This window comes from Psychroserpens sp. NJDZ02, from assembly GCF_004843725.1.
In the GTDB taxonomy this organism is placed as follows: Bacteria; Bacteroidota; Bacteroidia; order Flavobacteriales; family Flavobacteriaceae; genus Olleya.
Genome location: NZ_CP039451.1, coordinates 1,564,288 through 1,621,958, shown reverse-complemented (window position 1 = coordinate 1,621,958; position 57,671 = coordinate 1,564,288). Strand labels below are relative to the sequence as shown.

Here is a 57,671-nt window from a genome sequence, read left to right as displayed (position 1 = left end):
GGAACACGTGTTATTACAATGATAACTTTAGGGGTTTTATTGGCGAATGGTTTAGATAAAAATGACGCTATCGAGGACTTTATTAACAAAGCATTGGAAGATAAAAGTGAGTTGTTAGTTAATGAAGCTAAAGCAATTATGTAGGTGTTGCGACCTTTTAAAAGGAATAATTACATTTATAAACTGCTTTATTTTATTTAAACAATATCAAGTATATTGGTTTTTAATTATAATGCGTACTAAAAAATATTTTTTATGTTTGAGATTGTTATAATAGCAGTATTTGTTTTTTTGTTAATTATTTTTAATAAATTAAAGTCTGGTTTTGTAGAATTACAAGACAGTAATAAAACCTTAAATGATAATATTAAAGTCTTAAATTCTAAGATTAATGGACTTTCTAAATTGGTTTCGCAAGAAGAGTATAAAACACCATTTTATGAAGGAGAAACTGATATTGTAACACAATCAGAACCAAAACCGGAGCCAGAAGTTCCAATGTATACTGAGGCTATACCAGAGGTTATAGAAGAGGTTATTATTGAAGAGGAGCCATTAGAGGTTTTTGAAACAACTAGTGTTGATATGGTCAATACTTATACTGAAGAAAACGATTTAGCTTCAGAGTATGTTGTTAGTGAAGAAGAAGTAGAAGAAGAAGCGATTGTACAACCTCCAAAACAACCATTTTGGGAACGTTTTAAAGAAAAGAACCCGGATTTAGAAAAGTTTATTGGTGAGAATTTAATTAATAAACTTGGTATCTTAATCCTTGTTTTAGGGATTAGTTACTTTGTAAAATTTGCTATTGATAAAGACTGGATTAACGAGCCCGCTAGAGTTGGTATAGGTGTTTTATGTGGATCTTTAGTGATGTTAATTGCTAACAAATTACGAAAGAATTATGCTGCATTTAGCTCGGTTTTGGTCTCAGGAGCTATTGCTATTTTTTACTTTACCATCGCTATTGGTTTTCATGAATACAAACTTTTTGGTCAAGAAGTAGCGTTTGCTATTATGGTGCTTATTACCATATTTAGTTGCTTGGTTTCCTTATCGTATAACAGAATAGAGCTAGCTGTTTTATCACTAATTGGTGGTTTTGCAGTCCCTTTTATGGTCAGTACAGGATCTGGGAATTACGTGGTTCTTTTTACTTATATCATCATTTTAAATATAGGAATAACGCTATTAGCGTTTTATAAAAAATGGAGCTTAGTCAATACGCTTGCCTTTATTTTTACAGTTGTTTTATTTGGAGGTTGGTTTATAAAAGATACGCAAACTGAAGCGCCTCATTATGTGGGAGCATTACTATTTGCATTTGCATTTTATCTGATATTTGTAGTGACAAATATTATAAATAATTTAAAAACTAAAGCAGTATTTACTAAAGCGCAATTAGTAATGTTGTTTGCTTCAACGGTGTTCTTTTTTACCGTAGGTATGGTTGTTCTAGAGGATTATCATCCAGAATTTAGAGGCTTATTTACTTCAGGTTTAGCAGTACTTAATCTGTTTTTCGCTTGGTTTTTATATAAGAAATTTAAGCTGGATAAAGTGGCTGTCTATATGCTTATAGGTTTAACATTAACGTTTATTACGTTAGCTATTCCTATTCAGTTTCAAGGTAACTATATTACATTATTTTGGGCTGCAGAAGCTGTTTTATTAATGTGGTTAGCTAAAAAATCAAATATTGGTAGTTATCGTTTTGCTTCTGTAATAGTTCATGGATTATCTATTTTTAGTCTGTTTATAGATTGGAGTCAAAAATATCATGAAGACGCTGTTTTAAACATTGTGTTTAACCCCATTTTCGGAACCGGAGTTTTTGTTGTCGCGTCATTAGTGTTTATGTACGTTTTACTTAAAGATGAAACAGAACGTTTTACTCTTTTACAGTTTGTATTTAATACCGTGATTTACCGTAAAATTATTTTAATTACAAGTATAGTGTTATTATATATTGTTGGTCTTTTTGAAGCTTTTTTCCAAGCGGTGTATCATATAGATAATTGGAACTCTGCGTTATCAATACCTGTGGTGTACCATTTAATATTTACAGCTGTAATTGCATTTGTTTTATTCCGAAGAAAAAAAGAATATAACCTTGAGATTGCAAATGGTATTGCGTGTGTTAATATCGTCCTATTCATCTTTGTTTTCTTAGGTTTACCATTCTTTGAACATACAAATTTTGTAAGTGGAACAAGCTCTTATCAAATTGCTTTTTACTTGCATTATGTGATGTTAGCCATAACTTTATTTTTTGGTGTGCTTGTATACCAGTCTAATAAAAACAATGTTGTTTTTGGCTTTTTTAAACACAAAGCTTTTAATTGGGTTGCAGCGTTTTTATTAATTTTTATGGCAAGTAGAGAAGTGTTATTACATGGTTTAAAATTATTACTAGAACCAATACAATCGCAGAACATGTCAGCGTATAGCGAGATAGCTTTAGCAACAGAAAAAATAGTTAAGACCTCATTTCCTGTGTTATGGGGTGTCTTAGCGTTTACCTTCCTTATTATAGGTATTAAGAAACAAATTAAAAGTATTAGAATTATTGCTTTAGTACTTTTAGGAATCACTATTGTTAAGCTATTTACTTATGATATAAACAATATTTCTGAAACAGGTAAAATCATTGCGTTTATACTATTAGGTGTTTTAATCTTGATTATTTCATTTGTATATCAAAAATTGAAAATACTAGTTATAAACGATACTAAAGACCCTATAAATGAAGATACAAATTAAACTTTTATTAGCATTAGCATTTGTTAATGTATCGATTGCTCAAAATACAACAGGTATACTAGAGACGGTCAATACTGATGGTTTATACCAAATAAACGTACCCAATCAGATCCGTTCTTTTTCTAATAGAAACTTGAGCGATTTTAGAATAGTGGATTCAGAAGGCCAGGAAGTGCCCTATTTTATTAGAGAGAAACGTAGTCGTTTAAGTACAAGTAAATATGTGGCATTTGAGATGGTTTCAAAAGAAAACCGTAAAGACACAAGTACTACTATTGTTTTTAATAACCCATTTAAAGTGGTTGAGGATATTGTTTTATCCATAGCAAATTACTCTGGTTCTAAAAATTTTAAAATATCAGGGAGTAATGATGCTATAGAATGGTTTGGAGTGCTTAATTCTGGTCGTTTATCTAATTTGGAGGGTACAAACAGTACAAGTATCGATAAAGCCATTAGAGTGCCTAGTTGTAGTTATAACTATTTAAAAATTGAGTTTGATGATATAAGGTCTTTGCCAATAAATGTTTTAAAAATTGGTGGTTATGCCAATGCTATTACCAACAGAGCATTGCAAAAGGTTAGCACATCTGCTATGTCTACTGTAGAGTTTAAGGAAGAAAAGAAAACTCAAATTCATATTAAATTTAAAAATAAAGAGATTTTAAATCAAGTTGAATTTATGGTTGCAGCACCAGACTTTTATAACCGTACTGTAACTATTTATAAGAGAGTAACACGAGTAGTAAAAAAGAAAGAAGAAACGTATAATAAACGATTGGCTAGTTTTCAATTAAATTCTGAGTCGCCAAACATTTTTAGTATTTCAGAAATTTTTGAGGATAATATTTATATCGAAATTGAAAACAAAGACAGTAATAATTTAGTATTTAGCGACATTAGTTTCTTTCAAAAACCATTGTATGTTATAACGTCTTTAAAAGCTAACGAAAACTATTCTATAACTACTGGAAGTAAAACAATGAAGGCTCCAGAATATGATTTATCTTTTTTTAGACATCATATTTCTGATAGTTTACCACAATTACAAATCAAGAATATTGTAAAACAAGCGTTTACACCAACGGTTAAACAGGAGCAATCGTTTTGGCAACAGTCTTGGTTTATGTGGGTTTGCATTGCGGCTACAGGTGTTGTTGTTTTATTTTTTACTTCAAATTTAGTGAAAGATTTAAAGAAAGAGTAAGTTTTACTAACTGATAGTGTGACTTAAATAAGTTGTTAATTAGTTTTAAATTGTAGTAGTACGGTGATTAATGTTTAAAAAATTAAAAATACTTTTAGTCCTCTTGTTTTGTGTTTGTTTTCAATATTCAAACGCACAAGTGGATTTTCCTATTCTAACTGAAATAGTAACCGATAATGCGGCTCTTTTCAGCGAAAGCGAAACCCTAGAACTTAGAGAAAAACTAAGGGCATATGAAATTGAAACGACACACCAAATAGTAGTTTTAACTGTTAATTCCTTAGAAAATAATACAGTTGAAAATTTTGCGTTACAGGTTTTTGAAAACAATAAACTCGGACAAAAAGAAGCCGATAACGGGCTGTTAATTCTGATAGCTAAAAACGATAGAAAATTTAGAATTGAAGTGGGTTATGGTCTTGAACCCATAATTACCGATGCTTTTTCTTCGCGAATTATTAGAGAAACCATGACGCCCGAGTTTAAAAAAGGCGATTTTTATAAGGGTGTAGATTTAGCAACTTCAGAAATTATTAAACTTATTGACGACCCTAAATACCGTGAAGAATTTGCTAATTTAAAAGAAGAAGGAAGTGAAATGCCAATATGGGGGAAAGTAATAATAGCGTTTATTTATTTCTTATTTTTGCTTCTATGTATTGTTGCTGGTGGCGTATTTCTATATAAGAGTTTTAAGCAATTAATAAGTGTATTCCGTGGTTTAATTACTGGTAAAATAAGTATTGTTTTATTTCCATTTTTATTTATATCTTCTTTAATTAAAGTTACTTTTAGTTTAATATTCATTTTTCTACCATTCCCTGTTGGAGGACTTCTTGTTTTTATCGAAGAAGGTGGTAATGTAAATGTTTATTATTTTGAGGTTTTACAAAGTTGGTCATTAATAGTGACTCCTATTACTATTATTTTGTTGGTTGTTTTATTTACTGTTTTACCGTTAATTATTGCCATTTTTACACGATCTAATCAGAATTTTATTTCTGTTATGTTTTCATTTTTAAAAATCGATAAAAGTTTTATGAGCAAGAATTTTTCTTCTAGTGGTTCTAGCTCAAGCTATAGGCGATCAGGTTCAAGTTATAGTCGATCAGGTTCAAGTTATAGAAGCTCGTCGTCTAGTAGTAGTTTTTTTGGTGGTGGCGGACGTTCTGGTGGCGGTGGTGCTAGCGGAAGTTGGTAACAGTGCTTTGTTGTTAGTAAACAAGGTTATAATATAAATTTACCTACCTTTAAAAGCTAACTAAACTTAAAATATTATGGATTTTTTTAACCCACTAGCACTTTTAGTAGCTACTATTTTAGCTTTGGTTGTTGGCTTTTATGGCCGATTATGGAGACAAATTTTGAACTTTTAAGCACGGTGGTTAACATGTTGTTGTTGTTTTATTTTTTACTTCATATTTAGTGAAAGATAAAAAAAAAGAATAATGGTTGTAAACTAAGTGTTAGGTTCTATAGATTGAAATACTTTTTTTCTACTGATCTTATTATTAAATAGTTAAAATAAATATATGTTGAAACAATTAAAAGTACTAGTTTTTCTTTTTTTTATTTGTATTCAATATACAAGTGCTCAAGAATATCCAGTTATATCAGATATGGTAACGGATGATGGAGATATTTTTAGTGATTCAGAAGCATTATTTTTAAGAGAGAAATTATTAATCTATGAGAATAATACATCACATGAAATCGTTGTTTTAACTATACGTGGTTTAGATGGTGATAGTATTGAAAATTATGCCTATTCTGTATTTAACCAGGATGGTAATAACTTTGGTAAACAGGGCGTTGATAATGGTATTTTATTACTAATTTCTCCAAATGATAGAAAGGTTAGGATAGAGGTTGGTGATGGTTTAGAGCATATAATTACAGATGCTTTAGCATCTAGAATTATCAGAGAGCTTATAACACCAATGTTTAAGCAGGGACGCTTTTTTGAAGGAATTGATAGTGCAACCTCAGAGCTTATAAAACTTATAGATGACCCTATTTATGCTAAAGAGTTTTCAATTAGTACAAAAAAGAAGAATAAGACAACAGCATCCGGAGATCAAAGCAATTATGTTACTAAGTTCTTTTTTTCTTTATTTTTTACTTTTGTTTATGTGATAATTGGTTGGTATTGCTATTGCAAATTTGTACTGAAGAAAAGTATCTGGAAGAGTGACGTAAAATGGTATTATAAAAAATATAAGCCATCGTTTTGGCTTTGTTATTTTATTTTGGTCTGCATTATTTTTGACTTTTTAAAGTTCTTTGTATTGTTCTTTACGGGTTTGTTTTTTGTAGGATTTTTATCCGTTTTTGTGTACATTGGTTTTGCTATTATTTTACAAATGGCAATAGAAAGAGCGACACTTATTTTTAAAGCCTTATTTACTGGTAAGTTAGGACTTTTTAATTTTTGGTTTTATTTCCCCTTTACCTTGCTATTTCTTTTTGGTGGATTTGTGTTTGGTTTTGTCCCTTTTTTTATGGGTATAATGTTTATAGCTCCTTTAATATTTAAAAAGGATATTAATGACATGATGTCTAACATACCGTGGGAATATTTTTTGACTTTTATGATACTTATTTTTATGTCATTTTTTGTTATTGCTATAGTTTCGGCGATAAAAAAAATTAATAAGAACTATAAAGAGACTTTTGGCTTTGTAATTTTTAAAAGGGGAGTTGGTTTATCTAATATTCATGGAGGAAGTTCTTCTAGTCGTTCTTCTAGAGGATACTCATCATCTGGATCTTCAAGTTATTCGTCGTCGTCATCGTCATATTCGCGATCGTCGTCTTCGTCTTCAAGTAGTAGTTATTCTGGAGGTGGAGGGCGCTCATCGGGAGGAGGAGCAAGTGGGAGTTGGTAATTAGATAAGTCCCCATTTTTAACGTTACATTTAACTTTTGTAACATTTTATATTAATAAAGACTGATAGAATAATAATTAATCTTTTCATTCACACATTTGTTTCACTTTAAAATTTATAAAGCGGTTTCAGAACTCCCAATATCGTGGGACGGTTTACCGACGCGTGACGTATTTTTGAAAACACCATTTTTAAAAGCATTGGAGTTATCCAGTCCAAAGAATATTGATACTAATTATATTGCTGTTTTTAAAGATGATATTATAGCCGGAATTGCTATTATCCAACGTGTAGAGTTATATCTTGACGATGTATTCAGAAACACTTCAGATAACGCCTTAAAACGCGTTACAAAGCATATAATGGCCAAGGTAGTTAGAGGGAATACTTTAATTGTGGGTAATTTAATGCATACGGGACAACATGGATTATATTTTAATCCAGAAATAATCGGACAATCCTCTTATTTAGAAACTATTTTTAAAGCGATTGATCAGCTATCAATACAGATTAAAAAGGCTTATAATAAGACTGTCCGATTGGTGTGTTTTAAAGATTATTTTGAAACAGATAGGATCAATTTAGAGTCTGCCTTATTTACTAAAAACCATTTATATAAGGTACAAGTACAACCCAATATGCTGCTTGATATTCCTAAGGAATGGGATACTATTACCGATTATACTTCGGCTTTAACTAAAAAATATAGAAATCGTTATAAAACAGCTGTAAAAAAAGCAATGTCTATTACTAAACAGGAATTGAATTTAGAGGAGATTGAAGCAGCTTCAGACGCTATTTATAAGCTATATAAAAATGTATCTGATAATGCTAAAGTAAACTCGTTTGTATTAGACGACAGGCATTTCTTCAACTTAAAAAAAGAACTTGGCTCTGAGTTTAAATTGTTTGGATATTATCTAAATGAAGAATTAGTCGGCTTTTACACACTAATTTTAAACCATAACCAATTAGAAACTTATTTTTTAGGATACAATCCAAAGTTTCAGTACAAGCATCAACTGTACTTAAATATGTTGTACGATATGTTGGAATTTGGAATTAGAAATAAGTTTAGAATGGTGGTTTACGCCCGTACTGCTATGGAAATTAAAAGTTCTGTTGGTGCTGTGCCAAAGACCATGCATATTTACATGAAACATACTAATCAATGGTTATTAAATCCAGCGTTAAAATTTATTGTAAAAACGTTGACACCTATAAAAAAATGGGAGGAAAGACATCCTTTTAAATAATATTTTAATAAAGCTTTAGCAGTATTAATTTGGGGTCATCACGTGTTTAAGTTATATTATATCAATAATTTAAAATATATCATGATGACTAATACACAAAAATTACTGACCAAAATATCTCAAAAAACAATAGAGATTAAAACTAACTATCCAGAGTTACAAAAGTATCTTGACGAAACTAGAATTACTTTACCACAAGGCGATACAGAATCGTCAGAAATAGATAATGAGGAGTTATCAAATTATTTAAATAGTCTAGATACAATGGTAGAAAAGTATAAATCTAACACATAAAAAAAGCCTCAAGACAACTTGAGACTTTTTAATTATTATGCAGTATTGCCTATTCGTTTCTCTTATTTAATTTTGCTTGTTTCATTGCTTCACCAATTTCATTACTTGCTGAAAAACTAGCAACCATATCATTTAACATCTGGCTTCCTGCTTGTGGAGAGTTAGGCATTAAAATTAAATTACTATTAGTATGTTGTCCAATAGCTTGTAACGTATCATAGTGTTGCGTAACAACTATTAAAGCAGACGCTTCTTGACTGTTTATACCAACCTTATTTAAGACTTCTACAGACTCTTCAAGACCTCTAGCAATTTCGCGTCTTTGATCAGCAATACCTTGACCTTGCAAACGTTTACTTTCTGCCTCAGCTTTTGCTTTTTCAACGATTAAAATACGTTGTGCATCTCCTTCATACTGTGCGGCAGTTTTTTCTCTATCTGCAGCATTAATACGGTTCATTGCTTCTTTTACTTGTGCATCAGGATCGATGTCTGTTACTAAGGTTTTGATGATATCATAACCGTAATCTTGCATTGCTTCGTTAAGTTCAGATTTTACTGCAATTGCAACATCGTCTTTACGTAAAAACACATCATCAAGAATCATTTTTGGCACTTCTGCACGGACAACATCAAATACATAAGATGTAATTTGGTCGTGTGGATAATCTAATTTGTAGTAAGCATCTTCTACTTTAGCTTTTATTACTTTGTATTGTACAGATACTTTAAGACGGACAAATACATCATCTTTAGTTTTAGTTTCAACAATAACATCTAATTGTTGAATTTTTAAACTCAAACGTCCAGAAATTTTATCGACTATTGGGACTTTAAATTGTAATCCGGATTGTCTAATACTTTGAAATCTACCAAAACGCTCTACAATAGCTGCAGTTTGTTGTTTGACGGTAAATATTGACGAAATTAAAATAATCAGTCCTAAGACGACTACTACAATTAATACTGGGTTATTCATGTGTAAATGGTTTTAATGGTTACTTTATTCGGTTTACTAAATTAAGTTATATTTGTGAACAAACCCTTTATCCACAATGAAAAAACTACAATTCATCTTATTAGTAGCACTAACTATAGGTTTTGTTACAAAAAACTTTGCACAACGTGCTTCTTACGACATTAAAAACGGATTTGCGTTAGGTGGTGGAATCACGCAATTTGATATTATTACAGATAATTTTGAGACCAAAAAGGGGGCGGGCTGGATCGCTAATATGACGGCAACTGTTGATATACCTCACAAATGGTTTAATGTTAGTTATGGTATGCAACTATCAGAAAACACAATAAGCACTGCTGGATTCGATTTTCCATTAGCAATTACTACAGAAGATGTAGAGTATAAAATTTTTACTGCTCAACTGCAATTTTTATGGCACGCCAAACCATTTGGAACATCTAATTTTACAATTGATTTTGGTCCAATGTTACAATATAATAGTGATCTAGAATTAAGTGATGAGCAACAAGAAGACTTTATTTTAGCCGATTTTGATACAGTGTTTGCTAAAGAAGTGAAGGATTTAAATAATTTTAATGTTAATGGTACTATCGGTGCTACTTTAGGTATTGGTTTTTTTAAAGTCAGAGCACAATATATTTATGGATTCACTAATATTTTAGGTGCTTTAAACGACGCTGATTTTAACCAAACTTTAGGTAGAGATTTTAAAGGACACCAAAGCATGTTTGCTTTTACAGGTATGATTACATTTTAATATTCTGACTGATTGTATTGGAAGTCTTATTTGTGGAAATGCTAAAGTATTTTAATTACGATTAGGACATTAAAACCTATAAAAAAAGCCATCTAAATGTAGATGGCTTTTTTGTTTTATAACGTTTCAATAAGTTTTTCGAGACGTTTAGTACTTTCGTTTTTTCCAATCATAAACATGATATCAAAAACATCTGGTCCTTGTAAGGCACCAACTAAGGCTAATCGTAAAGGCATCATAACCTTTCCAAAACCAATCTCTTTAGTGGTAATCCAACCTTTAACTTCTTTTTGAAGTGTTTCTACTTCAAAATCTGTAATGTTAGAAACTACTGCTAATACATCAGTCATTATAGACTTAGTATCTTCTTTAAAGGCTTTTTTAGAGGCTTTTTCGTCATAAGTTTGAGGAGCCACAAAAAAGTAGCTACTTAAATCCCAAAAGTCATTTACAAAAGTGGCACGTTCCTTAACTAAACCAACAACTAATGCAATGTAATTAACATCAATTGGCGCCAATTCAGTACGACTTTTTTGAAAGGCTTCTGCTAAGTCTTCATTAGACTGTTCTTGCATATAATGGTGATTAAACCACTTAATTTTATCTGGATCAAAACGTGCTCCAGCTTTATTCACGCGGTCTAAATCAAAAGCAGCAACTAATTGTTCTAAAGTAAACATCTCTTGCTCTGTTCCTGGATTCCATCCTAGAAAGGCTAAAAAGTTGATGACTGCATCTGCAAAGTAACCTTCTTCTTTATACCCTTTTGCGGAATCTCCAAACTCAGGATTCCATTCTAAAGGAAACACTGGAAAACCTAATTTATCACCATCACGTTTGCTTAATTTTCCTTTACCTGTTGGTTTTAAAATTAATGGTAGGTGTGCAAATTCTGGTTGATCCCAACCAAAAGCTTTGTATAATTGATAGTGTAAAGCCAAACTAGGTAACCATTCTTCACCACGGATAACATGTGTAATTTCCATTAAATGGTCATCTACAATATTGGCTAAGTGATATGTTGGCATACCATCGGACTTAAATAACACTTTGTCATCTAAGACGTTAGTATCAATTTTTATATCACCGCGTATAATATCTTTTAAGCGTAAAGTTTCGTCTTGTGGACTTTTAAATCTAATCACAAAATCATCTCCTGCCGCTAATTTAGCACTAACTTCTTCTGCACTTAGTGATAGAGAATTACTTAATTTTAAACGGTTATGCCAATTGTAAATAAACGTTTTACCTTTAGATTCATGATCTGTTCTGTGATAATCTAACTCTTCGGACGTGTCAAAAGCGTAGTAAGCATTGCCACTAGCTATTAGTTGTTCAGCATATTGTTTGTATAAGTCTTTACGTTCACTTTGTCTGTATGGTCCAAATTTTTCATTTTTACCTGGGCCTTCATCAAAAGGTATATTACACCAATTTAGGGCATCTACTATATATTGTTCTGCACCTTCAACGTAACGGTTTTGATCTGTATCTTCAATACGTAATACAAACGTTCCGTTATGTTTTTTGGCAAATAAATAGTTAAAAAGCGCTGTACGTACGCCTCCAATATGTAAAGGTCCAGTTGGACTTGGTGCAAAACGCACTCTGACTTGTTTTGACATCTTATATTATAAAAATTAGCACTTTAACATACCATGTTTAAGCGACATATAAATTGTAATCCTAAACGTGTTTCAGGATATAGATTGCAAAGATAGAATAGAGTAGTAGAAACAACAAAGAAATAATAAAGAACAATTAAATACGCGGCATAATTTCTGCGAAAGCATACACCTTTAACATTAACTTATATTCCAATGTATTTAAGTGTAAAAATAAAATAGTATTTTAGTCAGTTAAATACCAATTACTTGAATAATTTTTATAATATACAGTCTAAATTAGAACAATTTATTAGAAAATATTACACTAATGAGTTGATAAAAGGTGTCATTTTATTTTTTAGTATAGGACTGCTGTACTTTCTTTTTACTTTATTGATAGAACACCTTTTATGGCTAAATTCTTCGGCTAGAACACTTTTGTTTTGGTTGTTTGTAGCAGTAGAATTGGGCCTTTTTGTTAAATTTATTGTTTTTCCATTGGCTAAGTTATTCAAACTTCAAAAGGGGATTGGCTACAAGGAGGCGTCAACAATAATTGGTAATCATTTTCCGGAAGTAAGCGATAAATTATTAAATGTATTACAACTTAAAGAGGAAGCAAACACATCAGAGTTGCTATTAGCTAGTATTGACCAAAAGGCAGAAGCGCTTGATCCGATCCCTTTTAAATTAGCGATTAATTTTAAACAGAATATTAAATATTTAAAATATGCTGCTATTCCTTTAGTAATACTACTTATTTCTGCTATTTCTGGTAAAATGAATTGGTTTAGTGACAGCTATGAGCGTGTGGTTAACTATCAAACGGCTTATGAGGCACCAGCACCTTTTCAATTTTTTGTGTTGAATGAAGACTTGCAGACAACGCAAAATAAAGAATTTAGACTAATGGCAACAACGGAAGGTGCTGTTATTCCGGAAGACGCACAGATTACTTTTAATAGCGAAACTTATTATTTACAGCAACGCCAAGCAGGTAGTTTTGAATATGTTTTTGAACAACCAAACCAAGATATTACATTTACGTTATCTGCTAACGGAATCACGTCTAAACCATATACTTTACAGGTGGTTGAGGTGCCAACGTTGCTTAGTTTTAGTATGGTTTTGGATTACCCAAATTATACTAATAAACAGGATGAGGTTTTAAAAGGTAATGGTAATGCTATTGTACCTCAAGGGACAAAAGTAGCATGGCAATTACAAACTAAGGCTACGGACCAAGTAGAACTAATTGGACTTGATACCATAGCATTTTCAAGTGATAAAGTAGGTCTATTTGAAGCTTCCAAAAGTGTCTATAACAACTTTAATTATAACATTAGTACAAGTAATAAGGACTTAAAAAATTACGAAACTTTAGCTTATAGCATTCAGGTTATAAAAGACCAGTATCCAGAACTTAAGGTGGAAGTTAAAACGGATAGTTTGGATCAGCAATCTTTGTATTTTAGGGGAGAGGTTACAGATGATTATGGTTTAAATAAATTGCAGTTGGTGTATTATCCTAGCGGAAATGAAGGCGAAAAGAAAGTTGTTAATATACCTGTTTCTAAAACTAATTTTGATCAATTTATTAGTGCATTTCCTAATAACCTACCTATTGAAGATGGTAAGTCTTACGATTTGTATTTTGAGGTGTTTGACAATGATGCAGTAAATAAAAATAAGCGTACCAAAAGTTCCGTTTTTAGTTATAGGAAACGTACCCAAGATGAAGAAGAAAAAAAGCAATTACAAGAACAGAATCAAACGATTCAGAACTTAAGTCAGTCTTTAGAAAAATTTGATAAGCAGCAGAAAGAATTGCAAGAATTGTCTAAAACTCAAAAAGAAAAGTCGGAGCTTAATTTTAACGATAAGAAAAAGTTGGAAAGCTTTTTAAAACGTCAAAAAGAGCAGGATCAGATGATGAAGCAATTTAATAAAAAGTTGAAAGATAATTTAAATGAATTTCAAAAGGATAAGCAGGAAAAAGATCAATTTAAGGAGGATTTAAAAGAACGATTAAAAGATAACGAGGAACAGCTTGAACAAGATGAAAAACTTTTGGACGAGTTGGAGAAACTTAGAGAGAAGTTTAGTAAAGAAAATTTTTCCAAGCGATTGGATAATTTGGCTAAAAAAGCTAAAAGTCAAAAACGGAGTTTGGAGCAATTAGTGGAGTTGACTAAAAGATATTATGTGACAAAAAAAATGGAGAAGATTGCTGAGGAGCTTGATAAATTGGCAAAAGAGCAAGATAAATTAGCAAATGCTAAAGCAGAGGATAATACAAAAGAAAAGCAGGACGATATTAATAAGAAGTTTGACGAGTTACAGGAGCAATTACAACAGTTAGAAAAGGATAATAACGATTTAAAAAAACCTATGGATGTGCCGCGTGATAAAAACAACGAGGATAACATCAAAGAAGAGCAAAAGGAGGCGAGCGAGGATTTAAAGGATAAACAAGATGCTCAAGATCAACAGGAAAAACAAGAGAAGCAAGAGTCTGCTAAAAAGAAACAGAAAAACGCAGCTCAGAAAATGAAAAAGATGAGCATGAGTATGCAAATGCAAATGTCTGGAGCTGCTAAGGATCAATTGGAAGAAGATATAGTGATGTTACGTCAAATTTTGGATAATCTTGTCATCTTTTCTATGAATGAGGAAGCCTTAATGAATCAATTTAAAAGTATTGAAATCAATCATAGTGAGTATGCTAATTATCTTAAGAAACAGAAGGAGTTGCGAACACATTTTGAACATGTCGATGATAGTTTGTTTGCAATATCATTACGACAACCTAAATTTTCTGAAGATATAAATAGGGAACTTAATGAAGTGTATTATTATATAGATAAATCTTTAGAAGAGTTCTCTGAAAATGGAATTTTTCAAGGGGTCGCATCTCAGCAATACGTGGTTACTGGAGCAAATAACTTAGCAGATTTTTTAAGTGATGCATTAGATAATCTACAAAATCAAATGGGTATGCCAATGCCAGGAGAAGGCGAGGGAGGCACGCCTATGCCGGACATTATTATTAGTCAGGAAGCATTGGCTAAAAAAATGGAGAAAGGTGTTAAAAAGGGTAAAGATGGCGAAAAAGATGAGGATGGAGATAAAGGTGAAGCGGGAGAAAAAGGTAAAGAAGGAGAAGGTGAGGGTGAAGGAGAAGGTGGTAAGGATGGAAAGCAAGGTAATTCTGGTAAAGACGGGAAAGAGGGGCAAGGCGGTGATCAAAAAGGAACAAACGGATTTAGTGAAGATGTCAATGGTGAGTTATTTAAAATTTATCAAGAACAACAAATGTTACGTCAAGCTTTAGAAGAAAGATTGGATAGGGATGGTTTGGGTGAAAGTAGAGATGCTAGACAACTTCTTAGAGATATGGAAGAGGTGGAGATGGATCTTATAAATAACGGTTTTACTAATGAGACTTTAAGTAAAATGAAAAATTTACAGCATCAATTGCTAAAATTAGAAAATGCAACCTTGGAACAGGGACAGGAACAAAAACGAGAATCTGAAACAAATTCTAAAGATTTTAAAAAGACAACGACTAATCAATTGGATAAAGCGAAACAATATTTTAACACTACAGAAATATTGAATAAGCAAACATTACCTTTGCAAGAATTGTATAAACAAAAAGCACAACAGTACTTTAAACAGAAAAATGATTAGTTTTAATTACGAAATCGATTTTAAGGGTCTAGATGACGCTAAAATCACGAAATGGATATCTACTATAATAAATAAGGAAAACTGCAAGGAGGACGAGATAAACTATGTGTTTTGTAATGACGATTATCTCCATAAATTAAATGTTGAGTTTTTACAACATGACACTTTAACTGATGTAATCAGTTTTGATTACTCAGTAGGAAAAACACTACAAGGCGATATTTTTATTTCTATTGAAAGAGTGGAGGATAATGCGAAGGATTTTGAGGTTGAATTTGTTGACGAGTTACATCGTGTAATCGTTCATGGTATTTTACATTATTGTGGATATAAAGATAAAACGGATGCTGATGCTATTGTAATGCGAAGTAAAGAAGATGAAGCTTTAGCAATTCTAAAAGCGATGTAATTAGCGTAGAAAAATTTCAAGCTTAATTTTATATAAAAATAGAAACGTTCCACGTGGAACAATAATTAAAAAAATATTTAAATTATTTTATGTTTAGGTTTTCTAAACGTTTTATGATTTAGTAAAACAGATATTATGTTTAACGAAGTTTATGATGTAATAGTCGTTGGTGGTGGTCATGCAGGAAGTGAGGCTGCAGCATCGGCAGCTAACATGGGAAGCAAGACTTTGCTTATCACTATGAATTTACAAAACATTGCACAGATGTCTTGTAATCCTGCGATGGGTGGAATTGCAAAAGGACAAATTGTTAGAGAGATTGATGCGCTTGGAGGTTACTCTGGGATTGTGAGTGATACTTCTGCAATTCAATTTAAAATGTTGAATAAATCAAAAGGACCTGCAATGTGGAGTCCAAGGGTGCAAAGTGATAGAATGCGTTTTGCAGAAGATTGGCGTTTGATTTTGGAGCAGACTAAAAATTTAGATTTTTATCAAGAAATGGTTTCTGGTTTAATTGTTGAAAACGGAAAAGTTGGTGGAGTAGTAACGTCTCTTGGTGTTAAGATTAAATCTAAAACAGTTGTGCTTACTAATGGTACTTTTTTGAATGGGTTAATCCATATTGGAGATAAAAACTTTGGGGGAGGAAGAGCAGGTGAAAGAGCGGCAACTGGTATTACAGAGCAGTTGGTTAATTTAGGTTTTGAATCAGGTAGAATGAAAACGGGAACACCTCCAAGAGTGGATGGTCGTTCTTTAGATTTTTCTAAAATGGTCGAGCAACCTGGAGATGTTAATCCAGAAAAATTTTCATATTTGGATACGACAAAACCATTAACGCATCAACGGTCTTGTCACATGTCTCATACAAGTCAAAAGGTTCATGATTTACTTCGTGAAGGTTTTGATCGGTCGCCAATGTTTAATGGTCGAATTAAAAGTTTAGGGCCAAGGTATTGTCCGTCTATTGAAGATAAAATAAATCGTTTTGCGGATAAAAATAGTCACCAATTATTTGTCGAGCCTGAAGGTTGGAATACGGTTGAATATTATATAAATGGTTTCTCAACTTCGTTGCCGGAGGATATTCAATTTAAAGCATTGCGGTCTGTGGTTGGATTTGAAAATGTGAAATTTTTCAGACCTGGTTATGCTATAGAGTATGATTATTTTCCGCCGACACAATTAAAGCATACGTTAGAAACTAAATTGGTTGATGGTTTGTTTTTTGCAGGTCAAATTAATGGAACGACGGGTTATGAGGAAGCAGCATCGCAAGGATTAATGGCGGGTATAAATGCTGCGTTAAAAGTTCAAGAACGCGATCCTTTTATTCTTAAGAGAGATGAGGCTTATATAGGGGTGTTAGTAGATGATTTAATTACAAAAGGAACAGAAGAGCCTTATCGTATGTTTACTTCTCGTGCTGAATATAGAACGTTGTTGCGTCAGGATAATGGGGATATTAGGTTAACGCCAAAAGGTTTTGATTTAGGTTTGGCATCAGAGAAACGTTTGCGTAGGATGGAGGAGAAGCATGATGCGGCAGAGAAGTTTGTGCAGTTTTTTAGAGATACAAGTGTGACGCCAGACGAGATAAATCCAGCATTGGAAGCTAAGGGTTCTACTGCGATTAGACAACAGGATAAGATGTTTAAAATGTTTGCGCGACCTAATGTGACTATAGAGGATATGAAGCAAGTGGCGTCGGTTTCTCAGTATATTAATGATCATGATTTAGATAATGAAATCATTGAGCAAGCCGAAATCCAGGTTAAATATTCTGGGTATATTGCTAAGGAAAAGAGTAATGCAGATAAGTTAACACGACTGGAAAACATTAAGATACCTGAAGGTTTTGATTACTCTAAATTACAATCTATGAGTTTTGAAGCAAGGGAAAAGTTGGGTAAAATACAACCGGTAACTATATCTCAGGCCTCAAGAATTAGTGGGGTTTCTCCTTCTGATATTTCCGTTTTGTTAGTGTATATGGGAAGATAGATTTAAGTTTTAAAGGGAACGTTCCACGTGGAACGTTCCCTTTTTTTTGTTTCTATTGTTTATAAATGGTGTTGCATTTCGGGTTTGTATTAAGAGAATATGGGAGATTAGTTTGTTTAATTAGGTCGTTTGTTTTGTCTATTTGGACTGTTTGTTGTTCTTTTTTTTTTAAGGCTTATTTATGTGTTTATTGCTATGGCTTCTTTTCTTTTTGTGAGTGTTATTTCTTTTTGTAGGCGTTTAAACATTCTTTTTCTTAGAGTTTGTAATGAAGGATTAAGATGAGTTTTGGAACGTTGTTTAGGTCTTTTTTTTTAAGTCTAATTATATCTAATTTACCTTTTTTTGATGTTGTTTGTTTAATCCTTTTGTATTGTTTTTAAGTATTTTTTTTGGTTCATTTAGATGGAATATATGGTTTTTTTAAAGCCGTTTTCGATTGGGTTTGTGTGTTTTTTAGTTGTTTTTTTTCGTTTATGTTTTTAAGAAGAGTGTCTTAATAGAGGCTGAAATATTTGAATTGCTATGTTTTATTTACCCTGTAATGGTCAATTAAATGCCTCGATTTAAAGTTTTTTGATCTAGAATGCCTGTAGTTTTTAGTGTTTTTTTGTTCAGTTTTTAAGCTTTTACAGTCTGTAATTATGCTCTTATTTTATCTCAAATAGTTTAATAGAGGAGTAGGAAGTCGATATTTTGCGGTTTATTTTGGTCGTTTATTTTGATTTGCATCTTGTATTATGGCAAACTATAAGGCTTAATTGTTGTTTTTTTTACCCCTATATGGTAGGTTTCGTGATGTTGTTTTCGATTAAATCGCGCTATAAATTGTTTTTCTAAAGGTTATTTATTTCTTTTAATTGATTATATTTTGACTGTTATGTCGTTAATTGGGTTGCTTGTAATTTAAAATAACGTTGTGTATTTACTAGTGTTGTGTGTTTCTCGGGTAATATTTTTGTATTGTTTGTTGTTAAAATGGGATGAATTTTGCGCTTTATTGGTTTAGAAATGGGTTAAATAATGACTTATTTAGTAGTCTAAATTGGTGAAATACTCTTTTTTGAGTTGTGGTTTTACTCCTAGTATGGATGTTTTTTTATTGATTTCAGCGGTGATTGACGTGAATTGATGGGTGTTTTTATTTCTTAATTTATGGATTTTTAGTGTTCCTCGTGGAACATTTTGACTCTATTTGTAGTGGTAAAGTGAATATATTATGATTTATTAGCTCTTAAAAGTCCTAGAACATGTGCGGTTTTGTAGTTTTAAATGTTTGTAATAAGTGTTTTTTTTTGTTTCATTTATTCGTTTTTTATATGTTTTTTCTGTTGATTAAAGTGTCGATAGTTTAGGATAACATGGGGTATAACGCTGGTTATTATTCATGTTTTAGTGTTCCTCGTGGAACAATTTGCTTTTGTTTAGTGTATAGAGGAGTGGCGAGAACTCGTTTTTTTTGGTTTTTTTGGCTTACGGAGGGCTAGTTTAACTGTTTAAAGTTCTTTAAAGAGTGTTGTTTATCGCGTTATTTGTGTCTTTATTTAGATGCTTTTTTTTAGTATTAGAGTATAAATACAGAGGTTTATTATAAATTAAAAGCTAATATTATTGGCGTATTGGGCTCTTTTATCATGAGTATTCGTTCACTAAGTCGTTTTGTAATGACATATTTAAAGGGTTTAGTTAACCGTAAGTCGTGTTATAAACGCCTTTTTTGATTGGTTTATATGACGGAAGTCTTAGGTTTAAGTTGATATTAAGATGTTTTTTTATGGTAATGAATACTAATAATAGGTCGGTGGGTGTGAAAATAGATTTGTTTATTGGAGTTTTTTAATGTTCCTCGTGGAACAATGGTGTGTTATTTGATGTGTAAAGAGTGGGTAAAAAGCTTTTTTTGAGATTGTTTTTGGCTTGCAGAAGGTTTTTTTTAGCTGTTTGAAGTTCTATAAAGAATGTGTTTATCGAGTGGTTTGTGTCTTTCTGTAGTTGTTTTTTTAAATATTATAGGGTAAATACAGAGGTGTGTAAAGAATTAAAAGCAAAGCGTGTTGCTGGATGACGCTCTGTTGTGATAGGATAATCTTGCGTTAAGTAGTTTTGTAAAGACATATTTAAAGGTTTTATTGGGGCGTAAGTAGTCTTATAAGCGTCTTTTTTATTAGTTTACATGCCATAAATTCTTAGTTTAAATTGAAATTATGTTGTTTTTTTAGGATAGTTATTACTATTAATAAGTGGGTGCATGTGAAAATAGAGTTGTTTATTTGTGGTTTAATGTTCCTCGTGGAACAATGAGTCGTTATTAAAATAAAAAAAAGTATAAATAAGCTGCCTTTTTTGGGTAAGCTATCTAAAATAGTATTGATTGTGGTAAGTGAAAATGGTAAAAAAGTGTTGTTTAAAGTAAAGGATCACTCTGTTTCTGGTGAAGAATTTCATTTGTTAGAACATAAAAAGTATGGCTATTTGAAGACAATCCCTAAACCGCCATTAGGTAAATTGGGAGAGTATTATCAAACAGAAAACTATATTTCTCATACAGATTCTAGAAGAAACTTGTTTGAAAAGGTGTATCATGCTATCCGAAAGGTGTCCTTAAAGCGCAAATTAAACCTGATTAATTCGTTTGAATTAGAGGGAAAAAGGCTATTAGATTTTGGATCTGGAACGGGTGATTTTCTTAAAACTGCTCAAAGTAATGGCTGGAATGTTGCGGGAATTGAACCAAATGAGGCTGCTAGAGGTATAGCAAATAGTAAAACTAATAGCTCTGTTTTTGAATCAAAATACCTAAATACGTTCGAAAAAAAGAGTTTTGATGTGATTACCTTGTGGCATGTACTAGAACATGTTCCAGATTTAGAAGAAAAGATAGCTGTTCTTAAGTCTTTACTTAAGCCAAATGGGGTCTTATTAATTGCTGTTCCTAATCATAAAAGTTATGATGCTATCTATTATAAAGAGTTTTGGGCGGCATATGATGTGCCTAGACACTTATGGCATTTTGATCAAAAATCAATTTCTAACTTGTTTTATAGTATTAGTATGACGGTTGAAAGTACAAATCCAATGTTCTTTGATTCGTATTATGTTAGTTTATTATCGGAAAAATATAAATCTGGTAGGATGAAAGTCTTCAAGGCATTCAGGTCAGGATTCATGTCAAATTACAAAGCAAAGTCTTCAGGAGAGTATTCTTCGTTGATTTATGTGCTTAAAAACAGCTAAAAATAAATATAAGAAACCTGGTTAGATGATGTGGTCTTGTAATGTGTAATCACATTAGGTTTTTTTAAAAGTAGCTTAAAGGGCTTTATTTGAGGTCGTTTTTAATAGTGTTTGCTTATAATTGATATTATTTACCATAAGAAATAGTTATTTAGTGTAAAATCTATAAAAAAAATGAAATTGAGTTTAGTTAATTATTTACATTTGCTCAAATTCATAAAAAATATAAAATGAAAAAAGTATTCGGATTACTATTAGTGGCTTCTGTTTTTACATCATGCCAAAAACAAAAAATTGCTTTTATTGATAATGGTGAAGTAATTAACAAAATTCAGGAAAAATTAGATCTGGAAGAAAATTATAAAACAACTTTAGATAAATTCAATCAGAGGAGAGATAGTCTAGGTAAAGATTTTCAAATGCAAGCTCAAAAGTTTCAAATGGATGCACAAAGTATGCCAGCTAAAACAGCTCAGGCTAAATATGACGAGTTAGGTCAAAAACAGCAAATGTTACAACAACAACTGCAAGCTGAACAACAAAAAATTTCAGAACCTTTTCAAAAAGAAATGGATTCTTTAATTTCTAAGGTAAAAACCTATGTAAATGAGTACGGTAAAAGCAATGGTTACGACTATATATTAGGTACAAGTGATGCTAGTCCTTCTGTTTTATTTGGTAAATCAGATAATGATCTTTCTAATACTATTATTGAAGGTTTAAATGCTTCTTATAAAAAATAGAAAATAAGAAATACTACATTTTCAAAAGGCGATTAACAACAGTTAATCGCCTTTTTTTATGATATTTTAGTTTAAATATCAGTGTGGTTATTTTAGATATTTATATTTAGTTGGGTTAAAAAAACTCATTAAAAACCTGCTCTTATCCGTTGTTGTGGTCTTCTCCTTCTAACTGTTAGACCTGCTGAGCAAACCATTCTTTTAAGATGCACCAATCATTAATATTTATGGATTATCATGGAATAGTGAGGCAATATACTGTGCAATGACGCTTGTAGGCGGTGCAAGGATGATGAGCTAATTAATGCTGATATTGACTTGGTAAGTTCTGATATGCATAGAGTTTTGCTGCCTGTTCTTGAAGTCTAGCAATACTTTAATTAGCAGATAATCAGAAATACATGACGCATACTACTTTTTATAAGTTAGTTAATTATAGTTTTATAAAAAGAATTATGAGAGGTGAATTCCTCAGTTCTACTTTTAAGATAATGATTAATTAAACACAAATTTATGGATTAGAATTAGACTTAAATTGGCTGATTATAATTACAAAAAGCTATTAGGTTTGCTTCTTTTTCGTTTGTGCTATACTCTCGCCTTTTGCTTTAAATTCTCCCTTTATTTGTTTTGCTTATATATTAAAATATTGACCTAAGGCTAAGACGTTTGTTAGTCGATGGTTCATAGTAAATAATAGTGCTTCAGAGCGCTTTTTTGTTTGTTGTTAGTGGAGTTGGTTGGGTGTTGTATGTTGTGTATAACATGGCAGTAAAAACACTTAATTGTAGCGCAACTTTTAGTGGATTTTTAAAGGTGTGGCTTGATCTTTTAATTAGAAGTTTAAAAGGATTAAAGAGTAATGAAGAGGTTTTGTTTTTTTAGTAATCTAATATCATCTTCAAATCAAAGTATTCAAAATCATTAACTTGGTACTGATAATTCATTATGTGTTGATATTGGATCATTTACGTTAACCACTAATAAAGAAATAGTTTTAACCAATTTTACGTACAAAGTTGGATTTATTATTAAACGTAAACAGCATTGGTTTGTCTAATTTTTACTGCAATTCAAGAAGTTGATTTTTATTTTTTTTGAGATAGGACATATTGTCTCTAAAATACAGTTGTTATGTCTTGGGATAAGTCTAAATCACATAAGAACATAGTGATTGTCTTAAGGGTGAATGATAAATAATTATTTGTGCTAAAATTAGTACTTCAACAGGGATCAATAACTATAAATTGTTCAGTCTAAGGTAGAAGTTGTATCGATATTAGTTAGAGGTGTAATTTAGTAATCGTTTGAACGGTCGATTATAGTTAAATAATTACCAAAAAAAGTAAAAGTTTTAGTTCTTAACTTGTTACTAAATAGTTAATTATAAGTATATCTTAAAGTTTTCTGGAGACTCAGTTCTGTAAGAACTAATAGCTAAAGGGGTGTGATTTATTCATTAAAATTGTTTTAAAATAGATTAGAAATTAGAGAGTAAAATGCTGGGTAGTCAGTATTTTAAATTACTTATAGAGATAAATACTGTTTACATAAAGGTGGTATAAAAACATATTATGTAATAGCCAAGTTATTTACTAAACTTAGACATGCAATAGCTTGGTAAAATCGTCTAAAAAAAAAGTGGTGATGGGAGCGTTATTTTAATTGAAGAAAACCAAACGTTGTTTTATGTATATAAGTTTCAAACAGAAAACTTTTATGACGTTTATGTGCAACATAAAATACCAATTATAAATGAGTCTTAATGGAGGAAATGGTTGTTTTATAGTAAATAAGACGTGTTGGTCGTTTACTTTAATAAGTACAAAGCGATAATTGTTGGAATAAAGTATACAACTATTGTTTTTGCGCCTTCATAGTCTTTTGCTACACGTTGCCCGAATAATAATAAAAGTAGCACAATCGCGCTTAAAATAGCCGAATAATAGCCAAATACAGTGTTACCATCAATTACTATAGTACAGATGCCAATGACCGCAAATACACCAGCTATAGTTTCTAAAACAAAAATAATTCCAACATTTAAGGGTACTATTTTGGCCATAAAGGTTTTTGAAAAATGACCTTTTAACCAAGTAATAGTAGCCTTCCAATCTAGTGCCTTGTCTAATCCTGATTGCAAAAAAGTGATGGCTAAAAAAGCAAGTAGTAATATCTGGGTAATGTTATTTATTAGATTGTCCATGTATGGTGATTGTGGTTTAAAGGTATTAATTTATAATGTAGAAATTAACAATAAAAATTGATGGCTTTAGGGCGTATGGATACATCGATATCTTCAGTTTTTATTGACTCTCCATCGGCCTGAATTAATGGTTTGTTTTGATCAAAATTTAATTGTAGATGATTGGTTTTAAATGTCTTGACTTTTTTATGAAACACAATTTTCCCATTAAAAAGGCCAACTATGTTTTTTATAATATCCCATCTAGTCAATTTAGTGGCAATAGAGACGTCAAATAGACCATCTTTGTGGTTAGGTTGTTCTGTAAGTTGCATCCCAGAACCTGTGTATCTACAAATACCTAACTGAATCATAAAGCAAGATTTATATGATTTAGTCTTTAAATCTTGAGTCAAATTAAGATTAAATGGTTTAAAAAGAAATAAGGCTTTTAAGGCTCCTAATAGATAGGTTAATTTACCAAATGTTCTGTTGTTACTTACAATATCGACAACCAAGCCATCAAAACCAATCCCACAGAGATTTATAAAATAGGTGTTAGGTAGGCTAGACTTTAAATAGCTTACACAACCAATATCTTGCGTATCTGTTTTTCCGTTAATTATAAGAGCTAAGGCTTTAGTTATGTTTGTAGGAATGTGGTGTGTTTTTATCCAATCATTACCTGTTCCTATGGCTATAACACCAAACGTTATATTTTTAGAATCGACAACATTTTGACTAAAAACACCTGTAATAAATTTATTAAGAGTACCATCACCACCAATTATTATAAAATGTTTAAAACCCTTTTTTATGGCGGCTAACGTTATTTCAATTTCATGATTGGTGTGAGTTGTAAATTGATACGCAATGTTATAAGTGTATTGTAATTTACGTTGTACGGTTGTCCATATTTTTTTGCCTTTCCCATTACCAGAAACAGGATTAATAATGACAAAAAACGCTTTTTTTGAAGACATTTTAATCTTGTTTCGCGTGGAGCAAGCGTGTTAATTTTATGCTTAAATCGGTAAGTATAATTTTGGAATTTCCGTTACGTTCAATATGGTAAATAGCGTCATTTAGTTCGTTAGAAATATCCATAATGTTGTTGTTATGAATAAAAGGAGCAAACTTAGAAAGATCAAAACCTTTGCTTTTAGTTTCAAAATACACTAATTCTTGTGCGCCATAATTAAGCAACATGGCTTGCCTGAAAAAGTCTAAACAAAAATTCAGAAATTGCTTTTGGGTTTCACGACCTGTTTTGGCAATATCTTCACTCCAACCAATTAAATCGTGGATGGCTGCTTTGTTTCCTTTAGCCTTAAAAGCAGCGCGAATCCAAAAAATAAACCATTGTTCAAATTGGTCGTCCTCGCTATCGTGAAAAACTAAATCACAAGCTTTATTATAGTTTCCATCAGCTTGATGAGCAATTTTAGTAGCTGTCGCGTCATCCAATTTAAACTGTTTTGTAATCCCAGCTTTAATATCATTTTCTGCTAATGGCGGAAAATGTATGATTTGACAACGTGATCTAATGGTATTAATAATCTGCTCTTCTTCTTCAGCTATTAATATAAAAACAGTGTTATTTGGCGGTTCTTCAATAAGCTTCAGCAATTTGTTGGCTGCTTGCGTATTCATCTTTTCAGCCATCCAAATTAGCATGATTTTGTAACCACCTTCATAAGATTTTAGACTTAAAGCTTTGACAATGTCCAAAGCTTCGTCAACACCAATTTGTCCTTGTTTGTTATCTACGCCCAGAATTCTGTACCAATCAAAGAGGTTTCCGTAAGGTTGTTCTTTTAATAATTGCCTCCATTCTTCTAAAAAGTAAGAGGATACAGGGTGTTTTTTGACCTTATCTGTAGTGGTGACTGGGAAAGCAAAATGTAGGTCTGGGTGAGAAAAATTATTGAATTTTATATTGCAAATTTCGTTTTCTCCTACGTTTTCTCCTGTCGTATTTTTACACAAAACATACTGCGCATAGGCAACAGCCATAGGTAATGTACCCGAACCTTCAGGACCAACAAATAGTTGGGCATGTGGTATACGACCATTGTCTGCACTTGTAGTCAAGTGTTTTTTAATATGATTTAATCCTAAAATATCACTAAAAAGCATAGGGCAAATATAGTTGTCTTGGTAATTAAAAACTATTTTTTATTGGATATTGATTTTAGTTGTAGAATATATAGTATCGTTGTATTTGCATATATTTGAAAAAATATTAACGGTTTTAAATTTCAAAATGAAAAGACTATTAAGTTTACTATTATGTGTAATAGGATTAAATCTAGCTAATGCACAAGAAATAAAAACTACAGATTCTACGTCCATTGGTGGCGCGGCGTTTAAATCTCATAATGAATTTTATATTTTTGGGGATGCTGTGGTTATTGGTAATAATATTTTAAGCAAAGATGATAAGAAAGCTTTTAATATTTTACAAGTTAATAATGATGACACCAAAATGAGTTATGTTGATATTGATAGGGATAAGGCAACTTTTAGTTCAAGTCAAGCGACATTAAAGCTACCTTCCGATTTTAAAAAAATTGCATACGCGGGTTTATACTGGTCCGCGACGTATGCTTATGAAAAAGGAACGCGTAAAGAACAAAAGGGTGATTATGTTTACACAGGAAATGGAGAACGCTCTCTATTAGTAAATCAAATTAAATTTAAATTGCCAAATCAAGAGTATCAAGATGTAGTTGGAGATATAATTTATGACGGTATAACTAGTCCTACGCATGCTATAAATTCACCTTACGTTTGTTATGCCGATGTGACAGAGCTTTTAAAATCTTCTGAAACTAAATCTGGAGATTACGTGGTTGCCAATATAAAGGCTACTGAGGGGTATTTGTCAGGTGGTAGTGGTGGAGGTTGGATGTTATATGTGGTGTATCAATCACCAACGGATAATCCAAAATATATTTCTACTTATCATGGATTTGCTTTAGTTAATAAAGAAGAACCGGTAGATCTAACATTCAAAAACTTTAAGTCTGTAGAAAAAGGAGATGTAAAAACGTCCGTTGTAGTTTCTGTTTTAGAAGGAGATTCAGATTTGAGAGGAGACGAATTTGCAATTATCAAACAACGTGATGGTAGCTTTCAATCATTAAGTAACGGTGCTCGTTTTCAACAAAACTTTTTCAATAGTTCTATTACAAACAATAGTATGAAAAATAGAGATAGACTACCAAATAGTGAAAACACATTAGGTTTTGATATCGCTAAATTGGATATTCCTAATTATAATAATGCAATAATTAATAATAGTACTAACGAAACCACCTTACGTTTAAAAACAGAATCGGATAGGTTTTACTTATATTTTACAGCTTTTCAGACCGAAATAGAGCAAACTTATTTTGACGATATTGTTCAGGATAACAATTCAAGTGCTAGTAAAACAGCAAACGTGTCTCCAGAAATTGTAAGAGCGCAACCAGAATCAGATCCAAGTTATAATACTAAAGAAAAGCGTAAAGCTTATAAGTATAAGAAAAGAGGTTTAAATTCTAAAGCCTTCAAATATTTAAAAAACAAGAAATCAACTGCTATAGCTGGTATTGAAGGCGGCTATTATGTCATATCAGGTGTTTTTGCAGAGTCTGCTAGGTCTGAAAAATGGATGGCTAAATTAATAAAAAAAGAATTGGATGCTAAAGCTTTTATAAATCCCAAAAACGGTTGGAATTATATTTACTTGCTAAGAAGTGATACTGCTGAAGACGCTTTTAAACTAACAGAAGAGTTAAAAACAAATTATAGATACAGAGATACTTGGGTTTTAAAAGCAAACCTAGATTAAACACATACAAAACAGATGAAGACACTTAACGACTTTAATTTTAAAAACAAAAAAGCTTTAATTCGTGTAGATTTTAATGTCCCTTTAGATGCGGGTTTTAAGGTTACCGATGCCACTAGAATAGAAGCTGCTAAACCAACAATTATAAAAATATTAGAAGATGGCGGAAGCTGTATTTTAATGTCTCATTTAGGAAGACCTAATGGTGTACAGGATCAGTTTTCACTAAAACATATTGTTAATAAAGTAGAAGATATTATTGGTGTAGAAACTCAGTTTGTATCCGATTGTGTAGGTGAGGAAGCCGAAAAGGCTGCTACAAATCTAGAGCCAGGTAAAATTCTGATTTTAGAAAATCTACGTTTCCATGAGGAAGAAACTAAGGGAGATGTCGCTTTCGCGGAAAAATTAGCCAAGCTAGGAGATATTTATGTTAATGATGCATTTGGAACAGCGCACAGAGCACACGCTTCTACAACAGTAATTGCACAGTTTTTTCCAGAAAGAAAATGCTTTGGTTATTTATTAGAAAAAGAAATTAAGAGTATTGATAAAGTAATGAAAACTGGAGAAAAACCAGTTTTAGCAGTACTAGGAGGCGCAAAAGTATCTTCTAAAATTACGATAATCGAAAATATTTTAGACAAAGTAGATCACTTAATTATTGGTGGTGGTATGACGTTTACTTTTATTAAGGCACAAGGCGGAAGTGTTGGCGATTCTATTTGTGAAGATGATAAGATGGAATTAGCTTTAGACATTTTAAAGCAAGCAAAAGCTAAAAATGTACAAATACACATTCCTGTGGATGTACTAGCAGCAAATGCCTTTAGTAACGACGCAGAAACGCAAGTTATGGATGTGACTAAAATACCAGAAGGATGGCAAGGTTTGGATGCTGGTCCAAAATCTATTCAAATGTTCCATGATGTTGTGCTGCAGTGTAAAACTATTCTTTGGAATGGACCATTAGGTGTTTTTGAAATGGAAACGTTTGCAAAAGGAACAATTGCTTTAGGAGACGCAATTGCAGAAGCTACTAAAAACGGAGCGTTTTCTTTAGTAGGTGGAGGTGATTCTGTTGCGGCAGTAAAGCAATTTGGGTTTGAAGACAAAGTTAGCTACGTAAGTACAGGAGGTGGAGCAATGTTAGAAAGCTTAGAAGGAAAAACATTACCAGGTATTGCAGCTATTTTAGAATAATAGTTGACATTTAAACGTTTGCCAATAAATAATAAATAAATGCATCAAGTAAAAATATATATTACTTTCTTGTTAATGATTTTTGGATTAGGTTTTGGATTAGGCCAAGATACTAACCAACAAACTAGATTAAGGCAAGATCAATTACAAGAAGGACAAGACTATGTTATCGATACAATAATCGATGGTCAAACTTATTTTAAAAAAGCGATTAAAACTATTGATCTAGTGGAGCTTCCTAAGGTCTTACAAGATCATGAGTTTGCTGCAGATATAGATAAAAAATGGATGGAAGAGCTATACAGTAATACACTGTATGATACCATTTATAGAGATGTTTCGGGATTAAAATATAACGCAGTTGATTATCCAGAGTTAACAACAGATACGTTAAAAGCAAGATTACAGCGTTTAAATGCTAGAACCCCTTTTAATGTGGAATATAATCCTGAGTTAGAAAGTGTTATAAAGTCCTTTTTAAAAAGACGTCACCGTTCGTTTGAACGTTTAATGGGTTTAAGTAATTATTACTTCCCAATGTTTGAGCGCGAGTTAGATAATTATGACATTCCGTTAGAAATGAAATATCTAGCAATAGTAGAATCTGCTTTAAAACCACGCGCACGCTCTAGAGTGGGAGCGACAGGTTTATGGCAATTTATGTTTGCTACAGGTAAAGAGTACGGTTTGGATGTTAGTAGTTATGTGGATGAACGTAGCGATCCTATAAAAGCAACTATTGCAGCATCACAATACTTATCTAAATTGTATAAATTATTTGGTGATTGGGATTTAGCATTAGCAGCATATAACTCTGGGCCAGGTAATGTAAGTAAGGCAATAAGACGCTCTGGCGGTTATCAGAATTATTGGAATATTAGACCAAATTTACCACGTGAAACAGCTGGTTATGTGCCCGCTTTTTTAGCAACAATGTATATTTTTGAATACGCTAAAGAGCATGGTTTTATGCAATACAAACCCGAGTTTCATTTGATTGAGACGGATACAATACACGTCAAACAGATGATTACTTTAGATCAAGTGTCAGAGTATACAGGTGTAGAGGTGGAAACGCTTCAGTTTTTAAATCCGGCTTACAAATTAGATGTTATTCCTTTTATTGAAGGTAAAAACTACACTTTACGTTTGCCAAGGAGTATTATGGGGTCTTTTGTTAATAATGAAGACCAATTATATGCTCAGGCTAAAGCCGAATTAGATAAGCGTGAAAAACCATTACCTAAGTTTCAAGATTCAGAAACAAAAACAAGGTATAAGGTCCAGCAGGGTGATTACCTCGGGAAAATTGCCAGAAAATTTGGTGTTCGGGTAAGTCAAATTAAACAATGGAATGGTTTAAGAAATAATAACCTAAAAATTGGACAACGATTAACTATTTATCCTAGAAATGGGGTTTCTGTAAGTCGTTCAAAAGCTTCAGCTTCAACAAAAAAAAGTAAAAAACCAATTAACGGAAAGAGCTATACAGTACAGCAAGGCGATAGTCTTTGGAGTATTTCTCAAAAATTGACTGGTGTTTCTGTTCAAAATATTAGAGATTGGAACGATATTAGTGGTACTAAATTGAAACCAGGAATGAAGTTAATTGTTTCTAAAGGTTAATTAGTCTCTTAAATACGATATTAAAATGAAAAAAATCGCTCTATTATTTTTAGTGCTAGGTACCATTGTATCATGCAAAGAAGGATCAAAAGGCAATCAGCGTCTGATTCCAAAATCATCAGGAAATCTATACAATGTTAATGTTGTTGTAGATAATGAGCTTTGGAAAGGACGCGTTGGAGATGTAGTTAGAGATGTTTTGACTACTACCGTACCTGGTTTACCTCAAAACGAACCTATGTTTGATATTAATCAAATGCCTCCTCAAGTGTTTTCTGGTTTTGCTGCGCAAAACAGAATTGTTTTAAAAATAGAAAAGGGTGAGGAGTCCGAGTTTAAGATAGCGACAGATGCCTTTGCTAGACCTCAAAAATTAATAATTGTAAAAGGAAAAAATAACAATCAAATTATAGAGCTCTTAGAAGCTAATAAAGAAAAATTGTTGGAAACCTTTAAAAGCCAAGAGATAGAGGCACGTCAAAGTTTGACTAATAAATCTCTTCATGTTACAAATAATATCGAAAAGGTTTTAGGTCTAAAACTTAAGTTTCCATCGGTGTACAGAATAGCAAAAGAAGATAGTACGTTCTTTTGGGTTAGAAAAAACTTAACGACAGGAACTAATAATTTTATGGTATATCAAATTCCATTAAGTGCTATTGATAGAGAAGGAGACATTATCCAACAGGTTATTAGTATAAGAGACAGCGTGGGTAAAAAATATATACCAGGACCAATAGAGGGGTCTTATATGAAGACAGAAGAGGCTTATACACCATTTCTATTTAATACAATTATAGATAACAAGCCAACGTATGAAGTAAGAAGCACTTGGGACATTAAAGGGACCTTTAATGCTGGTCCATTTGTAAATTACATGGTAGAGGATAAAATAAATAACCGATATATTGTTTTGGAAGGGTTTACGTTTGCTCCATCAGTAGGTAAACGTGACTATATTTTAGAGTTAGAATCCATACTTAAGTCGTTAAGTATTAATAATTAGAAGTTCTATTTTGAGTATAAAAAAAACCAATGCTTTTGCATTGGTTTTTTTTATATGATAAAGTAAAAAAATTACTTTTTATCTTCGTTTTCTTCTTCTTTACTAGCGTCTTTAAACTCTTTAATTCCGCTACCTAGTCCGCGCATTAATTCAGGGATTTTCTTTCCTCCAAATAATAATAAGACTAAAACCACTACTATTGCGATTTGCCAAGGTCCAACCATTCCTAAAAATATACTTGCTGAAATCATAACTTAAAATTTAGACCACAAAGTTAATAATTAAACTTTAATAATAACGTTAAAAGACTAACTTTAGCTTAACCTAAAGTTGTGCGCACAAAATTTTATTTACTTTTGTTTTTAATATGACAACACCCGAAAAAAAATCTAAAAAAATTAAAAAGAAGTTACTGCACAGGTATCGTTTGGTTATTTTAAATGATGATACTTTTGAAGAACGCTTATCTCTTAATTTAACGCGACTAAATGTGTTCGTTTTAGGCACAATCTCTGCAATCCTTTTAATAGTGTTTACAACCATTTTAATCGCGTTTACACCGTTAAAAGAATATATCCCTGGATACTCATCTACGACTCTTAAAAAGAAAGCAGTACAGTTAAGTTTTAAAACCGATTCTTTGCAGCGTGTCATTGATTTAAATGACAAATATTTTACTTCAATAAAAAAAGTATTGCAAGGAGAAGTCAGTACGGTACAGTTTAATAGAGACTCTATAATTCAGGCAGCAAAGCTTGAGGCTAGTCAGGTGGATCTAAGTCCAATTAGAGAAGACTCCTTGTTGCGTCAAAAAGTAGATAAAGAGGATAAATATAATTTATTTGAGACAGCAAAGTCTAGAGCTAATTTTGTTTTGTTTCCGCCAGCAAACGGGACTATTAGCGAAAACTATAATAGTAAAACAAGACACTACGCGGTGGATATTGTTTTAGCAAACGAGACACCAATAAAGGCAACTGCAGATGGTACAGTGATTTTTGCAGAATGGACGGCACAAACGGGGTATGTTATAATCCTTGAACATAGTTATGGTTTAATATCTGTTTACAAGCATAATGCCTCATTAAATAAAAGTCAAGGTGATTTAGTAAAAGCTGGAGAGGTCATTGCTGCTTCAGGTAATACAGGAGATTTAACCACAGGACCACATTTACATTTTGAGTTATGGAGTGATGGATACTCTGTAAACCCAACTAATTTTATAGATTTTAAATAATGCTTTCACTAAAATCAGCTTTAGCAAAACCGTATGCAAAACGGGTTTACAAGAAAATTCAGAAATGGGCCAATAACCCTATAGAAACACAAGATAAAGTGTTTAAACACTTGATAAGTGAAGCAGCAGGTACAGTATTTGGTGTGGATCATGACTTTATTAGTATTAATAATTATCAAGATTTTGTAAAACGGATTCCAATTAGGGATTATGAAGGGTTGAAACCTTATGTTGATCGTGTGGTTGCCGGAGAAGCAAATATCCTTTGGAAAGGGAAACCGCTTTATTTTGCAAAAACGTCAGGGACAACTTCTGGTGCAAAATATATACCGTTAACTAAAGAGAGTATGCCTAATCATGTCAATGCTGCAAAAAATGCAATATTGCTCTATATTCATGAAACAGGACATGCAAAATTTGTGGATGGAAAAATGATTTTCCTGCAAGGTAGCCCAGTTTTAAAAGAACAAAACGGCGTGCAATTAGGGCGTTTGTCTGGTATTGTAGCTCATTTTGTACCAAAGTATCTTCAAAAAAACAGAATGCCTTCTTGGGACACTAATTGTATTGAAGATTGGGAAACTAAAGTCGACGCTATAGTCGAAGAGACCGTAAACGAGGACATGTCAATCATTTCAGGTATTCCATCGTGGGTGCAAATGTATTTTGAAAAATTGCAACAAAAGACAGGGAAAAAGGTTGGTGATATTTTTAAAAACTTTAACCTATTTATTTTTGGAGGCGTTAATTATGAACCTTACAGAGCTAAATTCGAGAATTTAATAGGTCGAAAAGTAGATAGTATAGAGTTGTATCCAGCAAGTGAAGGTTTTTTTGCTTTTCAAGATAAGCAAGATACCAAAGGGATGTTACTACAATTAGATTCTGGTATGTTTTATGAGTTTGTAAAGGCGGATGAGTTTTTTGATGATAATCCTAAACGAATCACTATTAAAGACGTTGAGGTTGGCATAAACTATGTTATGATTATTTCAACGAATGCGGGACTTTGGGGATATAATCTTGGAGACACTATTATGTTTACAGATACTAAACCCTATAGAGTCATTGTGTCTGGGCGAATTAAACATTTTATTTCTGCGTTTGGAGAACATGTTATCGGAAAAGAGGTGGAGCAAGCCATGAAGGAAGCTACAGAAGGGACAGAAGTCAGAATTAACGAGTTTACGGTGGCTCCACAAATTAGTCCAGAGTCAGGTTTACCTTATCATGAATGGTTTATCGAATTTGAAAACGAACCAGAGGATATTTCCGCTTTAGCGAAAAAAATAGATAACGCCTTGCAAGAACAAAATAGTTATTACTTAGATTTGTTAGTCGGAAAAGTTTTACAGCCGCTTAAAATTACAAAGATTGAAAAAAATGGATTTCAAAATTATATGAAATCAATAGGTAAATTAGGTGGTCAAAATAAAATACCGCGTTTAGCAAACGATCGTAAAATTGCAGACGCTTTAAAAGCCGACATTGTAGCCAAATAATTATATCTTTGCCAATTAAAGACACTAGAATGAGTAGTATGATTAAGAAACATGAAAGAACGAGAGCGCAAGAAAGCTCAAATGCAATAGAACGTATGTATATCACTATGCGTCATTTGTTTAATAGAGGGTTTTACAAGCCAATGGGTGTTTCCGGAGAGACGCTTCGTGAGGCATTATTAGTGTTAAGACCTGAAATTTACGGATCCATAGCAGACGAAAAAGCAGAATTAGAAGGTTTACTATATGTAATAGACAGATTACCTCATGGTATTGAGGAGTGTCGTTTTATTAACTTAACAAGTGACGAAGGTTATAAAGATTCTCATTTTGAGCCAATAATTCCGCCAAAACGCAGACGTAATTGTTATCGTATTGATGATGAGCAGATGAACATTGAGATTACTAGAGGACGTTCTGAAATTTACGATATTTTAACGCATTTAACTTTTCTATTTGTAGAATCGCATAAAATTAGTAAACGCGTTATTATTGACGAAAACGGGGCGACTACTAGAGATTGGCAAAAATTGGAAGCCGCAGTTTTAACTAAGAAAAAGCTAACACAAAAAGAACGCGAAATTGCAATTACACATACCGCGAATATACTAGGTCGTACATTTAAAGAATTATCAACCGTTTATAATGTGTTTGCTTTACCAAGTAAACCAGAACGTTTATTATATATTGTCTATTGGTTAGGTAAATTAGCTATTGAAGAGGTTGTGCGTAATGATAAACGTACCGTAACTTTTAGCCCCGTACTAAGAGAACGTTTAGGGCATCATATCCATGGCGAAATGTGGGCGAATACAATTAAAGAAACTTTAAAGCAAGAAGGCCTTTTAGAAAGACCGATACATATTATTAGTGCGAATTTACATAGCGTTATGAATACGCTATATGCACCAATAGCCTTAAAAACAGAAACGTCAAAAACGGAGATTTTTAAAGTTTACGAAGCTTTAAGTCAAAGTGATAGTAAAGCCTTGCGTAATAAAGTGACGTTAAAAGCAGAGCAACAAGGAATGATTTTTATTAAAGATACTTCCGGAACTAATATTGATGTGCAAATTTTTGATACATCTAAAATAGACCTATCTAAAACCGACTTAAATATACCAAAGCAAGATAAAAATACAGAAGCACCTGTACTTTTTGTAATGGATTATGCGTTTGGAGAACAAGCTTATGAAACGATAGACGAGTTTTTAAAGCCTTTTAGTGACGGACAAAGTAAAACGCATCTAAATGTAGAGTCTATCTCAATAATGGGTAAAGCAGGTATATTAGAAGGTGGTAAAGGGGATATTATGATTCCTTCTGCACATATTTTTGAAGGAACTGCGGACAATTATCCATTTAAAAATGAGTTGAGCAAAGCTGATTTAGAAGGGCAAGGTGTCGCAGTTTACGAAGGGGCAATGATTTCTGTTTTAGGAACGTCACTTCAAAATAAAGACATTTTAAAATTCTTTTATAATTCTACTTGGAATGTTATTGGGTTAGAGATGGAAGGCGCACATTACCAAAAAGCAATACAAGCAGCGTCTAAAGTTAGAGGAAGTATAAGACCTGATGTAAAGGTAAGATATGCATATTACGCCAGTGATAATCCACTAGAGACAGGAGGAACATTAGCGTCAGGAGGTTTAGGGACGTCAGGTGTCAAACCAACCTATTTAATAACTAGGAAAATATTACAACAAATATTCAATTAATAATTAGATTAAATAATGAGTCAAGAATTACCTAAAAAAAATAACGATAATAAATCAGAAGAGGTCGATTTATTAGTCTTTTTTAACCTAATTGGGAATGCTTTTGGTAAAGTGTATTCCTTTTTCGAGAGTATTGCAAAAGTTATTTATAAACTAATAATAGCTATTTTATTGCATTTGTTTAAGTCTGCAAAATGGTACGCTATAGGGTTGGTGTTAAGTTTTGTCTTAGGATACGTTTTAGATAAAAAAACAGAGAAAAAGTATGGCGCTAATATGTATATTAATACCAATTTTAATTCTACTCGGCAGGTCTATGAAAATATACGAAATTTAAGTCAACTCGCAGCAATTGATAAAGACAGCAAAGAGATTGCCAAGCAACTAAAAATAAGTGAAGAGGATGCAAGTCACATTAAAGGCTTTTTTATTGAACCTGATATTGATCCAAATATCCAGATGCAGATGTACCTTGAGTATAAAGAAGGTTTAGACTCTCTGGCATTAACACAATTGACATATAAAGCATATGTGGATGACCTTAGTAAGTATAATTTTAAAAGTCATAAAATAGGGGTGTTGGCTACAGATAAAAATGTGTATAATAGCTTAAAGACTAATTTTATTACATTTTTAAGAAAAAATCCGTATTTAGATTCTTTAAAACAGATTAATTTAGTCAATATAAAAGGAAGAATTAAGGATATTAGTAGCCAAATAAAGGTTTTAGATTCTTTAAAAAATAGTTATTTAGCCATTCGTATAAAAGAGTCTGATAAGTCGGTTAGTAATACAGGTGGTAATGGAACTAATTTGTATATGGGTAATGCTCAACCTAATGCCTTACTGGTGGATGAATCTAAAATTACAACGTTGTTGTATGAGTTATCAATTGAAAAAACAGAACTAGAAAACGAATTTGTTTTAAATCAAAACATTATTGATGTGGTTTCTGATTTTCCACGTTCTGGATATAATATCTCAGAATGGACGGATTACAAAAAATATACTTTTCCAATCGCGGCGTTTATTTTAATATTTATTACAATAATGATGGTTAATTTAAATCGTTTTTTGAAAAAACAAAATCAATAGTAAAATAGTTGAAATAATGATGAGGGGTGAAACAATACTTGTGACGGGAGGAGCTGGATTTATAGGATCTAATTTTGTACCTTATTTTTTAAAAAGTAATCCGGATGTACATTTAATAAACTTAGATAACTTAACATATGCTGGAGAGTTATCTAATTTAACAGAAATATCGGATAATTCAAATTATACTTTTATTAAAGGGGATATTTGTGATAGAAAATTAATTGAACAACTGTTTGAGAAATATCAATTTGATGGGGTGATTCATTTCGCTGCGGAGTCTCACGTTGATAATTCAATAACTAATCCTGGAGCTTTTATAAATACTAATATTACGGGTACATTCAATCTTATTGATGTTGCTAAGACGCATTGGATGCCTGCACCTTTTCAATATGTGGAAGGAAAAGAAAACAATAGATTCCATCATATTTCAACAGATGAAGTGTACGGTACATTAGGAGAAAAAGGATTATTTACTGAAGATACGCATTATGCTCCAAACAGTCCATATAGTGCTTCAAAAGCAGCATCGGACTTTGTTGTAAGAAGCTATTTTCATACTTATGGAATGAATGTCGTCACCACTAACTGTTCCAATAATTATGGACCAAAACAACATAATGAAAAGTTAATTCCAACTATTATTAGAAAAGCTATTAATGGTGAAGAAATACCAATTTATGGTGATGGAAAGAATATTAGAGATTGGTTATATGTTTTAGATCATTGTAAAGGGATTGATCTGGCTTATAAATTAGGTAAATCAGGAGAAACGTATAATATTGGTGGTAGAAACGAACGTAATAACCTTTATATTGTAGATGTAATTTGTTCAATTCTAGATGAATTACAACCATCTAAAAAATCGTACAAGGAGCAAATTACATTTGTTAAGGATAGACCAGGACATGATTTTAGATATGCTATTGACGCAACTAAAATAGAAAAGGAATTAGGTTGGAAGGCTGATGAAAATTTTGAATCAGGTATACGAAAAACGATAAATTGGTACTTAAAAAAATATAATAAATAATGAAAGGCATCATACTCGCTGGCGGATCAGGTACTAGATTGCACCCCTTAACAAAAGTGTTAAGCAAGCAGCTGATGCCTATTTATGATAAACCAATGATTTATTATCCTTTGTCCACATTAATGAATGCGGGTATTAGAGACATACTAATCATTTCGACTCCTGATCATTTACCTTTGTTTAAACAATTATTAGGAGATGGAAGTCAATTAGGATGCGAGTTTCAATATGCTATACAGGAAGCTCCTAATGGATTAGCAGAGGCTTTTGTAATTGGAGCTGATTTTATAGGAAAGGATAAAGTAGCTTTAATTTTAGGAGATAATATATTTTATGGAACGGGGCTAGCAGAGCTTTTAAAAGCGAATAATGATCCAGATGGAGGTATTGTCTATGCGTATCATGTTACAGATCCAGAGCGTTACGGAGTAGTAAATTTTGATGATAATGGAACTGCTTTATCAATCGAAGAAAAACCAGAAAAGCCAAAATCGAACTATGCTGTACCAGGTATTTATTTCTATGATAATAGTGTCGTCCAAATAGCCAAAAATATAAAGCCAAGTCATAGAGGCGAGTTAGAGATAACAGATGTCAATAAAGAATACTTAAGACAAGGTAAACTGCAGGTTTCAATTTTGGATAAAGGGACTGCTTGGTTAGATACCGGTACGTTTAATTCTCTAATGCAAGCGTCTCAATTTGTACAGGTTATTGAAGAGCGTCAAGGGTTGAAAATAGGAGCCATTGAAGAAGCTGCTTATAGTAGTGGTTTTATTTCTAAACAACAGTTAATAAATCTAGCAACACCTTTGCTTAAAAGTGGCTATGGCGAGCATTTAATTAGTTTAGTAAATCAAGAATAATATGCAAGCAATAGAGACTAAATTAAAAGGGTGTTTTGTCTTAGAGCCAACCGTATTTGGTGACTCTAGAGGTTATTTTTTTGAAAGTTATAATAAACATATATTTGATAAGCTTATAAATCAAAATATAACTTTTATTCAAGATAATGAGTCGTATTCAAGTAAAGGAGTACTTAGAGGTCTACATAATCAGAGAGGGGAATATTCTCAAGCTAAATTAGTAAGAGTGACACAAGGTGAGGTGTTAGATGTGGCTGTTGATTTTAGACCAGACTCCGCTACTTATTTACAGCACGTGTCAGTGAAATTATCATCTGAAAATAAAAAGCAGTTATTTATACCTAGAGGATTTTTACATGGTTTTGTTGTTTTAAGTGAAACCGCTGTTTTTAATTATAAATGTGATAATTGGTATCAAAAAGAAGCTGAATTAGGTGTGATTTATAATGATCCTAAACTTAATATTGATTGGTTATTAGATGATAGTGTACTTTTGATATCGGAGAAGGATAAGGTACTACCAACAGTTAGTAATATTTAGTAATGAAGAAAGTATTAATAGCGGGAGGAAAAGGGCAATTAGGACAGTGTATTCAGTCTTTAATTAATGACTATAATAACTTTGAGTTTATTTTTTTAGGATCAAAGGAATTAGATATAACCTCTAATGCTCTAGTAGATGACTTTTTTAAACAAAATAAAATAAAGTATTGCATAAATTGTGCAGCTTATACAGCGGTAGATAAAGCAGAGGAAAATATTGAGCTTGCAAATAAAATTAATGTACTAGGTGTTCAAAATTTAGCCTTAGCTTGTAAAACTTATGGCGTAACATTATTACATATTTCGACAGATTTTGTTTTCGACGGATTAAGTAATTTACCTTACACTGAAAAAGATGTAACTAATCCGCTCTCAGTATATGGCAAAACCAAACTGGAGGGAGAGGTAATAATTAGTAATAGACTTTCTAATTATTATATATTTAGAACCTCTTGGTTGTATTCAGAATTTGAAAATAATTTTGTAAAAACCATGCTTAAGTTTGGAAAAGTTAAGGATAGATTAACCATTATCTCAGATCAAATAGGCACTCCAACTTATGCTGTTGATTTGGCCCGAGTATTATTAGAAACAATTAATTCGGATACTAAAAACTATGGTTGTTATCACTATAGTAATCAAGGGGTTGCTAGTTGGTATGATTTTACTAAAGCTATATTTGATATAAAAAATATTAGTACTAAGGTTGAGCCAATACCAACAACTAGTTATCCAACACCAGCTAAGAGACCAACTTTTAGTGTATTAAATAAAGAAAAAATCACAAATAATTTAGCTATAACTGTTCCTTATTGGAGAGATAGTTTAAAGCGTTGTTTAAATAATTTATAGAAAAAATGAATAATAAAATTGCAATAATCGGTCTAGGATATGTAGGGCTACCTTTAGCTGTAGAATTCGCTAAAAAATACAAGGTAGTAGGTTTTGATATTAATCAGTCAAGAGTAGATGCTTTAAATGGCGGACACGATGCTACTCTGGAAGTTTCAGACGATAATTTAAAAGCTGTTTTAAAACAAGGAGATGTTGGTTTAGAACTGTCAACAAATGCAGAGTCCATCTCTGATTGTAATATATATATAGTTACAGTACCAACTCCTGTAGATATAAATAATCGGCCAATATTAATACCTTTAATAAAATCTTCTGAAACTATTGGGAAATTATTAAAAAAAGGAGATATTGTTATTTATGAATCAACAGTCTATCCTGGAGTCACAGAAGATGTTTGCGTTCCTGTTCTGGAAGGGGAAAGTGGATTAAAATTTAATGTAGATTTCTTTTGTGGTTACTCGCCAGAACGTATTAATCCAGGTGATAAACAGCATACGGTAGCAAATATTTTAAAAGTGACTTCAGGATCCACTCCTGACATAGGTCAAAAAGTTAATAATTTATATGCTTCAATTATTACAGCAGGTACGCATTTAGCTCCAACAATTAAGGTTGCTGAAGCGGCAAAAGTTATAGAAAATGCTCAAAGAGATATTAATATTGCTTTTGTAAATGAATTAGCTAAAATATTTAATAAGTTAAACATCGATACACATGCTGTATTAGATGCTGCAGGTACAAAATGGAATTTTTTAAAGTTTAAACCAGGACTTGTTGGAGGGCATTGTATTGGAGTCGATCCTTTTTATTTAGCACAAAAAGCGCAAGAAGTAGGTTATCACCCAGAAATTATACTTGCGGGTAGAAGAGTAAATGATAGTATGGGAGAATATGTTGCAACTGAAGTTTTAAAACTGATGGTAACTAATGACATTACTATTAGAAAAGCAAAAGTTTTAATGTTGGGGATTACATTTAAAGAGAATTGTCCAGACATAAGAAACACAAAAGCCATAGATGTATATCATTCGTTAATGGATTTTAAAATGGACGTTGACGTTTATGATCCATGGGCGGACTCAAAGGAAGTAAAAGAGGAGTATAGTATAGATATAATAAATGATTTAAGTGGTAAGTATGATGCTATTATACATGTCGTAGCTCATGATAAATTTTTAGAATTAAATTTAAGTGATATGAAGTCAACAAAAGGTATTGTTTACGATGTAAAAGGGACATTGGACACAACGCAAATTGATAAACGACTATAAAGCTTAAATTAGGGGCTGTACTTTTAATATTAATTTCTCTGATAGCAATATTAGGATTCAATTATAATAATAACTATGATTATCAATAAAAAAGTTTTAGTTACAGGAGGTGCTGGTTTTATCGGTTCTAACCTTGTAGACCAGCTTTTGAAAAACAATAATATAGTTATTTGTTTAGATAATCTTTCGACGGGGCATAAAAGAAATATAAAAGATAATTTAGCAAACCCAAATTTTAAATTTATAAAAGGAGATATAAGAGATTTAGAAACTTGTGTTTTGGCTTCTAAGGATGTTGATTTTATATTGCATCAGGCTGCATTAGGATCCGTTCCTAGATCCATAAAAAACCCAGTTGCAAGCAGTGAAGTTAATGTTTTAGGTTTTGTTAATATTTTATGGTCGGCAGTAACTAACAAGGTTAAAAGGGTGGTATATGCTGCCAGTTCTTCCACTTACGGCGATAATATAGAATTACCAAAGGTAGAAGACAATACTGGTGATCCGTTATCTCCTTATGCTGTAACCAAGTTAGTTAATGAATTGTATGCGAAAATATTTGCAAAAACATATAATATTGAAACAGTAGGGCTTAGATATTTTAATGTCTTTGGACCAAAGCAGGACCCTAATGGTGATTATGCTGCGGTCATTCCTAAGTTCATTAATTTAATTAAGGAAGGACATTCTCCAATAGTCAACGGTGATGGATTACACTCAAGAGATTTTACATACATTGATAATGTTGTTCAAGCAAATCAACTAGCAGCAACTACAACAAATTTGGAATCGTTAAATAAAGTTTACAATATTGCTTGTGGACGAGGTACAAATCTCAATCAATTAATAGAAGTAATAAAAAGTGAAATAAAAGAGAAGGGGATTAACACGACAATGATAAAAACTATATATGGGCCAGAAAGAGTTGGAGATATAAGGCATTCTTTAGCTAGTATAGATAGAGCTAAAATGCTATTGGGATATAATCCCACAATTACTTTTGATGAAGGTATAAAATTAACTATAAAATCTTTTTTTAATTAAATGAAATATTTTGCACATCAAACAGCTATAATTGATGAAGGCTGTCAAATAGAAGAAGGAACAAAAATATGGCATTTTTCTCATATAATGCCAAATTGTAAAATTGGAAAAAATTGTAATTTAGGACAAAATGTTGTAGTTTCTCCAGAGGTGATATTAGGACATAATGTAAAAGTTCAGAACAACGTTTCAATTTACACAGGAGTTATATGTGAGGATGATGTTTTTTTAGGACCTTCCATGGTTTTTACAAATGTAATTAACCCAAGAAGTGCTGTAAACCGAAAAGACCAATATTTAAAAACAACTGTTAAAACGGGAGCTTCCATAGGTGCTAATGCAACAATAGTTTGTGGCAATAATATAGGTAGATTTGCGTTTATCGGTGCTGGTACTGTTGTAACTAAAGAGGTCGCTGACTACGCGCTAGTCGTTGGTAACCCAGCAAAGCAAATTGGTTGGATGAGTGAATATGGTCATAAATTACAATTTAGTAATAAAGGTACGGCAATTTGTCCCGAAGGTAATCAGACATATAAATTAGAAAATAATAAAGTAACAAAAATAAAATGATAATTGATTTCGCGAATTTAAAGTTAGCCTATAAAGATCATAAAGAAGAATTTGAGGCTGCAATGCTAGAAGTTGGAGCTTCTGCTGGATATATAATGGGACCTAAAGTAAAAGCTTTAGAAGAAAAGCTAAAAAAATTTACAGGAGCAAAATATGCAATTTCTTGTTCATCAGGTACAGATGCATTATTGTTAGCAATGAGGGCTTTAAATATTAAGCCAGGAGATGAAATAATAACGACGCCGTTTACTTTTATTGCAACGGCAGAGACTATAGCTTTTTTGGGAGCAACTCCTGTTTTTGTAGATATTGATGAATCTTCATATAATATTGACGCGAATAAAATTGAAGAAAAGATTACGGATAAAACAAAGGCAATTATGCCTGTATCATTATATGGTCAAGTAGCAGATATGGATGCGATTAATGCTATTGCTAAGAAATATAATTTACCAGTAATAGAAGATGCTGCGCAAAGTTTTGGAGCTACTTATAATTCAAAAAAGAGTTGTAACTTAAGTACAATTGGATGTACTAGTTTTTTTCCAGCAAAACCATTAGGTTGTTTTGGAGATGGAGGAGCTGTTTTCACAAATGATCTTGGGTTAGCAAACAAAATGAGTAGTCTAAGATTACATGGGCAAACTAAAAGATATTATCACCAGTATATAGGCATGGGAGGAAGGCTCGACTCTATACAGGCGGCTATACTTAATGTAAAATTAAAATATTATAACAAAGATATTCTAGAAAGACAGAGAGTAGCTAAAACGTATACTAATTTATTAGGTGATGATATAATTAAACCAACTATATCGTCTAACAAAACGTCTGTTTGGGCGCAATACTCAATAAGATTGAAAAACAGAGAAGAAGTACAAGAAAAATTAACAGAAAAAGGAATTCCCACAGCAATACATTATCCTCTACCTTTACATTTGCAGCAATGTTTTGATTATTTGGGATATAAAAAAGGAGATTTTCCTTTTTCTGAAAGAGTGGCTAATGAAATAATTAGTTTACCAATGAATCCTTACCTTACAACTAAAGAAATTGAATACATTGTAGAAAATTTTAAAGACAGTCTATAATAATTCATTAAGAACATAAGAACAATAAACATGAAAAATTTCGCATTAATAGGAGCCTCTGGCTATATTGCTCCAAGACATTTAAAAGCTATAAAAGAAACAAATAATAACTTAGTTGCTGCCTACGACAGATTTGATAGTGTCGGGATAATGGATAGTTATTTTCCAGATGCAGATTTTTTTGTGGAATTTGAACGTTTTGATCGTCATTTAGAAAAATTGAAATATGAAAAAAATGTTGATTTAGATTTTGTTAGTATATGTACTCCAAATTATTTGCATGATTCACATATTAGAACTGCTTTACGTCATGGGGCGGATGCTATATGTGAGAAACCACTAGTTTTAAATCCATGGAATATTGACGCATTAAGTAAAGTTGAAAAAGAAACAGGTCAGAAAGTATATAATATATTACAGTTGCGTGTGCACCAATCGATTATTGATTTAAAGAAAAAAATTGAAAACGCACCTAAGGATAAAATTTTTGATGTTGACTTGACTTATTTAACTTCTCGTGGTAATTGGTATTATACCTCTTGGAAAGGAGATAAATCAAAATCGGGTGGTATTGCTACTAATATAGGTGTTCATTTTTATGATATGCTATCTTGGATTTTTGGAGATGTAAAAGAAAACATTGTTCACGTACATGAGCATGATCGTGCTGCTGGTTATTTAGAGTTAGAAAGAGCGCGTGTAAGATGGTTTTTGTCAATTAATGAGGATGTATTGCCTGATGATATTAAAGCCAAAGGACAACGTACTTATAGGTCTATTACAATTGAAGGAGAAGAGTTAGAGTTTAGCGGAGGTTTTACAGACTTACACAATAGGGTTTACGAAGGTATTTTAGATGGTAAAGGTTATGGTTTGGAAGATGCTAGGCAAGCTATCGAGATTGTACATAATATCAGACATGCAGAAGTAAAGGGACTAGTAGGAGACTATCATCCATTCGCAAAAAAGGCATTATCTAAGCATCCTTTCTCAAAATAGTAAAGAAGGGCATTATATTATTAATATAATGCCCTTTTCTTATTCTTTAATTATAAATTTATGCTTGTTGGCAGATTTTATAAAATCGTCGGTATAAATAAAATTAATATCTAAACCTTTGTCAATATTAGAAGTTAAAGATTCAATTATATACTTTTCTTGTTCCAAATTGTATCCTTTTCCTTTTAAAATACGTATTTCTAAAGACTGGTTTTTCTTTTGTATTATTTGGTATTTAATAGCGTCAATTTTACCCATTAAAACAGTAAGAACAGGACTACTTATTGTTTTATCATTAATAGTAATATAATCTGTTGTTCGTCCTCTTAAATCTATTAATTTTTTACGACAATTCTTATCTCCTAGTATTTGAGTACCATTATCGCCAGTATCATATCTTATAAATGGTAAAGCATAATTGTATAATGACGTTGCAATTATTTTTCCATTAGTATTGTACACGTTTTCTTGTTCATTTACAATTTCTAGTATACTTCTTTCAGTATCAATTATAAACTCGTTATTTTTATTAATTTCATAAGCAGAAACACCGCCATCATTTAATCCATAATTGTTGTAAACTTTAGTGTTAAAAGCAGTTTCAATTAATTGTCGTTGTGCTGGTAATAACATTTCTGCAGTAGAGAATACGGACTGGAATTTTAAATCTTTATTATTGTCTAAACAAAATTTTGCAAATAAGACTAAAGAGCTTGCATAGCCTCTAAAAAAATTAGGCTTCCATTTGTTTAATGTATTATAGTATAGTTCTAAATCGTTATTATCAACACCAAATGAAGAAAACTTTTTATAATTTAGAATTACATTATTTATTTTAGACGATATACTAGTTTTGTTTTTTACCAGAGATCCACCGGCTAAAACAGCAATTTTATCACCTGGATTATAACCACCTTGATTAAGACCTCTGTAAAGTAGTGCAACCCCTCTAGAGTAGTCGTCTACACTCATTTTATATTTAAGAGGCTCTCCTGTAGATCCCCCTGTGGCACCAGAAACAGTTTTTTTGTCATAGTTTCTTGGGGAAAAATCGTTATAATTATTTAAGATTATTGCTTTATCTAAAAGGGGGATTTTTTGTAAGTCTTCTAGAGATTTAAAGTCTGAAACTTCCAGCTTAAGTGTGTTAAATAGCTTATCGTAATAGGGTACATTTTTTTTACAAAAAACAAATAGGTTATGAAAAGCTACTAATTGCTCTTGTTCTAACAAGTCTAAAGGTTTATTGAAATTCTGCTTAAAGCCTTTGTAGTAATTAAAATCATTTCTGCTTTTAATTTTATAAGATAAATCAATAAGTAAAGATGTGTTTTTCATTATTTAAATTTATTAGAATTTTTTGAAAGGTTTAATAATATAAATAATAATATAAAATTAAAAACAAAACCGACAATACCGTAAAATATAATCGAATATTTAGGGTCATTATACAGTCTATAACCTAAATAAAGAGCTATTCCTCTAAATATAAAAAGGAAAAGCTCATAAATAAAATAAGGTTTTTGTTTGCCTAATATTAGAACTAAAGAGCTAATGGGGGAGTTAATAAAAACCAAGAAAAACCATGGTATTAGATACTTAGTATATTCTCCCGCAACTCTCCATTTTTCACCAAAAACAAAAGCAAATATTTGTGGCGCAAAAAAGTAAATAAAAATATAAGGTATTAATCCAATAAAAAACAAATATTTAGCAGTCTTAAAGGTTATTGAGTATAAAGACTCTTTTTCATTATGTTTTTTACTTGCTTCTCTATAAAACACTTGCTGAATTGATCCTATTATCATTCCCATTGGCGCTTGAATAATTCTTACTGACCAAGAGTAAAAACCTGTTATTTTGGCACTAAATAAATTTTCTAGTAAATATAATGGTAGGTTATTTGAAAACGAGTTTAGTACTGCATTTGGCATTGTATATAAAGGAAAATCTTTGTTCTCTCGTAAAGAGTTTTTTAGTTCATTTTTATTAATTGGTAATAGTTTTGGTGATTTTTTTCTGGAAGTAAAAACGAGAAATAATGAGGATAGTATAACACTTAAAACACGACCCAATAATAGTCCCAAAGAACCTAAAATAGAACAGGTTACCTGTATAAACCCCATTATTACCCCCTGTAATACCTTACCTTTAGAAATTGCAAAGTAAATATCGTTTCTATTTAACCAATAATTATAAGTTTGGAAGGCTGCTAAAAAAAGAGAGGTTAAAGGAATAATTAATATCCAGTTAGAAATACTTTGCAACCCTAAAATGTTTCCAATTGACTTTTTAAAAAGTAGAAGGATTAATAATGAAATTGCGGATATTATTACAGAAAAAGCTAATGATAATTTTAAAATTGAATAACTATCTTTTTTGTGTTTTGGTATAAGTATTGCTAATTCTAACCTTCCAGTACTTAAAATTGCTAAAATATTAACAGTGGCAAAAAAAATGGTGTATACACCAATTTCACTTGGCGAATAAATACGTGTTAATATTGGGCTAATTAAAACAGGAATTGCTTGAGCCAAAGCGGTCCCGCTTAACAATGTTAAAACATTTTTTAAAATTTTATTTGAATTCAAATAAAGTAGAATTAGTTACAAGTGTCAAATTTATTCAAAAAATCAACAACGTCCTTAGTTAAAGAGTATTTAATACAATAAATTTGCATTTCAATTATAAGTAAATGAGTTTTTTTGTAAATCTAAAAGATAAAGTAAATATTAATTTATTGTATATGTTTGCTCTATGTATTCCATTAGGTCAAAAATTATCCACTTATGTATTAATTATTTGGATTTTATCATCTTTGGTTTTTATCAAGCAATCAAAAAAAGTCTTTAATAAAAGGCTTTTCTTATTACCTGCATTATATTTTGTTTACATTTTATCTCTAACTTATACAGAAGAATTTAGTTTAAAATTTTTTGAGCAAAAAGGAACACTGCTAGCCTTTCCTATAATTTTTTATTTAAATGGTTATAAATATAATTCTAAAATATTTAATAGAGCTCTGTTTTTTTTTGTTATTGGTTGTGTAATTTCTGTTTTTTATTGTTACAGTTTTGCATTATATAATTCAATAGATTTTATTGATAATACAATAGTATTTAAGCCAGAAATAAATCCTGAATTAACTTTTATTGAGTCTTCTGTAAAAGGTGGAAATTATTTTTATGGAAATTATTTTTCAGTTCTACATCAGACTGTATACTATGCGATGTTTTTATGTTTGGCTATTTCGATATTACTTTTTAAACCAAAAACAATCAAAAACAGGGCTTTTAATCTTTTAGTAATTATAGTATTTAGTATTACTGTTTTCCAAGTTTCATCTAGAGCAGGAGTTGTAACTTTAATTATGCTTACTTTTATCTACGTGTATAAAATTTTTAATAAAAAACTATTTAAATTAATATCTGTATTAATTTTGCTTATAGCACTGCCTTCTTTATTAATTTTAAATCCAAGATTAAAAAACGCCTCCAAAAACGTTATTTCAAGTTTTGTGAGTTTTCACAATGAAGACATCGGTAGTTCTTCATTAAGGCTAATGACCTGGGATGCATCATTACAAGTCATTAAAAAAAATATAATTATTGGTGTTGGAGTAGGAGATGCTTATAAAGAATTAAAGGAAGAGTATAGAAAAAAAAGATATGTAAAACCATATAGAGATAGCTTAAATTCTCATAATCAATATTTTCAGTTACTTGTTGAGTGTGGTTTAATTGCTTTTTTACTGTTTTTTACTCAGCTTTTTAGTTTATACAAACAAGCTGTGTTAAGGAAAGATATTAAAATGATTTTAATGGCATTTTTTATAATTATAAGTTTTAATTCAATGTTTGAAAGTATATTTAATCAGTATTCTGGTATTATGTTTTATAGTTTTTTCTTTTGCCTACTAATAAATAACAATAAAAATTTAGAAGTTTTATAATTAATGAGAATATCAATAGAAAAATATAGACTACTTAAATTAGCAATAATCTTTTATTTTGCATTGTCGTTTTGCTTTTTCAATGTTTTAAATGAATATTGGAGTTTAAGGAGGTATTCTCATTATGCAGATGGTATATCATTTCAAAATATAAGTTATTCAAAATATTTCATAGCGTCATTAATTGTAATATTTAACGCATGGTTAATTAATGCTATTAAAATTAAGGATTTTATATACAATATCTTGTGTTTAATTTTTATTGTACTGTTAACGCCATCTGCAATTTTATTTTCTATATCAAGTAATATTGATGGTAGAATTTTCTTTTCTCATAATTTATTGTTTTATGGTATTCTTTTCTTTTCGTTAATTACAATTAAAATACCGATTAGAGAGTTTAGCGCCAAAAAATCATTTTTCCTGCTTTTTTTAATAACCATAATAGGCGTGGTTCCTTATTTACGTCTTATGCCTTACATTGATTTTAGTAATTTACTTTTGAAAAATATTTACAAAACAAGATTATTAATAAAAGAAAATGCTGATATTTATTTTGGTTATACTTATGGTTGGTTTAATCGGTTTATTATTCCTGCATTGTTTGTATTTGCAATTTATTTTAAAAACCGAAAGTTAGTTGTGTTTTCCTTTTTGTTATTAGTTTTTTTATATCTTCTTGGGGCACATAAATCTGTACTTTACGGTACTATTTTTGTTTTGTTTACTTATAGACTAAGTTATTTGAAAGTTATAAGTCTCGTGTTTAAAGTGGTGTTAATTACTATTCTACTAACCTATATTTCATCTAGGTTTTTTAACAACGACATAATTGGTGTTTTCACACTTAGAAGAGCCTTTTTTACACCTGCAGTATTAGATTTTGCGTATTTTGATTTATTTAATGATAATTCTCAATATTGGTCAGAAGGTGTTTTAAAGGGCATAACAGATTACAAATACGATAGGCCCCACCCTTTTGTTATTGCTGACAAATATTTTAGGCTTAAGGATATGGCAGCAAACAATGGAATCGTTTCTGATGGATTTATGAACGCAGGATTAATTGGTGTTTTTATTAATGTTTTTATTGTATCTGTATATTTTTCTATTATTAATAAATTAAATATTAGTAGTAAATTTTTTGGTTTGTTTATTTTTCTATTTGTTTCTATAATTAGCTCATCTTTGACTACAATTTTATTAACACATGGCGGAATAGTATTACTATTTATATCTGCATTTTTTTTAAAAAACACTCATGAAAAACTTAAATAATTATGAATAAAATTTGTCACCTAACCTCGGCACATGCCAGAGATGATATTAGAATTTTTAAGAAAGAGTGTATTTCTCTTAAAAATAACGGCTACAATGTATCCTTAATAGTTGCTGATGGAAAAGGGGATGATGTGGTTGAAGGCGTAAAAATATATGATATAGGAAAATTAGAAGGGAGACTTAATAGATTTATTAAAACTACAAAAAAAATTTATAAGAAAGCAGTTGAAATAAATGCTGATTTATATCACTTTCATGACCCAGACTTAATGCCTGCTGGTTTTAAATTAATAAAAAAAGGTAAATATGTTATTTATGATGTACATGAAGATTTACCAGGACAAACTATGGGTAAACCTTATATTAAGCCGGTTTTTAGAAAACCAATAGCTCTAGCATTAAAAACCCTTGAACATTTTTTCTCAAAACGATATAGTTATATTATAACCGCAACACCTCATATAAAAAGCTTATTTGACAATCGTAACAAAGCCATAGATATTAATAACTATCCCTTTAAAAATGAACTTTTATCAGAAGAGAAGAATTACTTAGAAAAAAAACAAGAAGTATGTTTTGTAGGTGCTATTTCTGAAATTAGAGGGCTTGAACAAGTTGTAAACGCAATGGATGGTTTAGATGTTAAGTTAAATTTAGCAGGAAAAAGTAATCAAGTTAGTTTTAGGGATAAATTAACCAAAACTAAAGGATGGAATAATGTTAACGAGCTTGGTTTGGTAACAAGACAAGATGTTAAAACTATTTTAGCAAACTCTAAAGTTGGAATTGTCACCTATTTACCAAGTCCTAACCATATATATTCTCAGCCCAATAAATTATTTGAATATATGTCGGCAGGAATCCCTGTTATAGCGTCTAATTTTGATTTATGGAAACAAATAGTTGAGGATTACGATTGTGGGATTTGTGTAGATCCAGAGTCGTCAGAAGAAATTAGAGCGGCCATTAAAGAGCTTATAGACAAACCTAAGAAAGCCCAAAAGATGGGAGAAAATGGTAAAAAAGCTGTAATGAATAAATTTAATTGGGCTTCTGAAGAGAAGAAATTAATAAAATTATACGAAGAAATATTATGAAAATAGTAACGGTAATAGGTGCAAGACCACAGTTTGTAAAAGCAGCAATAGTAAGTAAAGCAATTGATGACCACAACAAAGAATCTGACAATAAAGTAGAAGAATTAATTGTACACACAGGTCAGCATTTTGATGAAAATATGAGTAAAATATTTTTTGATCAAATGAAAATTAGAAAACCAGATTATAACCTAGAAATCCATAGCCTCTCTCATGGTGCGATGACTGGACTTATGATGTCTAAGATAGAAGAGATATTAATAAAAGAGAAACCAGATTGGTTATTGGTATATGGAGATACTAACTCTACTTTGGCTGGTGCTTTAGCAGCAAAAAAATTACACATAAAAGTCGCACATGTAGAAGCAGGTTTAAGATCTTTTAATAATAAAATGCCAGAAGAAATTAATAGAATTCTAACCGATAGAATTAGCGACATTTTATTCTGCCCAACCCAAAAAGCAGTAGACAATTTAGATAAAGAAGGCTATAAAAACATAGATTCTGTAATAGAACTACCAGGAGATGTAATGAAAGATGCAGCTTTACATTACAAACAGTTTGCAGAAAAACCAGAAGATTTATATTTACCAGATAACTTTATCCTTTCTACAATCCACAGAGCAGAAAACACAGATAATTTAGACAACCTTAAGTCTATATTTAACGCTTTAAGCGATATAGCTAAAGAGTTAGCAATAGTAATACCATTACACCCAAGAACTAAAAAGATATTGGCTAAAAACAACATTAAAATAGATAGTAACATCATTTGTATAGACCCAGTAGGTTATTTACAAATGGTCTACTTGCTCGATAAGTGTAAATTAGTAATGACAGATAGTGGTGGTTTACAAAAAGAAGCTTATTTCTTTAATAAACCATGCATTACATTAAGAGAAGAAACCGAATGGGTAGAACTTTTAGACAATGGGTATAATGTTATTGTTGGAAGTGATGAAGCGAAAATTTTAGCAAGTTTTAATAGTATTAAAGAAAATAACTTTAAATTAGTGATTAAAGAAGAGTTGTATGGTAATGGAAAATCAAGTAATGCTATCTTAAAAAGCTTAATATTAAATTCTTAATAAAATGAAAACGAACAGCTTATTTACAACAATAATTTTAATGTTTACTGTAGTATTAATTAGTTGCTCCTCTGATGAAACTCAAGAAAGTGAACCAATAGTATTACCACCAGATTTAACTAATGAAATTACTATTTACAATAATACAGCAATTTTAGATGCTACAGACTTAACAGGTAGTCAATAAGAAGGCGCTATTTTTAAGTGGAAGTTAATAGAAGCACCTAATAATTTTGATTGTTATAAATCAGATTGTCATCATTATATAGATGGCCCAACAGGAATTTTTATTGATGAGGTTTTAACCTATTATACAGATACTCCAGAATTATCATTTTTAGCTAGACAAATAGGTGGATATACTATTAATTTAAAAATTTTAGATGAAAATGAGGTGGAATTATCCTCTAATGATTTTACTATAAATGTATTAAACGAAATACCAGAATTTTCATATAATAACATCTTTACTGAAGATTTTTCTTCTATTAATAGCTGGGTTTTAGATTCATACTCTAAGGAGCAATTTCGAGAAGACAACCCTCTTGTCGGCTACATTTATCAAGGGAATTCAGAAGGTGGTGGAATAACAATTAATAATAGCTTAGCAATAGAAACAGGTTCTTATCTTTATAGAACTGCAAGTAAGAATATTGATAATCTTAATATAACTGAAACAGACAATTTAAAAGTGTCTATACAATTACAAGGAGAATTGTTTACAAGTAGATTACACTTTTTTGATGGCGAACAAGATATTGGTGATTTTATTGTTCAAATCAATGATTATAAAATTAGTTTTAAAGACTATAGTAGTGTTTGGTGGTGTGATTATTTAGAAGGACAGAAAAGAGAATTTTTTTTAAATAGATACAATTTATCTAACAGAGATTTAGATTTTTATATTTATTACAACGGAAGTAGTGTGCCAGAACTGAAAATTATTTCAGATCACATAAACATTACAGAACGTTTTAAAATAGAATATAATCCATCAACAGTAAACAGTATTACTTTTCAAGTGCATTCTGACACTAGTGACTACAGTGGTGGTGGTGTTTTAGAACCAGAGAATAGAGCTCTTAATTTAACAAAATTAGAGATTAGTAAGTTTAATTTAAACTAAATAGTTATGAGAAAAATAATAATTTTACTAGCATTAGTTGCTTTTAGTTGTTCCAAAGAGGATAATCAATCTTCTAATTATACCATTTCGGGTATTATTAAAAACCAAACAATCCCTGTTGTTAATGCAGAAGTAAGTCTAGATAACTTAATACAGTTTTCAACTACAACAGATACAAATGGTTATTTTGAAATTACTAACGTAAGTCCAGGAGATTATAATTTAGAAGCAAAAAAAGGGATAGAAACTGGAGGTTTTACCACTATTAGTGAAAGGGTTGTGGTTTCAAATAGTAATATTAATCTTAACGAAATTCAATTACCAGAACCCGTAATACTTAATGAGGCTCTAATAGTTAGTAGTATTGATGGTAATACAGTAACCTTAAATTGGAGCCAATACACAGGTGATGACTTTAGAGAATACAAACTATACAAACATGATACTAGTGGAATTGACGAGAACACAGCTGAGTTAATACATGTAACAACGATTAGTAATGAATTAGAATTTACACTTCAACTTCCTCATAACTCCAACACTTATTTTAGAGTATTTGTTTTAGATGAATTTGGACTACTTGGTGGTAGTAATATAGTAAATGCATCCATAGGTAGTTATGCATACAACGAGGAGATTACAGTAAACATTACTAATGAGTATTATCTTAATCCAGATGAAGAACAAACGCTATATTTTGAAGCACAACAAGGAGAAGCATATGCCATACAGTGGATTGATAATATAGTTGATGACAGTTATTCTGCCGCAAGTTTAGTAGTTTCCGCATATAACCAAGACGGAACAAATTATTATTTTCAAAACGAAAGATTAATTCCAATGACTGGATCACCAATGCCAATAATTGCACCAGCCAATGAACGTGTGTATTTAAATATAAAAGGAGATGACACTTATATACCTGTTAGTGGTACATATGGTGTAAAAATCACCAAACTAACATCAAGTAGTTATAATTTAGACACCAATTATAGTGTTGGAATGGATTTAGGGGAAACAAAACTATTAGATTTTAATGCAGAAGCAAATAAAAACTACAAAATTACCTTAACAAGTACAGTTCCATATGGTGCATATGGAGATGGAATACAAACACATTTTAGTGTGTTTAAAGAGTCTTCATCCACTTTTTTAAACTACAAACAGCCTTTAACAAATCTGTGTTGTTCAACAGCTATTGAGTATAATTTTAACTCTAATATTAACCAAAAAATCTATATTATTTTTGATGGTGCTTATTGGATAACACCTAATAATATAGATTTAATTGTAGAGGAGATATAGAAATTATTCATTAAGCATATTAACCTCTTCCTTTGTCAATGCTCTATTATAAATTCTAAAGTTATCATAAGTACCAGGTGTGTTTATAAATTTATTAGGCTTAACTTCATTTTTACCAATAAATAAATCGGTATTGTAAACATCAAGTTGCCCTTCAATAGCTCTACTATTTTTAAGTACACCATTTACATATAACTTCATAACCAAGCCATCATAAGTAGCTGTAATGTTATACCAATTGTCAGGTGTCCATGTGTTAACGGCAGTTTTAATCGAGCTGTATTTACCATTAATAGACAGACCAAATTTAAATACACCCTTAGATTTGATATACTCGTTTCCTGTGACATTTAAATGGTATTGGGCAAAAGGAGCACCGCTACCAGAAAACGGTTTAACAATTATTGGGTCATTACCACTACCTTTAAAGGATATAGGTTTGTACCATATTGACAGAGTTAAACCTTTTTTAGGGTTTATGTTATCATGATTTTCTATTTTCACATATTCGCTTAACCCATCCATGGATAAGGCTTTTTTCTTGTTTCCAAGTCTGTTTTCAGTATATGTACCTACTACTTCATCGTAATCTCCTTCTTTTCTAATACCGTCAAATAATAGTTCATACGATAAACCCTCAATAGTTATTTTTTTTTCTTCAATTACTACATTTGATTCAGTAGTGTTTTTTTTATTTTCTTTTTTGTTACCACAAGAAAAACATGTTAGCGCAATAAAAGCGATTGTTAATGTGCTTAATTTCATTTATTTAGTTTTAAATTTTCTCAAAGGTAATAAATTACGTTAAATGGTGACTTAATATCCTTAGTTTAAAAACTACTCAGTTTTATTTAATCAAATATGAAGAATAGTTTTATTTTTGTTTCAATAAAATATTTTAAATGAAAAAAAAATCAGTTTGGCTTATAAATCAGTATTTGTGTACTCCGGAGCTTAATGGAGATGGTCATAGGCATTCTTTTTTAGCAGAAGAATGGAAAAATAAAGGTTATGACGTAACACTTATTACCTCTTCTTTTTCACATGTTCCTTTTAGAGAAAATAAATTTAAAGGGATCTTTAAAATAGATAATAGTAATATTAGAACGCTTTTAATAAAAGGTAATAAATATTCTGAAACCCAAGGTTTTAAAAGGGTTTTAAGTTGGTTGGTTTTTTGTTTTTTTTTGTTTTTTATTCCAACCAAAAAAATTCCTAAACCAGATATAATTATAGTTTCTTCTAACTCTTTACTTCCGATTTTAAACGTGATTTTTTACTTTAAAAAAAGATTTAAAAAGGTGAGATTCATTTTAGAGATTAGAGATATTTGGCCACTTACACTGATAGAAATAGGTGGTTTTTCTAAAAAAAATATTTTTATTAAAGTTTTATCTTGGGTGGAAAGACTAGGTTATCAGAAAGCAGATTATTTAGTTTCTTTATTAGAATTTACTGATAAACACATTAACACGGTATTAAAACATAATAATTTTAATTATAAATGGATTTCTAATGGTTATCAATTGCAAAAAGCAGGCTATTATAATAATATACCGGAGGCAACATTATTAAAAATACCAAAAGATAAATTTATTGTTGGTTATGCTGGTTCTTTGGGTAAAGCAAATGCAATGGAGTTTCTTATAGATGGTTTTAAAAAACTAGATAAAAATGTTTATAGTTTATGCTTGTTGGGTATTGGTGATGAAATGCATAGTTTAAAGAAAAGAGCAGAAGGGTATGATAATATTGTTTTTTTAGGTAAAGTTAAAAAGGCTCAGGTACAATCCTTTTTACAGGAATGTGATTTGTTGTATCTCGGTATTCGGGATTTGCCTTTATATAGATTTGGGATTTCAATGAATAAGACTTTTGATTATATGTTTTCAGAAAAACCTATATTGCTTTCAACATCTGCACCAAAAAATATTGTTGAAAAAGCAAATTGTGGTATGGTTGTTCTTCCTCAAGATATTAATACTTTGGTTGAGAAAATAAAGGAATTTAAAAATATGAACTTTATAGAAAGTATTGAAATGGGAAAAAGAGGTAAAGTAAGTTTGTTAAAGCATTTTACTTATGAGAAATTAGCAGATGACTATATCTTAATATTCGAATCACTTTATGTCTAGTTTAAAGTCTGTTCTAAATAAAGAATGTGGTATTGTCTTTTTGATTTTCTTTCTTTTTTTTATTGAGCTATTTGCTACTATATATTTAGAATATTCTTTATCTACTAGCACAAGGTTAGTTGGTGGGTATAAAATCCTTTTTTTATTTACTAT

The 57,671-nt window shown here is 31.1% G+C and carries 48 protein-coding genes (2 of these 48 only partly in view); 39 read left to right on the top strand and 9 right to left on the bottom strand.

All coding sequences use genetic code 11. From position 1 onward, the window contains the following. From E9099_RS07075 to E9099_RS07045, 7 genes are all read left to right on the top strand, one after another. Positions 1–144 carry the 3' end of a glutamine--tRNA ligase/YqeY domain fusion protein gene (locus tag E9099_RS07075; RefSeq protein WP_136582975.1) on the top strand. 1,866 nt of this gene lie to the left of the window's left edge, so only the last 144 of its 2,010 coding nucleotides appear in the window; the start codon falls outside the window, past its left edge; it ends in the stop codon at positions 142–144. A gap of 111 nt (positions 145–255) precedes the next feature. Further along, positions 256–2,763, top strand: a complete 2,508-nt coding sequence (locus E9099_RS07070) for a DUF2339 domain-containing protein (RefSeq protein WP_136582974.1) — start codon at positions 256–258, stop codon at positions 2,761–2,763. After that, a complete protein-coding gene (locus E9099_RS07065; RefSeq protein ID WP_136582973.1) occupies positions 2,747–3,970 on the top strand; it encodes a hypothetical protein in 1,224 nt (407 codons plus the stop codon). The genes E9099_RS07070 and E9099_RS07065 overlap by 17 nt, the downstream gene beginning before the upstream one ends. A 70-nt stretch (positions 3,971–4,040) precedes the next feature. Continuing rightward, positions 4,041–5,171 (top strand): TPM domain-containing protein, encoded by a 1,131-nt coding sequence (locus E9099_RS19375; RefSeq protein ID WP_136585152.1) that lies wholly within the window; start codon positions 4,041–4,043, stop codon positions 5,169–5,171. Between the two features lie 331 nt (positions 5,172–5,502). Next, positions 5,503–6,858, top strand: coding sequence for a TPM domain-containing protein (locus E9099_RS07055; protein ID WP_136582972.1), 1,356 nt, complete (start codon positions 5,503–5,505; stop codon positions 6,856–6,858). A 176-nt stretch (positions 6,859–7,034) separates the two neighbouring features. After that, a complete protein-coding gene (locus E9099_RS07050) occupies positions 7,035–8,114 on the top strand; it encodes a GNAT family N-acetyltransferase (protein WP_240788969.1) in 1,080 nt (359 codons plus the stop codon). 81 nt (positions 8,115–8,195) lie between these two features. Further along, positions 8,196–8,408, top strand: coding sequence for a hypothetical protein (locus E9099_RS07045; RefSeq protein ID WP_136582970.1), 213 nt, complete (start codon positions 8,196–8,198; stop codon positions 8,406–8,408). Between the two features lie 49 nt (positions 8,409–8,457). Here the strand turns inward: E9099_RS07045 and E9099_RS07040 are convergent, their stop codons facing one another. After that, positions 8,458–9,387: an SPFH domain-containing protein gene (locus E9099_RS07040; RefSeq protein WP_136582969.1), complete on the bottom strand. Its 930-nt coding sequence runs from the start codon at positions 9,385–9,387 to the stop codon at positions 8,458–8,460. Between the two features lie 76 nt (positions 9,388–9,463). Between E9099_RS07040 and E9099_RS07035 the strand changes: the two genes are divergently transcribed. After that, entirely contained in the window at positions 9,464–10,147 is a 684-nt protein-coding gene (locus tag E9099_RS07035) for a hypothetical protein (RefSeq protein ID WP_136582968.1), read from the top strand. A gap of 116 nt (positions 10,148–10,263) precedes the next feature. Here the strand turns inward: E9099_RS07035 and gltX are convergent, their stop codons facing one another. Next, positions 10,264–11,772: a glutamate--tRNA ligase gene (gene gltX, locus E9099_RS07030; RefSeq protein WP_136582967.1), complete on the bottom strand. Its 1,509-nt coding sequence runs from the start codon at positions 11,770–11,772 to the stop codon at positions 10,264–10,266. A gap of 249 nt (positions 11,773–12,021) precedes the next feature. On the opposite strand from gltX, the gene E9099_RS07025 reads away from it, so the two are divergent. From E9099_RS07025 to E9099_RS07000, 5 genes are all read left to right on the top strand, one after another. Continuing rightward, positions 12,022–15,447 (top strand): DUF4175 family protein, encoded by a 3,426-nt coding sequence (locus tag E9099_RS07025; RefSeq protein ID WP_168800725.1) that lies wholly within the window; start codon positions 12,022–12,024, stop codon positions 15,445–15,447. Further along, positions 15,440–15,856 (top strand): rRNA maturation RNase YbeY, encoded by a 417-nt coding sequence (gene ybeY / locus E9099_RS07015; RefSeq protein WP_136582966.1) that lies wholly within the window; start codon positions 15,440–15,442, stop codon positions 15,854–15,856. Before E9099_RS07025 ends, ybeY begins: the two co-directional genes overlap by 8 nt. A 135-nt stretch (positions 15,857–15,991) precedes the next feature. Next, positions 15,992–17,863, top strand: a complete 1,872-nt coding sequence (gene mnmG, locus E9099_RS07010) for a tRNA uridine-5-carboxymethylaminomethyl(34) synthesis enzyme MnmG (RefSeq protein ID WP_136582965.1) — start codon at positions 15,992–15,994, stop codon at positions 17,861–17,863. 2,343 nt (positions 17,864–20,206) lie between these two features. Next, positions 20,207–21,097, top strand: a complete 891-nt coding sequence (locus tag E9099_RS07005) for a class I SAM-dependent methyltransferase (RefSeq protein ID WP_410523975.1) — start codon at positions 20,207–20,209, stop codon at positions 21,095–21,097. Positions 21,098–21,327: 230 nt separating this feature from the next. After that, a complete protein-coding gene (locus E9099_RS07000; protein WP_136582964.1) occupies positions 21,328–21,840 on the top strand; it encodes an OmpH family outer membrane protein in 513 nt (170 codons plus the stop codon). Between the two features lie 1,810 nt (positions 21,841–23,650). On the opposite strand, the gene E9099_RS06995 is transcribed toward E9099_RS07000, so the two are convergent. Genes E9099_RS06995 through E9099_RS06985 form a run of 3 tightly spaced genes read right to left on the bottom strand, consistent with a single transcriptional unit; the run spans position 23,651 to position 26,164 of the window. Then, entirely contained in the window at positions 23,651–24,046 is a 396-nt protein-coding gene (locus E9099_RS06995; protein WP_205961028.1) for a DoxX family protein, read from the bottom strand. A 44-nt stretch (positions 24,047–24,090) separates the two neighbouring features. Further along, on the bottom strand, positions 24,091–25,008 hold the full coding sequence (locus E9099_RS06990; RefSeq protein ID WP_136582963.1) for a diacylglycerol/lipid kinase family protein: 918 nt from the start codon (positions 25,006–25,008) through the stop codon (positions 24,091–24,093). A gap of 1 nt (position 25,009) precedes the next feature. Continuing rightward, complete coding sequence (locus tag E9099_RS06985; RefSeq protein ID WP_136582962.1) at positions 25,010–26,164, bottom strand: ATP-binding protein; 1,155 nt, start codon at positions 26,162–26,164, stop codon at positions 25,010–25,012. A gap of 127 nt (positions 26,165–26,291) precedes the next feature. Here E9099_RS06985 and E9099_RS06980 point away from each other — a divergent pair, with 127 nt between their 5' ends. Genes E9099_RS06980 through E9099_RS06965 form a run of 4 tightly spaced genes read left to right on the top strand, consistent with a single transcriptional unit; the run spans position 26,292 to position 31,701 of the window. Continuing rightward, a complete protein-coding gene (locus tag E9099_RS06980; RefSeq protein ID WP_136582961.1) occupies positions 26,292–27,866 on the top strand; it encodes a hypothetical protein in 1,575 nt (524 codons plus the stop codon). Between the two features lie 15 nt (positions 27,867–27,881). After that, positions 27,882–29,069 (top strand): phosphoglycerate kinase, encoded by a 1,188-nt coding sequence (locus E9099_RS06975; protein ID WP_136582960.1) that lies wholly within the window; start codon positions 27,882–27,884, stop codon positions 29,067–29,069. A 39-nt stretch (positions 29,070–29,108) separates the two neighbouring features. Continuing rightward, positions 29,109–30,695, top strand: coding sequence for a lytic transglycosylase domain-containing protein (locus tag E9099_RS06970; RefSeq protein ID WP_136582959.1), 1,587 nt, complete (start codon positions 29,109–29,111; stop codon positions 30,693–30,695). Positions 30,696–30,720: 25 nt separating this feature from the next. Next, positions 30,721–31,701, top strand: a complete 981-nt coding sequence (locus E9099_RS06965; protein ID WP_136582958.1) for a DUF4837 family protein — start codon at positions 30,721–30,723, stop codon at positions 31,699–31,701. Positions 31,702–31,772: 71 nt separating this feature from the next. On the opposite strand, the gene tatA is transcribed toward E9099_RS06965, so the two are convergent. Continuing rightward, positions 31,773–31,952, bottom strand: coding sequence for a twin-arginine translocase TatA/TatE family subunit (gene tatA, locus E9099_RS06960; RefSeq protein ID WP_101015795.1), 180 nt, complete (start codon positions 31,950–31,952; stop codon positions 31,773–31,775). Between the two features lie 116 nt (positions 31,953–32,068). On the opposite strand from tatA, the gene E9099_RS06955 reads away from it, so the two are divergent. From E9099_RS06955 to E9099_RS06895, 13 genes are all read left to right on the top strand, one after another. Continuing rightward, positions 32,069–32,938, top strand: a complete 870-nt coding sequence (locus E9099_RS06955) for a M23 family metallopeptidase (protein ID WP_136582957.1) — start codon at positions 32,069–32,071, stop codon at positions 32,936–32,938. Continuing rightward, positions 32,938–34,440, top strand: coding sequence for a GH3 auxin-responsive promoter family protein (locus E9099_RS06950; RefSeq protein ID WP_136582956.1), 1,503 nt, complete (start codon positions 32,938–32,940; stop codon positions 34,438–34,440). The genes E9099_RS06955 and E9099_RS06950 overlap by 1 nt, the downstream gene beginning before the upstream one ends. 29 nt (positions 34,441–34,469) lie before the next feature. Further along, on the top strand, positions 34,470–36,161 hold the full coding sequence (locus tag E9099_RS06945; RefSeq protein ID WP_136582955.1) for a DUF6909 family protein: 1,692 nt from the start codon (positions 34,470–34,472) through the stop codon (positions 36,159–36,161). A gap of 15 nt (positions 36,162–36,176) precedes the next feature. Continuing rightward, a complete protein-coding gene (locus E9099_RS06940; protein ID WP_136582954.1) occupies positions 36,177–37,256 on the top strand; it encodes a hypothetical protein in 1,080 nt (359 codons plus the stop codon). 16 nt (positions 37,257–37,272) lie between these two features. Next, positions 37,273–38,292 carry a dTDP-glucose 4,6-dehydratase gene (rfbB, locus tag E9099_RS06935; RefSeq protein WP_410523974.1) on the top strand — a complete coding sequence of 340 codons (1,020 nt, stop codon included), beginning with the start codon at positions 37,273–37,275 and terminating at the stop codon, positions 38,290–38,292. Beyond that, positions 38,292–39,158: a glucose-1-phosphate thymidylyltransferase RfbA gene (rfbA, locus tag E9099_RS06930; protein WP_136582953.1), complete on the top strand. Its 867-nt coding sequence runs from the start codon at positions 38,292–38,294 to the stop codon at positions 39,156–39,158. The genes rfbB and rfbA overlap by 1 nt, the downstream gene beginning before the upstream one ends. Before the next feature lies 1 nt (position 39,159). Next, on the top strand, positions 39,160–39,699 hold the full coding sequence (gene rfbC / locus E9099_RS06925) for a dTDP-4-dehydrorhamnose 3,5-epimerase (protein ID WP_136582952.1): 540 nt from the start codon (positions 39,160–39,162) through the stop codon (positions 39,697–39,699). Between the two features lie 2 nt (positions 39,700–39,701). After that, complete coding sequence (gene rfbD / locus E9099_RS06920; RefSeq protein ID WP_136582951.1) at positions 39,702–40,553, top strand: dTDP-4-dehydrorhamnose reductase; 852 nt, start codon at positions 39,702–39,704, stop codon at positions 40,551–40,553. A gap of 5 nt (positions 40,554–40,558) precedes the next feature. Continuing rightward, the gene (locus E9099_RS06915; RefSeq protein WP_136582950.1) at positions 40,559–41,827 is read left to right on the top strand and encodes a nucleotide sugar dehydrogenase; all 1,269 of its coding nucleotides are present in this window, start codon (positions 40,559–40,561) and stop codon (positions 41,825–41,827) included. A 75-nt stretch (positions 41,828–41,902) separates the two neighbouring features. Then, positions 41,903–42,871 carry an SDR family oxidoreductase gene (locus E9099_RS06910; RefSeq protein ID WP_136582949.1) on the top strand — a complete coding sequence of 323 codons (969 nt, stop codon included), beginning with the start codon at positions 41,903–41,905 and terminating at the stop codon, positions 42,869–42,871. After that, positions 42,872–43,444 carry an acyltransferase gene (locus E9099_RS06905; RefSeq protein WP_136582948.1) on the top strand — a complete coding sequence of 191 codons (573 nt, stop codon included), beginning with the start codon at positions 42,872–42,874 and terminating at the stop codon, positions 43,442–43,444. After that, positions 43,441–44,535 (top strand): DegT/DnrJ/EryC1/StrS family aminotransferase, encoded by a 1,095-nt coding sequence (locus tag E9099_RS06900; RefSeq protein ID WP_136582947.1) that lies wholly within the window; start codon positions 43,441–43,443, stop codon positions 44,533–44,535. The genes E9099_RS06905 and E9099_RS06900 overlap by 4 nt, the downstream gene beginning before the upstream one ends. 30 nt (positions 44,536–44,565) lie before the next feature. After that, positions 44,566–45,534 carry a Gfo/Idh/MocA family protein gene (locus tag E9099_RS06895; RefSeq protein ID WP_136582946.1) on the top strand — a complete coding sequence of 323 codons (969 nt, stop codon included), beginning with the start codon at positions 44,566–44,568 and terminating at the stop codon, positions 45,532–45,534. A 39-nt stretch (positions 45,535–45,573) separates the two neighbouring features. On the opposite strand, the gene E9099_RS06890 is transcribed toward E9099_RS06895, so the two are convergent. Together E9099_RS06890 and E9099_RS06885 are read right to left on the bottom strand one after the other, a co-directional pair. Beyond that, positions 45,574–46,872: a phenylacetate--CoA ligase family protein gene (locus E9099_RS06890; protein WP_136582945.1), complete on the bottom strand. Its 1,299-nt coding sequence runs from the start codon at positions 46,870–46,872 to the stop codon at positions 45,574–45,576. After that, on the bottom strand, positions 46,872–48,125 hold the full coding sequence (locus tag E9099_RS06885; protein WP_168800724.1) for a lipopolysaccharide biosynthesis protein: 1,254 nt from the start codon (positions 48,123–48,125) through the stop codon (positions 46,872–46,874). Before E9099_RS06885 ends, E9099_RS06890 begins: the two co-directional genes overlap by 1 nt. 104 nt (positions 48,126–48,229) lie before the next feature. Here E9099_RS06885 and E9099_RS06880 point away from each other — a divergent pair, with 104 nt between their 5' ends. From E9099_RS06880 to E9099_RS06850, 7 genes are all read left to right on the top strand, one after another. Further along, the gene (locus E9099_RS06880) at positions 48,230–49,486 is read left to right on the top strand and encodes an O-antigen ligase family protein (RefSeq protein WP_136582943.1); all 1,257 of its coding nucleotides are present in this window, start codon (positions 48,230–48,232) and stop codon (positions 49,484–49,486) included. 3 nt (positions 49,487–49,489) lie between these two features. Next, positions 49,490–50,764 (top strand): hypothetical protein, encoded by a 1,275-nt coding sequence (locus E9099_RS06875; protein WP_136582942.1) that lies wholly within the window; start codon positions 49,490–49,492, stop codon positions 50,762–50,764. Positions 50,765–50,766: 2 nt separating this feature from the next. Continuing rightward, positions 50,767–51,864: a glycosyltransferase family 4 protein gene (locus tag E9099_RS06870; protein ID WP_136582941.1), complete on the top strand. Its 1,098-nt coding sequence runs from the start codon at positions 50,767–50,769 to the stop codon at positions 51,862–51,864. Next, the gene (gene wecB / locus E9099_RS06865; RefSeq protein ID WP_136582940.1) at positions 51,861–52,952 is read left to right on the top strand and encodes a non-hydrolyzing UDP-N-acetylglucosamine 2-epimerase; all 1,092 of its coding nucleotides are present in this window, start codon (positions 51,861–51,863) and stop codon (positions 52,950–52,952) included. Before E9099_RS06870 ends, wecB begins: the two co-directional genes overlap by 4 nt. A 4-nt stretch (positions 52,953–52,956) precedes the next feature. Next, positions 52,957–53,139, top strand: a complete 183-nt coding sequence (locus tag E9099_RS06860) for a hypothetical protein (protein WP_136582939.1) — start codon at positions 52,957–52,959, stop codon at positions 53,137–53,139. A gap of 207 nt (positions 53,140–53,346) precedes the next feature. After that, on the top strand, positions 53,347–54,078 hold the full coding sequence (locus tag E9099_RS06855; protein WP_136582938.1) for a hypothetical protein: 732 nt from the start codon (positions 53,347–53,349) through the stop codon (positions 54,076–54,078). A 6-nt stretch (positions 54,079–54,084) separates the two neighbouring features. After that, on the top strand, positions 54,085–55,383 hold the full coding sequence (locus tag E9099_RS06850) for a carboxypeptidase-like regulatory domain-containing protein (protein ID WP_136582937.1): 1,299 nt from the start codon (positions 54,085–54,087) through the stop codon (positions 55,381–55,383). Between the two features lie 3 nt (positions 55,384–55,386). Here the strand turns inward: E9099_RS06850 and E9099_RS06845 are convergent, their stop codons facing one another. Continuing rightward, on the bottom strand, positions 55,387–56,148 hold the full coding sequence (locus tag E9099_RS06845) for a LamG domain-containing protein (RefSeq protein ID WP_136582936.1): 762 nt from the start codon (positions 56,146–56,148) through the stop codon (positions 55,387–55,389). A gap of 137 nt (positions 56,149–56,285) precedes the next feature. Here E9099_RS06845 and E9099_RS06840 point away from each other — a divergent pair, with 137 nt between their 5' ends. Both E9099_RS06840 and E9099_RS06835 read left to right on the top strand, forming a co-directional pair. Beyond that, entirely contained in the window at positions 56,286–57,518 is a 1,233-nt protein-coding gene (locus E9099_RS06840; protein ID WP_136582935.1) for a glycosyltransferase family 4 protein, read from the top strand. Further along, positions 57,511–57,671: the 5' end (the start) of a hypothetical protein gene (locus E9099_RS06835; RefSeq protein ID WP_136582934.1), read on the top strand. The gene runs 1,036 nt beyond the window's last position; the window shows 161 of its 1,197 coding nt (coding positions 1–161); its start codon is at positions 57,511–57,513; its stop codon lies off the right edge, out of view. The genes E9099_RS06840 and E9099_RS06835 overlap by 8 nt, the downstream gene beginning before the upstream one ends.

Coding starts and splice junctions, on each gene's coding strand:
- E9099_RS07045 (WP_136582970.1), top strand. CDS start 8,196: ATGATGACTAATACACAAAAATTACTGACCAAAATATCTCAAAAAACA.
- E9099_RS06860 (WP_136582939.1), top strand. CDS start 52,957: ATGAAAACGAACAGCTTATTTACAACAATAATTTTAATGTTTACTGTA.
- E9099_RS06910 (WP_136582949.1), top strand. CDS start 41,903: ATGATTATCAATAAAAAAGTTTTAGTTACAGGAGGTGCTGGTTTTATC.
- E9099_RS06915 (WP_136582950.1), top strand. CDS start 40,559: ATGAATAATAAAATTGCAATAATCGGTCTAGGATATGTAGGGCTACCT.
- ybeY (WP_136582966.1), top strand. CDS start 15,440: ATGATTAGTTTTAATTACGAAATCGATTTTAAGGGTCTAGATGACGCT.
- E9099_RS06985 (WP_136582962.1), bottom strand. CDS start 26,164: ATGCTTTTTAGTGATATTTTAGGATTAAATCATATTAAAAAACACTTG.
- E9099_RS06975 (WP_136582960.1), top strand. CDS start 27,882: ATGAAGACACTTAACGACTTTAATTTTAAAAACAAAAAAGCTTTAATT.
- E9099_RS07055 (WP_136582972.1), top strand. CDS start 5,503: ATGTTGAAACAATTAAAAGTACTAGTTTTTCTTTTTTTTATTTGTATT.
- E9099_RS19375 (WP_136585152.1), top strand. CDS start 4,041: ATGTTTAAAAAATTAAAAATACTTTTAGTCCTCTTGTTTTGTGTTTGT.
- E9099_RS06995 (WP_205961028.1), bottom strand. CDS start 24,046: ATGGACAATCTAATAAATAACATTACCCAGATATTACTACTTGCTTTT.
- E9099_RS06880 (WP_136582943.1), top strand. CDS start 48,230: ATGAGTTTTTTTGTAAATCTAAAAGATAAAGTAAATATTAATTTATTG.
- E9099_RS06955 (WP_136582957.1), top strand. CDS start 32,069: ATGACAACACCCGAAAAAAAATCTAAAAAAATTAAAAAGAAGTTACTG.
- E9099_RS06890 (WP_136582945.1), bottom strand. CDS start 46,872: ATGAAAAACACATCTTTACTTATTGATTTATCTTATAAAATTAAAAGC.
- rfbD (WP_136582951.1), top strand. CDS start 39,702: ATGAAGAAAGTATTAATAGCGGGAGGAAAAGGGCAATTAGGACAGTGT.
- E9099_RS06870 (WP_136582941.1), top strand. CDS start 50,767: ATGAATAAAATTTGTCACCTAACCTCGGCACATGCCAGAGATGATATT.
- E9099_RS06905 (WP_136582948.1), top strand. CDS start 42,872: ATGAAATATTTTGCACATCAAACAGCTATAATTGATGAAGGCTGTCAA.
- E9099_RS07065 (WP_136582973.1), top strand. CDS start 2,747: ATGAAGATACAAATTAAACTTTTATTAGCATTAGCATTTGTTAATGTA.
- E9099_RS06965 (WP_136582958.1), top strand. CDS start 30,721: ATGAAAAAAATCGCTCTATTATTTTTAGTGCTAGGTACCATTGTATCA.
- E9099_RS06945 (WP_136582955.1), top strand. CDS start 34,470: ATGAGTAGTATGATTAAGAAACATGAAAGAACGAGAGCGCAAGAAAGC.
- E9099_RS07070 (WP_136582974.1), top strand. CDS start 256: ATGTTTGAGATTGTTATAATAGCAGTATTTGTTTTTTTGTTAATTATT.
- E9099_RS06850 (WP_136582937.1), top strand. CDS start 54,085: ATGAGAAAAATAATAATTTTACTAGCATTAGTTGCTTTTAGTTGTTCC.
- E9099_RS06900 (WP_136582947.1), top strand. CDS start 43,441: ATGATAATTGATTTCGCGAATTTAAAGTTAGCCTATAAAGATCATAAA.
- mnmG (WP_136582965.1), top strand. CDS start 15,992: ATGTTTAACGAAGTTTATGATGTAATAGTCGTTGGTGGTGGTCATGCA.
- E9099_RS07035 (WP_136582968.1), top strand. CDS start 9,464: ATGAAAAAACTACAATTCATCTTATTAGTAGCACTAACTATAGGTTTT.
- E9099_RS06875 (WP_136582942.1), top strand. CDS start 49,490: ATGAGAATATCAATAGAAAAATATAGACTACTTAAATTAGCAATAATC.
- E9099_RS06845 (WP_136582936.1), bottom strand. CDS start 56,148: ATGAAATTAAGCACATTAACAATCGCTTTTATTGCGCTAACATGTTTT.
- E9099_RS06940 (WP_136582954.1), top strand. CDS start 36,177: ATGAGTCAAGAATTACCTAAAAAAAATAACGATAATAAATCAGAAGAG.
- rfbB (WP_410523974.1), top strand. CDS start 37,273: ATGATGAGGGGTGAAACAATACTTGTGACGGGAGGAGCTGGATTTATA.
- E9099_RS07000 (WP_136582964.1), top strand. CDS start 21,328: ATGAAAAAAGTATTCGGATTACTATTAGTGGCTTCTGTTTTTACATCA.
- E9099_RS06840 (WP_136582935.1), top strand. CDS start 56,286: ATGAAAAAAAAATCAGTTTGGCTTATAAATCAGTATTTGTGTACTCCG.
- E9099_RS06990 (WP_136582963.1), bottom strand. CDS start 25,008: ATGTCTTCAAAAAAAGCGTTTTTTGTCATTATTAATCCTGTTTCTGGT.
- E9099_RS06980 (WP_136582961.1), top strand. CDS start 26,292: ATGAAAAGACTATTAAGTTTACTATTATGTGTAATAGGATTAAATCTA.
- E9099_RS06895 (WP_136582946.1), top strand. CDS start 44,566: ATGAAAAATTTCGCATTAATAGGAGCCTCTGGCTATATTGCTCCAAGA.
- E9099_RS07040 (WP_136582969.1), bottom strand. CDS start 9,387: ATGAATAACCCAGTATTAATTGTAGTAGTCGTCTTAGGACTGATTATT.
- rfbC (WP_136582952.1), top strand. CDS start 39,160: ATGCAAGCAATAGAGACTAAATTAAAAGGGTGTTTTGTCTTAGAGCCA.
- gltX (WP_136582967.1), bottom strand. CDS start 11,772: ATGTCAAAACAAGTCAGAGTGCGTTTTGCACCAAGTCCAACTGGACCT.
- E9099_RS06950 (WP_136582956.1), top strand. CDS start 32,938: ATGCTTTCACTAAAATCAGCTTTAGCAAAACCGTATGCAAAACGGGTT.
- tatA (WP_101015795.1), bottom strand. CDS start 31,952: ATGATTTCAGCAAGTATATTTTTAGGAATGGTTGGACCTTGGCAAATC.
- rfbA (WP_136582953.1), top strand. CDS start 38,292: ATGAAAGGCATCATACTCGCTGGCGGATCAGGTACTAGATTGCACCCC.
- E9099_RS06970 (WP_136582959.1), top strand. CDS start 29,109: ATGCATCAAGTAAAAATATATATTACTTTCTTGTTAATGATTTTTGGA.
- wecB (WP_136582940.1), top strand. CDS start 51,861: ATGAAAATAGTAACGGTAATAGGTGCAAGACCACAGTTTGTAAAAGCA.